The sequence below is a fragment of the Nostoc sp. NMS4 genome (assembly GCF_017115095.1).
Taxonomy (GTDB): domain Bacteria; phylum Cyanobacteriota; class Cyanobacteriia; order Cyanobacteriales; family Nostocaceae; genus Nostoc.
On sequence record NZ_JABXKI010000280.1, the window covers coordinates 1 to 41,771 of the forward strand.

Annotated in this window: 37 protein-coding genes and 1 pseudogene; 23 read left to right on the top strand and 15 right to left on the bottom strand. The window is 40.5% G+C overall.

What is annotated here, in order from left to right:
- Both HWQ37_RS26185 and ureC read right to left on the bottom strand, forming a co-directional pair.
- Positions 1-439, bottom strand: a pseudogene (locus HWQ37_RS26185) (transposase); the annotation flags it as partial.
- A 290-nt stretch (positions 440-729) separates the two neighbouring features.
- A complete protein-coding gene (gene ureC, locus HWQ37_RS26190; RefSeq protein ID WP_292752945.1) occupies positions 730-2,445 on the bottom strand; it encodes an urease subunit alpha in 1,716 nt (571 codons plus the stop codon).
- Between the two features lie 297 nt (positions 2,446-2,742).
- On the opposite strand from ureC, the gene HWQ37_RS26195 reads away from it, so the two are divergent.
- From HWQ37_RS26195 to HWQ37_RS26205, 3 genes are all read left to right on the top strand, one after another.
- Complete coding sequence (locus tag HWQ37_RS26195; protein ID WP_292752948.1) at positions 2,743-3,669, top strand: hypothetical protein; 927 nt, start codon at positions 2,743-2,745, stop codon at positions 3,667-3,669.
- A 126-nt stretch (positions 3,670-3,795) separates the two neighbouring features.
- The gene (locus HWQ37_RS26200; RefSeq protein WP_292752951.1) at positions 3,796-4,035 is read left to right on the top strand and encodes a hypothetical protein; all 240 of its coding nucleotides are present in this window, start codon (positions 3,796-3,798) and stop codon (positions 4,033-4,035) included.
- A gap of 5 nt (positions 4,036-4,040) precedes the next feature.
- Positions 4,041-4,445: a pepsin/retropepsin-like aspartic protease family protein gene (locus tag HWQ37_RS26205; protein ID WP_292752953.1), complete on the top strand. Its 405-nt coding sequence runs from the start codon at positions 4,041-4,043 to the stop codon at positions 4,443-4,445.
- A gap of 55 nt (positions 4,446-4,500) precedes the next feature.
- Here the strand turns inward: HWQ37_RS26205 and HWQ37_RS26210 are convergent, their stop codons facing one another.
- The 4 genes from HWQ37_RS26210 to HWQ37_RS26225 all read right to left on the bottom strand — a co-directional run bounded on the left by HWQ37_RS26210 (position 4,501) and on the right by HWQ37_RS26225 (position 7,167).
- A complete protein-coding gene (locus tag HWQ37_RS26210) occupies positions 4,501-4,806 on the bottom strand; it encodes an urease subunit beta (RefSeq protein ID WP_292752956.1) in 306 nt (101 codons plus the stop codon).
- Between the two features lie 21 nt (positions 4,807-4,827).
- On the bottom strand, positions 4,828-5,130 hold the full coding sequence (ureA, locus tag HWQ37_RS26215) for an urease subunit gamma (protein ID WP_292752959.1): 303 nt from the start codon (positions 5,128-5,130) through the stop codon (positions 4,828-4,830).
- Positions 5,131-5,169: 39 nt separating this feature from the next.
- Positions 5,170-6,009, bottom strand: coding sequence for an urease accessory protein UreD (locus tag HWQ37_RS26220; RefSeq protein ID WP_292752962.1), 840 nt, complete (start codon positions 6,007-6,009; stop codon positions 5,170-5,172).
- Positions 6,010-6,228: 219 nt separating this feature from the next.
- The gene (locus HWQ37_RS26225) at positions 6,229-7,167 is read right to left on the bottom strand and encodes an NAD-dependent epimerase/dehydratase family protein (protein ID WP_292752964.1); all 939 of its coding nucleotides are present in this window, start codon (positions 7,165-7,167) and stop codon (positions 6,229-6,231) included.
- Between the two features lie 302 nt (positions 7,168-7,469).
- On the opposite strand from HWQ37_RS26225, the gene HWQ37_RS26230 reads away from it, so the two are divergent.
- The 6 genes from HWQ37_RS26230 to HWQ37_RS26255 all read left to right on the top strand — a co-directional run bounded on the left by HWQ37_RS26230 (position 7,470) and on the right by HWQ37_RS26255 (position 13,712).
- Positions 7,470-8,612: a glycosyltransferase gene (locus tag HWQ37_RS26230; protein ID WP_292753037.1), complete on the top strand. Its 1,143-nt coding sequence runs from the start codon at positions 7,470-7,472 to the stop codon at positions 8,610-8,612.
- A 111-nt stretch (positions 8,613-8,723) separates the two neighbouring features.
- Positions 8,724-9,479, top strand: a complete 756-nt coding sequence (locus HWQ37_RS26235; protein ID WP_292753040.1) for an undecaprenyl-phosphate galactose phosphotransferase family protein — start codon at positions 8,724-8,726, stop codon at positions 9,477-9,479.
- 491 nt (positions 9,480-9,970) lie between these two features.
- Complete coding sequence (gmd, locus tag HWQ37_RS26240) at positions 9,971-11,050, top strand: GDP-mannose 4,6-dehydratase (protein ID WP_292752967.1); 1,080 nt, start codon at positions 9,971-9,973, stop codon at positions 11,048-11,050.
- A gap of 24 nt (positions 11,051-11,074) precedes the next feature.
- Complete coding sequence (locus tag HWQ37_RS26245; protein WP_292752970.1) at positions 11,075-12,019, top strand: GDP-L-fucose synthase family protein; 945 nt, start codon at positions 11,075-11,077, stop codon at positions 12,017-12,019.
- Between the two features lie 68 nt (positions 12,020-12,087).
- Entirely contained in the window at positions 12,088-12,663 is a 576-nt protein-coding gene (locus tag HWQ37_RS26250) for a 5-formyltetrahydrofolate cyclo-ligase (RefSeq protein WP_292752973.1), read from the top strand.
- 38 nt (positions 12,664-12,701) lie between these two features.
- The gene (locus HWQ37_RS26255; RefSeq protein ID WP_292752976.1) at positions 12,702-13,712 is read left to right on the top strand and encodes a catalase family protein; all 1,011 of its coding nucleotides are present in this window, start codon (positions 12,702-12,704) and stop codon (positions 13,710-13,712) included.
- A gap of 460 nt (positions 13,713-14,172) precedes the next feature.
- On the opposite strand, the gene HWQ37_RS26260 is transcribed toward HWQ37_RS26255, so the two are convergent.
- Positions 14,173-14,637, bottom strand: coding sequence for a hypothetical protein (locus HWQ37_RS26260; RefSeq protein ID WP_292752979.1), 465 nt, complete (start codon positions 14,635-14,637; stop codon positions 14,173-14,175).
- A gap of 151 nt (positions 14,638-14,788) precedes the next feature.
- On the opposite strand from HWQ37_RS26260, the gene HWQ37_RS26265 reads away from it, so the two are divergent.
- Positions 14,789-15,289, top strand: coding sequence for an acyl-CoA thioesterase (locus HWQ37_RS26265; RefSeq protein WP_292752982.1), 501 nt, complete (start codon positions 14,789-14,791; stop codon positions 15,287-15,289).
- A 66-nt stretch (positions 15,290-15,355) separates the two neighbouring features.
- Here HWQ37_RS26265 and HWQ37_RS26270 read toward each other — a convergent pair whose 3' ends face one another.
- The gene (locus tag HWQ37_RS26270; protein ID WP_251956093.1) at positions 15,356-15,553 is read right to left on the bottom strand and encodes a hypothetical protein; all 198 of its coding nucleotides are present in this window, start codon (positions 15,551-15,553) and stop codon (positions 15,356-15,358) included.
- A gap of 562 nt (positions 15,554-16,115) precedes the next feature.
- Here HWQ37_RS26270 and HWQ37_RS26275 point away from each other — a divergent pair.
- Positions 16,116-16,304 (top strand): type II toxin-antitoxin system HicA family toxin, encoded by a 189-nt coding sequence (locus HWQ37_RS26275; RefSeq protein WP_292752986.1) that lies wholly within the window; start codon positions 16,116-16,118, stop codon positions 16,302-16,304.
- A gap of 319 nt (positions 16,305-16,623) precedes the next feature.
- Here HWQ37_RS26275 and dxr read toward each other — a convergent pair whose 3' ends face one another.
- Positions 16,624-17,820 (bottom strand): 1-deoxy-D-xylulose-5-phosphate reductoisomerase, encoded by a 1,197-nt coding sequence (gene dxr / locus HWQ37_RS26280; RefSeq protein WP_292752989.1) that lies wholly within the window; start codon positions 17,818-17,820, stop codon positions 16,624-16,626.
- A 483-nt stretch (positions 17,821-18,303) separates the two neighbouring features.
- On the opposite strand from dxr, the gene HWQ37_RS26285 reads away from it, so the two are divergent.
- The 3 genes from HWQ37_RS26285 to HWQ37_RS26295 all read left to right on the top strand — a co-directional run bounded on the left by HWQ37_RS26285 (position 18,304) and on the right by HWQ37_RS26295 (position 23,172).
- On the top strand, positions 18,304-19,611 hold the full coding sequence (locus HWQ37_RS26285; protein ID WP_292752992.1) for a mannosyltransferase family protein: 1,308 nt from the start codon (positions 18,304-18,306) through the stop codon (positions 19,609-19,611).
- 45 nt (positions 19,612-19,656) lie between these two features.
- Positions 19,657-21,642, top strand: coding sequence for a DMT family transporter (locus HWQ37_RS26290; protein ID WP_292752995.1), 1,986 nt, complete (start codon positions 19,657-19,659; stop codon positions 21,640-21,642).
- Between the two features lie 348 nt (positions 21,643-21,990).
- The gene (locus HWQ37_RS26295; protein WP_292752998.1) at positions 21,991-23,172 is read left to right on the top strand and encodes a hypothetical protein; all 1,182 of its coding nucleotides are present in this window, start codon (positions 21,991-21,993) and stop codon (positions 23,170-23,172) included.
- Between the two features lie 256 nt (positions 23,173-23,428).
- Here HWQ37_RS26295 and HWQ37_RS26300 read toward each other — a convergent pair whose 3' ends face one another.
- A complete protein-coding gene (locus HWQ37_RS26300; RefSeq protein WP_292753043.1) occupies positions 23,429-24,976 on the bottom strand; it encodes an ArnT family glycosyltransferase in 1,548 nt (515 codons plus the stop codon).
- A 176-nt stretch (positions 24,977-25,152) separates the two neighbouring features.
- On the opposite strand from HWQ37_RS26300, the gene HWQ37_RS26305 reads away from it, so the two are divergent.
- Both HWQ37_RS26305 and HWQ37_RS26310 read left to right on the top strand, forming a co-directional pair.
- Entirely contained in the window at positions 25,153-26,352 is a 1,200-nt protein-coding gene (locus tag HWQ37_RS26305; protein WP_292753000.1) for a hypothetical protein, read from the top strand.
- 48 nt (positions 26,353-26,400) lie between these two features.
- Positions 26,401-27,783: a DUF2079 domain-containing protein gene (locus HWQ37_RS26310; RefSeq protein WP_292753002.1), complete on the top strand. Its 1,383-nt coding sequence runs from the start codon at positions 26,401-26,403 to the stop codon at positions 27,781-27,783.
- Between the two features lie 11 nt (positions 27,784-27,794).
- On the opposite strand, the gene HWQ37_RS26315 is transcribed toward HWQ37_RS26310, so the two are convergent.
- Positions 27,795-28,298: a Uma2 family endonuclease gene (locus tag HWQ37_RS26315; protein ID WP_292753005.1), complete on the bottom strand. Its 504-nt coding sequence runs from the start codon at positions 28,296-28,298 to the stop codon at positions 27,795-27,797.
- A gap of 128 nt (positions 28,299-28,426) precedes the next feature.
- The gene (locus HWQ37_RS26320; RefSeq protein WP_292753008.1) at positions 28,427-29,218 is read right to left on the bottom strand and encodes an SAM hydrolase/SAM-dependent halogenase family protein; all 792 of its coding nucleotides are present in this window, start codon (positions 29,216-29,218) and stop codon (positions 28,427-28,429) included.
- A 155-nt stretch (positions 29,219-29,373) separates the two neighbouring features.
- Here HWQ37_RS26320 and HWQ37_RS26325 point away from each other — a divergent pair, with 155 nt between their 5' ends.
- From HWQ37_RS26325 to HWQ37_RS26335, 3 genes are all read left to right on the top strand, one after another.
- The gene (locus HWQ37_RS26325; protein ID WP_292753046.1) at positions 29,374-30,273 is read left to right on the top strand and encodes a hypothetical protein; all 900 of its coding nucleotides are present in this window, start codon (positions 29,374-29,376) and stop codon (positions 30,271-30,273) included.
- Positions 30,274-30,287: 14 nt separating this feature from the next.
- A complete protein-coding gene (locus HWQ37_RS26330; protein ID WP_292753011.1) occupies positions 30,288-32,210 on the top strand; it encodes an Hsp70 family protein in 1,923 nt (640 codons plus the stop codon).
- A 334-nt stretch (positions 32,211-32,544) separates the two neighbouring features.
- A complete protein-coding gene (locus HWQ37_RS26335) occupies positions 32,545-33,369 on the top strand; it encodes a M90 family metallopeptidase (protein ID WP_292753014.1) in 825 nt (274 codons plus the stop codon).
- A gap of 149 nt (positions 33,370-33,518) precedes the next feature.
- Here the strand turns inward: HWQ37_RS26335 and kdpB are convergent, their stop codons facing one another.
- Together kdpB and kdpA are read right to left on the bottom strand one after the other, a co-directional pair.
- Positions 33,519-35,624, bottom strand: coding sequence for a potassium-transporting ATPase subunit KdpB (gene kdpB, locus HWQ37_RS26340; RefSeq protein ID WP_292753017.1), 2,106 nt, complete (start codon positions 35,622-35,624; stop codon positions 33,519-33,521).
- A 331-nt stretch (positions 35,625-35,955) separates the two neighbouring features.
- Positions 35,956-37,641: a potassium-transporting ATPase subunit KdpA gene (gene kdpA / locus HWQ37_RS26345; protein WP_292753021.1), complete on the bottom strand. Its 1,686-nt coding sequence runs from the start codon at positions 37,639-37,641 to the stop codon at positions 35,956-35,958.
- A gap of 546 nt (positions 37,642-38,187) precedes the next feature.
- On the opposite strand from kdpA, the gene HWQ37_RS26350 reads away from it, so the two are divergent.
- The 4 genes from HWQ37_RS26350 to HWQ37_RS26365 all read left to right on the top strand — a co-directional run bounded on the left by HWQ37_RS26350 (position 38,188) and on the right by HWQ37_RS26365 (position 41,280).
- Entirely contained in the window at positions 38,188-39,285 is a 1,098-nt protein-coding gene (locus tag HWQ37_RS26350; protein ID WP_292753049.1) for a sensor histidine kinase, read from the top strand.
- 96 nt (positions 39,286-39,381) lie between these two features.
- Positions 39,382-40,056 carry a response regulator gene (locus tag HWQ37_RS26355; protein ID WP_292753024.1) on the top strand — a complete coding sequence of 225 codons (675 nt, stop codon included), beginning with the start codon at positions 39,382-39,384 and terminating at the stop codon, positions 40,054-40,056.
- A 256-nt stretch (positions 40,057-40,312) separates the two neighbouring features.
- Positions 40,313-40,756: a DUF6932 family protein gene (locus HWQ37_RS26360; RefSeq protein WP_292753027.1), complete on the top strand. Its 444-nt coding sequence runs from the start codon at positions 40,313-40,315 to the stop codon at positions 40,754-40,756.
- On the top strand, positions 40,753-41,280 hold the full coding sequence (locus HWQ37_RS26365; RefSeq protein ID WP_292753030.1) for a hypothetical protein: 528 nt from the start codon (positions 40,753-40,755) through the stop codon (positions 41,278-41,280). Before HWQ37_RS26360 ends, HWQ37_RS26365 begins: the two co-directional genes overlap by 4 nt.
- Before the next feature lie 103 nt (positions 41,281-41,383).
- Here HWQ37_RS26365 and HWQ37_RS26370 read toward each other — a convergent pair whose 3' ends face one another.
- A complete protein-coding gene (locus HWQ37_RS26370; protein WP_292753033.1) occupies positions 41,384-41,647 on the bottom strand; it encodes a DUF4058 family protein in 264 nt (87 codons plus the stop codon).
- Between the last annotated feature and the right edge of the window lie 124 nt (positions 41,648-41,771).

The following is a 41,771-nucleotide window of genomic DNA, read 5'->3' on the forward strand; positions in this document are numbered from 1 at the left end:
GCTGAAATTCTGTTGTGGAAGGAATTGCGTAGGCGAAGCCCGTCGTAGACATCGCACTTTTATGAAGCATTTTGAGTACAGATGGTTCTTCTATCTTATTGATAACTTCGACAATAGAGTTTGACACTTCTCCAAATCGTGTTTCTAGCACTGTAATGATGTTTTCTCTAGCATTTTCGACAATTCCTTCTTCTTTTGCTAGCCTTTCAATACTAGTTACGTACCGCATTTTATCTGCCTCTTCGTAACTTCTCACTTCTGTTTTAAAACTAAGCGCCAACTCTTTTGGCAAAACCATCACCCAGTCGATAAACCGAAATAGTTCCCGAATATCTTCCCGGCTATATCCCCGTTCATACAGCCATCTGACTAGGCTTAGTTTCCACTGTAGCCGATTTTGTGGGTTTCGTTGCGTTGCCTTGGTCTTGAGATGCGCCATCACAATCTAATTACTAATTCGTAATTCGTAATTCGTAATTCGTAATTCGTAATTGAAGAATAGAGAGTAACTTGATTAATCAATGAACACACAAAAGCGCGTAGCATTATTATTTTGAAGCAAGTGACTTTAGTTGTGGGATAATAATTACGAATTACGTTAGCGTAGCGGTAGCGAGTCCGCGATAGCGGAGCGGTAGCGAGTCTTCGAGCGTCGCGTCATTATCAATTACGAATTATTTTGACTTCTTTCCAAGGACTATCGTAATCAGTAAGTTGCTCGGTCATGAATTAAAACAAAAAGTACCTCTGTGCCATTGGTAAAATTGTCGCAGGTTCACAAATCAGCAACTCTCCATCAGCCCTAACTTGATATGTTTCTGGATCTACTTCAATGTGGGGTAGTGCATCATTCAGCTTCATATCCCGCTTACTCAATTTGCGTGTCCCAGAAACTGCAACTGCTGCCTTTTGTAAACCTAGCTGGCTGGGAATTTCTTTCTCTAAAGCTGCTTGCGAAACAAAAGTTAATGATGTGGCATGACGCGCACCGCCAAAACTACCAAACATCGATCGCATATAAACGGGTTGTGGTGTGGGAATACTGGCGTTAGCATCGCCCATTTGCGCCCATGCAATCATTCCGCCTTTAATAACTATCTCTGGTTTCACGCCAAAAAATGCAGGTCGCCACAAACATAAATCTGCTAATTTTCCCTCTTCCACTGAACCCACATATTGAGCAATTCCGTGAGCGATCGCTGGATTAATCGTATACTTAGCAACATACCTTTTTGCGCGAAAATTGTCTGCTTTTTCCTCAGTTCCTTGTGGGTTAAGAGTTCCTCGTTGTACCTTCATTTTGTGAGATGTCTGCCAGGTGCGAATTATCACTTCGCCTACCCTTCCCATTGCCTGAGAATCAGAAGAAATCATGCTAAATGCGCCTAAGTCGTGCAAAATGTCTTCAGCAGCAATGGTTTCTCGGCGGATGCGAGATTCGGCAAAAGCGACATCTTCAGCGATCGCAGGATCAAGATGATGACATACCATCAACATATCCAGGTGTTCATCTAAAGTGTTGACGGTGTAAGGACGTGTGGGATTGGTGGAAGATGGCAAAACATTGGCTTGGCTGCAAACCTTGATGATATCTGGTGCGTGTCCACCCCCTGCGCCTTCGGTGTGGTAGGTGTGGATGGTACGATTTTTGAAAGCTGCGATCGTATCTTCCACAAATCCGGCTTCATTCAATGTATCAGTATGAATTGCTACTTGTACATCATAAACATCGGCAACACTGAGGCAAGTATCAATTGCTGCGGGTGTAGTTCCCCAATCTTCATGAAGTTTTAACCCCATTGCACCGGCGGCTACTTGTTCTACAAGTCCTTGGGGTTGACTGGCGTTACCTTTTCCTAAAAACCCTAAGTTGACGGGAAAAGCATCAGCAGCTTGCAGCATTCGGTAAATATTCCAAGGGCCAGGGGTGCAGGTAGTGGCATTTGTACCCGTAGCTGGGCCAGTACCACCGCCGATCATGGTGGTTATGCCGGAAGCGATCGCCACTTCAATTTGTTGGGGGCAAATAAAATGAATATGGGCATCAATACCGCCAGCAGTGAGAATCATTCCTTCACCAGCTAAGGCTTCGGTTCCGGGTCCGATAATGATATCTATATTGTCTTGAATATAAGGATTTCCGGCTTTACCAATTTTGAAAATTTTGCCATCTTTAATGCCGATATCCGCTTTAACAATACCCCACCAATCGAGAATTAAGGCATTAGTAATGACTAAATCTACAGCACCATCAGCGTTAGAAATGGGGGATTGTCCCATCCCGTCTCTGATAACTTTACCGCCGCCAAATTTCACTTCATCGCCGTAGTTGGTGAAATCTTGTTCAACTTCAATAAATAATTCTGTATCTGCAAGTCGGATGCGATCGCCTACTGTTGGCCCATAGGTTTCGGCGTAGGCGCGGCGATCCATTCTGTAAGGCATAATGCTACTCCTGACGATGGTGTTGATTTTAATATTTTTCAGCACCGTTATGGGGATAAGGTGATAATTTTTGTCTAACTTGATATTTTTACGATGGCAGTAAATTTAGGGAAATAAATATTAATGAAATAAAACTGAAGTTAACAGTGACGAAGAATATTTGGCACATTTGCTGAAAAATTTCCGTATAAATACAGATTATATCCCAATGTTTACACAGGTAAGCTAAGAAAGCAAATGTACTCTGCATTATCTAGAGTTACATCTAAAATTTAATCAGATTTGGCATTTAATTATATGTTATTTGAAGCACTATTTGCTGCTGGTACAACAGTCCTCAGAGAGTTTGTAAGATGTACTGCTGTAGAGGTTATTCGTCATACAGTAGAAGTCATTCGTCATTGGGCTAAGTCCCGCAGCAATAAAGACTCTTCAAGTCAACAGACAAATAGTTCTTATAGTAACAAGACTGCTAAAAATGTAACTGAGGAACTTGAGATAATTGATGTTGAGGTTGTTGAACTTGAACGCAAAGAACGACGTGACGGCCATATATCCCGGCAAGATCAAGAACACAAGCAAGAACTAGAGCTTTTGCGAACTGATAAATTTAAGGAATATCAAGAACTTAAATCGGAAGAAATTGCGGAAGATCAGTGTGCAAGTCCTGAAGACTACGAAACCTCAACTTTAGACACTGATAAGGTTCATATACTGCAATTTCACATGGGTCAAGTTGTCTTAGAGAAAAAATGCAGTTGCGGAAAAGCGATGATTTTGCAGTCTCAAAAGCGTCTTGATGGCAGTCTTTACCAACTTAGTGACTTTTTCTGGGCTTGTACTGGCTTCTACAATAACCTGCCTCTACAATGCAAAAGAACAAAGAGCTTTACAGCTATGGATGTAGGTTTTCTTCATAAGTCTGATATTTTTGAATTTCAAGTTTCAAACCAACAACTTTCTACAATATTTGATGATACCTCTGTAAAAAAAGCAACAATCTCCCGAATAAAGTCACATCTGAAAGAAAAAGATGATGAAATACTTTGTCCGGTGCATCATTTGCCCATGATATTACGTGAAAAAATTCATCATTCAGGTGTTGCTCTGGATATGTTTTTTCTCGCATGTCCTCACACTGGATGCCAGCAAGTTGTTAAGTTAAAATCACCTGCTCAGTTGGCCGCCTACTTGAAACGGAGAGAGGGGCGTGGAATTCTCTAGAATGTAATTCAGAATGTAATTCAAATAATTAATCAATTAAGCTAAATATTGGGTTTGTGAAATTATGCAATTCTCTACAAGATGGTAAAAACCAAGGGGCTTTCGAGAATTTGGTTTATGCTATAAATGAGCGTTCTTGAAGGCGTAGACAGAATGACCCTAGCAGATATAATTCCTATAGCTCGAAAGCTTTCTCCATCAGAAAAGCTCAAGTTAATTCGCATCCTTGCCGAAGATTTAGATACAGCCGAGGATATTTCTCCATTGGAACCCTTCAAAACTTACGATTTACCTACTCCTTATAATAGCTTTGGGGCTGGTGCAGTCATGATGGAAGCACTCAAATCACAGGATTCGAGTGATTAACCTCTATGCGGTTTAATTATTCAACCACAAGTTCCACTCAAAACGAATTTGATAGCTTACCCAGAATTCCCCTAGTTTTAAGTCGAGAAAATCACAGCATAGAAGTAAGCGGTTTAGTTGATAGCGGTGCTACTGTCAATGTTATGCCCTATGAACTAGGGCTTCAGTTGGGTGGAATTTGGGATGAGCGTAAAGCTATTATTCAATTGGCAGGAAATCTCAGCAATCAAGCTGCTATACCATTTTTCGCAAGGGCTGAAATTAGCAATTTTCCACCTGTGGAGTTAGTATTTGCATGGGTAATCAGTCTTAATGCTCCTTTAATTCTTGGACAAACAAATTTTTTCTTGGAATTCGATGTTTGTTTTTATCGTTCAAAATTAGAGTTTGAAATTAAACCTATTCAATAAGCTTTTTTAAATGCAAAGGGACGCTAAGGAAAGTGCAGAGGTTCGCGGAGGGTTTTTAGAGGTTTCCGTTAATTTTGGCGTTGAAGCCGTAGATTTGGCGAGTACCGACGAGGGGGATTAGTGTGATTTCTTTTTCGTCGCCTGGTTCAAAGCGAACTGCGGTTCCTGCGGGGATATCGAGGCGCATTCCTCTGGCTTGTTCTCTGTCAAAGTTTAAGGCGGTGTTAACTTCATAAAAGTGATAGTGGGAACCAACTTGTATGGGGCGATCGCCTGTATTTGACACTTGTAATTTTATAGTTGGACGACCAACATTTAGTTCAATTTCACCTTCTAGTGTGATAATTTCTCCAGGAATCATAATAAATTCAAAGTTCCAAACTTAACGAATTGGATTATGTACTGTTACTAACTTTGTGCCATCAGGAAAAGTTGCTTCTACCTGTACGTCATGCACCATTTCAGGTATACCTTCCATGACATCATCTTGCGTTAAGAGAGTTGTACCATAACTCATTAATTCAGCTACAGTTTGCCCATCTCTTGCACCTTCTAAAATGGCAGCAGAAATATAAGCGATCGCTTCAGGATAATTCAGTTTTAAACCCCTTCCTTTACGTCGTTCTGCTAATAAAGCAGCAGTAAAAATTAATAGCTTATCTTTTTCCTGCGGCGTAAGTTGCATTCCTATCTCCTCTGTGTTCTCTGCGCCTCTGCGGTTAGTTTAAACCTGCCATACTCTTGGTATACAATTACCACGATTCAAAAAAGAAACTCGCAGCAACTGCCAAACATCAATAAACCAGTTTCTCACCTCAGATGTAGAAGTACCGCGATATCGACACAATAATCCATGTTGTAACCGACTAACACCCGCTTCTCCTTCCCCATGCCATAAATTTCGCGTTTTTTCGATGATTTCTGCGGAAACTGCACCACCAACCCAAACTAGACTACCTACGATTGGTTTTCCAGCCAAGCCATGAGGACTGTGAAAAACATCTTCACTACCCGGTAAGTATTGGCGATCGATCCATAAAGGAATACCTTGTTGCCAAATTTCGGTATGCGATCGCCATTCTCCAAGGTAAAATCTCTCTCCTCTAGCAGTGCGACCAAATCGGGTAATTTCCCAGCCTAACCAACTGCCCCCGGTTGCTAATTCTACCCGTAAATCTTGCCGATAAATCGCCCCGTTAAATAAAATTGTCTCTTGCGGCAACCATTCTAAACAAGCGCCAGCATCAACTTGTATCTGGATGCTTTGTCTAGCTTGCAGTGCATTACTGCGGTATATCTTGCTTGCAGCAGCCGTGGTAATTAAGGTTTGGGCTTGGGGTTGGAGGTGGACATTAGAGGAAAGGCGATCGCCTCCCACAACTCCCCCAGCCGTGTGTAAAATGACGCTATGACAAACTCTTTCGCCCTCTGGGTAAAATGGGCGTTGTACCTTCAGAGGCGCTTGTTGGTGATTGTAAATTAACTGGGTTTTATTTTGGCGATCGGCGTAGACTAAATTAAGTTTTCCATGCCAACCGTCTGCTGTTTGTGAGTTGCAGATCATTTATGAAATAAATATTAAATTTCAGGTGAATTAAATTTCATTAATTCACCCTACCAGTGTTTTACCTGCAATTTATCATTATTTGTTCGATAACTTTAATAACGAATGATAATGTCATCCAAAGAATGCCAGAAAAAATTTTGATGTATGTAAATTCAGCCTTTTCGGTCAGAATTCAGAATTCATTCTGAATTCTGTTTGATAATTACGAATTACGAATTACGAATTATTTAAAATTTCCTCATCGACAGAAAAATCTACTTCAGCTTTGTCTTTTGCATTAGCTAAATAATCATTTTCCAGAGAGTCTTGTAAACCAGAAATCAAATCATATTCAGGATGCCAATTTAATTCTGTTTGCGCTTTATTCACCGAAGCAAAGAAATGCTGCACCCGCATCGGAAAAGCTTTGCGCTTGCCGAAATCAAACTTTTTCGGGTCATAGTGGACGATTTTTACAGCATCAGGTGATTTACCAGCCGCTACAGCACTGGCACGGGCTAAACCATCAAAAGTGACAAAGCGATCGCCAGAGATATTATAAATCTGCCCTATGGCTTGTTTATTGCCTAAAACCTGAGTCATTGCCTGTGCTAAATCTTTGACATGACCTAGCTGAGTAATATGCAACCCATTTCCGGGAATCGGAACGGGGCGATCGCGCACAATTCTGTCAAAAAACCAACCTTCCAACTCATTATAATTACGAGGCCCGTAAATATAAGTAGGACGAATAGAAGTAAAGGGCAATCCTAATTGAGTTAAGTAAGCTTCTGTTTCATGTTTACCCTTATGCCGACTTTTAGGATCTACTAAATCTCCTTCGACATGGGGTAGTTGGTCAGATTTGAGATACACCCCCGCAGAACTCATATACACAAAATGTTGCACTCGGTCTTTAAAAATTTCTGCTAGTGGTTGAGTATCAGTAAGTTCTCGCCCATTATTGTCAAAAATGACATCAAAATTTTCTTGTGATAACTTTGCCTTTAATTGGTTAGCGTCAGTGCGATCGCCTATAATTTGTCCTACTCCCTGTAAAGAAGGTGCTGGGCGATTCCCACGATTGAACAGCACCACCTCATGTCCTTCTTCCACTAATAGTTGAGTCAAATAGACACCAATGAACCGAGTACCACCCATAATCAGAATTCGCATAAATTCACCCTTTCTATATCAGTTTTCATCAAGAGAGTAGAGAGTAGGGGAGACAAGGGAGACAAGGGAGATAAACAAAACTCCTAACTCTTGTACAGACGCGATTCATCGCGTCTCTACTCCTAACGCCCCATACCCATTCTGAGATTATCAGGTTGCCGTATCCATCTGGAACCTCTGAAGGAAAGATTGCGTCTTGTGTGCTAATCTGGGGCGCTTCCCGTTAATTAATCACAAGGGGAAACTTTTCGGTCGGAGTCTAAGAAAACTATCTTCAATTTTGAATTTTGAATTCTTTAGCTGTGCCTTTGAAATATGCTCTAGTTCATGAGTGGCTGACACCCAAAGCCACAGGTGGTTCAGAACTCGTTGTCCGAGAAATTTTGAATCACATTGATGCTGATTTGTATGCTCTCATAGATTTTGAATCCAGTAATAAAGAAAGTTATTTGTACAAGCGTCAGATTGGCAAGACGTTTCTCCAAAACTTTCCTTATGCCCGCAATGGTATACAAAAATACTTACCTTTGTGGCCTTTGGCAATCGAACAACTTGATTTGCGACATTATGATGTAATTCTGTCTTCATCTCACGCTGTTGCCAAAGGAATCCTTACCACTCCCGAACAGATGCATATTTGCTACTGTCACAGCCCAATGCGCTATGCCTGGGACTTAACTTTTGATTATCTACGCCACAGCAAACTGGGTAGTGGTTTACCTGGGTGGGTGACACGATATTTATTACATCGTTTGCGTCAGTGGGATGTATTGAGCGCCAATCGCGTTGATTACTTCATTGCCAACTCGCAGCACACAGCTCGGCGGATTTGGCGTTGCTATCGAAGAGAAGCAACAGTCATTTACCCACCAGTGAATATTGCGGAATTTCCGTTTCTGTCTGAGAAAGACGACTTTTATCTGACAGTTTCCCGATTAGTGAGTTACAAGCAAATATCCTTGATTGTCAATGCTTTTAATCAACTAAAACGACCATTAGTAGTCATTGGTACAGGAGATGAAATGAACAAGATTCGTGAGATGGCAAACTCAAATATCCAAATACTCGGTTGGCAACCCGATAATGTGGTAAAAAAATATATGTCTAGAGCTAAGGCGTTTGTGTATGCAGCTTGTGAAGATTTTGGTATTGCCCTAGTGGAGGCACAGGCCTGCGGCACGCCAGTAATTGCTTATGGTGCAGGGGGAGCTCTAGAAACAGTGCGAGATATCGGCTCTTGTGTAGATACAGGGACAGGTATATTTTTCAGGACGCAAACAGAGGCGGCTTTAGTGGAGGCAGTAGAAAAGTTTGAAATGTATGAAGGTTCCTTTAATTCTGAGTATATGCGATCGCACGCCGCGCAGTTCTCACCGCAAATCTTTGCAGATCGTTATCTAGAGTTTGTAAACAAGTGCAACGAAAAAAGACCATTTTTCCCATAATGGTCTTGGTTAACGTCTTATTTTTTTAGGCTTTTGGCAATTTCCCCCAGAAGCACCTCATTTTGGCTTTAATATTGGGACTATGTGTGGTGTGGATTATTAAGGAGTATGATGACTGCCCAGAGCTCACTCCTCTCCGGCAAGCGAGGCGTAAGGCAAGACACTAGAGCGTCTACGCGTTTCTTAAAACGCGGTCAAAAAACAAAGACGCCAAAAGTTAAGCCCAAAGGTTTATCTTTTCAGGGTTTAAACGGAGAGTTTGCCAAACGACTGTTCGATATAGTGTTTTCGCTGTCGGTATTAATTTTGTTCTTCCCCGTCTACTTAATTTTGACCTTGCTGATTGCCTTTAGCTCAGAAGGCCCAATTTTTTATGTCCAGGAACGGGTAGGGAAAAATTACAAAGCGTTTAATTGTATTAAATTCCGAACAATGGTAAGCAATGCGGACGAAATCCTCATGCAAATGATGGAAACATCGCCCGAATTGCGACAAGAATTTGAGAGCAGTTTTAAGCTGAAACAAGACCCCAGGATTACCAAAATTGGTCGATTTTTGCGAATTACTAGCTTAGACGAATTTCCCCAGTTCTGGAACGTTTTAAAAGGGGACATGAGTGTAGTCGGCCCCCGACCTCTAGTAGCAGAAGAACTGCCAAAATACGGTTATCACATTGATGAGATATTAACAATCCGTCCAGGAATTACTGGTTTATGGCAGGTATCTGGGCGTAATGACATTCCCTACCCTCGAAGAGTCCAAATAGACCTGCATTATGTCAAATTTAGGAATTTCTGGCTTGATTTATGGATCATCTTGAAAACTGTTGATGTGGTAATTCTACCCAAAAATAACGGTGCATACTGAGTAACTACTTAGGGTCGATTCTGTGGGGCATTTAATGCCCCTAATTACCAATTCTTTGCTCAAGACTCAAGGATTGCCGATATTTATTTCTAAAATTTGGGTTTTTCTACTTAACTTAAGACTTCTGTGAGTGTATATTTTGGCCTTTTTGCCTTGATTCGCATTTTTGCCAGAGGTCTAATTTAAAATGCTTATTTTATTAAGTCTTCACAAAACCAGAGATATATGAAGCTTTGACAAAAAACAACATACATAAAAATACTTTCCAGCTATCTGGTAAAAAAGAACATATACATAATTAAACAATCTTTAGCTATCAAAGGTTAGACTTACGTGGTATATTACTTTTCATTAAGTATATTTATTTACGGAAAAAGTCTTATAACAACAATAATTCGTAGGTTTCCCATTAGGCAATTCAGCAATTAGTTGCTAGGTTGTATCAGATCGGGTGTAACTTTTTAATCAAAGACAATAAGGGATAATTGAGCATGACGCAACAGAAGCGAGCGTTGATTACTGGTATTACTGGACAAGATGGTTCATATCTCAGTGAGTTTTTGTTGGAACAAGGTTATGAGGTTCATGGCATCATTCGCCGCACTTCTACCTTCAACACAGACCGCATCGATCACATTTACGAAGATCCCCATAAAGAGGGAGTACGGTTGTTTCTTCACTACGGTGACTTGACAGATGGTACAACGTTGCGGCGAATTTTAGAAGACGTAAAGCCAGTAGAGATTTACAACCTCGGCGCTCAATCCCATGTCAGAGTCAGCTTTGATTCACCAGAATACACAGTAGATGCTGTAGGAATGGGGACATTGCGTTTGTTGGAAGCAATTCGAGACTACCAGCATCGTACCGGAATTCAGGTGCGATTTTACCAGGCGGGTTCTTCAGAAATGTACGGTTTAGTACAAGCAATACCTCAAACTGAGACAACGCCCTTTTATCCCCGCAGTCCCTACGCCTGTGCGAAAGTTTACGCCCACTGGCAAACTATAAATTATCGTGAGTCTTATAATTTGTTTGCTTGTAATGGCATACTTTTTAACCACGAGTCACCACGGCGGGGTGAAACCTTTGTAACCCGTAAAATTACTAGAGCGGTGGCTGGTATTGTTGCTGGTAAGCAGAAAAAGATTTACATGGGTAATCTAGATGCCAAGCGAGATTGGGGCTATGCAAAGGATTACGTCAAAGCAATGTGGTTGATGTTGCAGAAAGACCAGCCAGACGATTACGTAATTGCTACTGGTGAAACCCATTCTGTGCGCGAGTTTTTGGAACTGGCATTTAGTTATGTAAATCTTAATTGGCAAGATTATGTAGAGTTTGATGAGCGCTACCTCCGTCCATCTGAGGTAGAGTTGTTGATTGGCGATTCTACCAAAGCACAGCAGAACTTGGGCTGGGCACCATCAGTAACCTTTGAAGAACTAGTTTCTCTAATGGTAGAAGCAGACTTACAAGCATTGGGTCACACTTCACCCAATGGAAATGGTTCACAATTTCCAGCTGATATTGCGACTATTCGTCAAACACTGGGCGCTTTGCACTTCTGATTCCGCACCACAGAGGATAAAAATATGACTGCCTTAGAATTAAAAAATAAACGCATTCTCGTCACTGGTGGGTCGGGGTTTCTAGGTCGTCAGGTGATAGATCAACTGTGTAAAGCAGGGGCTGATCGTGAGAAGATTACAATACCGCGATCGCACGATTCCGATTTGCGTGTCTGGGAAAATAGCCAGCGTGTAGTTGACCAGCAAGACATTATTATTCACCTAGCAGCTCATGTCGGTGGTATCGGTTTAAACCGCGAAAAACCCGCAGAGTTGTTCTACGATAACTTGATCATGGGAACCCAGCTAATTCATGCTGCCTATCAAGCTGGAGTAGAAAAATTTGTTTGTGTTGGCACAATCTGCGCCTATCCTAAATTCACTCCAGTGCCATTCAAAGAAGACGATCTTTGGAATGGCTACCCAGAGGAAACTAATGCCCCTTACGGAATTGCAAAAAAAGCACTTTTAGTTCAATTGCAATCTTACCGTCAGCAGTACGGTTTTAATGGGATTTACCTACTGCCAGTAAATTTATATGGACCAGAAGATAACTTTGACCCTGGAAGTTCTCACGTTATTCCAGCGTTAGTTCGCAAAGTTCACGAAGCCCAAATTAAAGCCGAAAAGCAACTCCCAGTTTGGGGTGATGGCAGTCCTACCCGTGAGTTTCTGTATTCAGAAGACGCAGCGCGGGGGATTGTTATGGGAACTCAATTCTATAACGAATCGGAACCAGTTAACTTAGGAACTGGTTATGAAATCTCTATCCTTGATTTAGTAACTCTAATCTGCGAATTGATGGAGTTTAAGGGTGAAATTGTCTGGCAAACTGATAAGCCTAATGGTCAACCCCGACGCTGTTTAGATACTGAACGAGCAAAGCAAGCCTTTAATTTCACGGCTCAGGTGAGTTTTGAAGAAGGGCTGAAGAATACCATTGAGTGGTATCGTCAACACGCTACATAACTATGTACTGCTGAATTTAGAGTGATACAAGCTGGGTGATCCCCAGCTTATTTTTTTGACTATTTGTTATGGACAAAGTTAATCATCAACTAAATAAAGCAGAATTGCGCCGCACTCTACTCAAAACACGTAAATCAATGTCCGTTGGAGAATGGAGAGAAAAAAGCGATCGCATTAGCTCTAATTTACAAAACTCTACTTTGTTTACCCAAGCAAAAACAATACTCGCTTATTTCAGCTTTCGTCAAGAACCTGACCTTAGCCCCCTATTTGCCAACACCAAACACCGTTGGGGATTTCCTCGCTGCGTTAATGAATCCATACATTGGCATATTTGGACACCTGAAGATTCTCTCCAAAGTGGCGCTTATGGCATTACTGAACCCCATCCCGACGCGCCAACCTTAGACCCTACCGAAGTAGATTTGATTCTCGTTCCGAGTGTAGCTTGCGATTATCAAGGATATCGCCTCGGTTATGGCGGCGGATATTACGATCGCTTGCTCAGTTTACCGCAGTGGCAGACAAAGCCGACCATCGGAATTGTCTTTGATTTTGCCTATCTGTCCCAAATACCTATAGAACCTTGGGATAAACCACTACAAGCTATTTGTACGGAAACCGGATTGACTCGCAAAGGTTGAAGGATTCAGGATAATGAAGACATCTCATAAAATGTTTTATGACTAATCCAACGTCATCTACCACTGAGCAGGAAGCAATAATCGACGGGATTATCGCAAGTAGTCTCCAAGCTCAACAAAAAACAGGCCCAGACCTCCGCCAAATTCATAGCAAAAGTCATGGACTCCTTTGGGGAGAGTTTATTATTGAACCCAATCTTCCTGAAAACCTGAAAGTAGGTTTATTCAAAACGCCCCAAACCTATCCTGCATGGATTCGTTTCTCTAGTGGTGGTTCGCCTGAAAAACGTGGTAAATTCCACTCCGACAGCCAGCCTGATGTTCGCGGTATCGCCATCAAGGTGATGAATGTGGAGGGGCAAAAAGTCCTGGATGATGAAGAAAAAACTCAAGATTTTATACTCAACAATTATCCTACTTTCTTTACCAAAGACGTTCGTGATTACGCCGATCTTTCCCAAGCAGGTAGTGGACAACTTTCCCCAGAACGGCTGGAAGAACTTGGTTACGCCTTTGCTATCTTGCAAAAAGTTGTCAGCCACAAGGTAGGAAATCCACTTTTAATTCAATATTGGAGCATGGCTCCGTTTAAATTTGGTGAGCGGATTGTAAAATTATCTGTCAAATCTCAACAGCCGGAACAACCACCAGAAACACTTCCAGAATCAGAAAATTACCTCCGAGAAACGCTCGTAAAATATTTGACTGAAGAAGGTCGAGAAGCGTCTTTTGACTTCCTAATTCAGTTTTATGTAGACGATGAAAAAACACCGATTGAAGACCACGTTCAGGAATGGCAAGAAGTAGATTCACCATTTATTAAAGTTGCGACTGTCCGTGTTCCTAGTCAGAAGTTTGACTTTGAAGAACGCAAACGCTTAGATGAGGGTTTGCTGTTTTCCCCTTGGCATACACTGCTAGAGCATGAACCTGTTGGAAGTGTGAATCTCTCTCGCAAGAGGCTTTACAGCGAACTTGCAAAGTATCGACGAGAACAAATTGCCCAACGCTTGCAAGAACCACAACCTTATGTTGCGGTTGAAGATTAACTACTATGACTTGGCTTCAAACTGTAGGATGATAGGCTATAAGCCTACTTGATTAGATCCGATTTCTGGTGTTGCTGATTTGAAGCATAAAAGTTATAAGTTCTGCAACCAAAACTCTTGTAGAGGCGTAAGATTTACGTCTCTACATCTATATGGATTTAGATTCCGACTTATTGAAGAAGTCGGGTATCTTGAATTGCTTTAACCGGATTTTTGATGATAGGTTACGATAAAATTAACCAAATTCTTAAGTAAAGCTATGTCTGACTCAGTTCAATATGTCACTAATGCACAGGGAGAAAAAGTTGGAGTACTATTAGATTTAGAAACTTACCAACAGCTAAACAATTTATCTGTATTGAATTAAAAAAGGAAATTCACAATAATTTTGCTTCTTTTAATTGTCTCTAAGCGCAAGCAATAATTATATATAGCTTTCACTGTATTGAACTATTTCAAATTATCCAAGATTTTCCCATTCACCCCATTCATCCTGACACCAGCCAAGACTACGCCAGTACCCACTATAATTGGATTGTTTTTCAAAAGCAAACGAAAGAAAGCTTTCGCCTGTTTTTAGACGTAACCGATTGTTACCACTAGTATCGAATAAGAATAGTAAAATAGTAACATGAAAAGTATCCCCCGACTCTTCAGTTCCTATGATATCGCCACCAATTAAGGCTGACCAAGTTACAGATAGAGGGAATTCTCCTTTTTCATCAGTCCATATCCAACGACCAAATGATGGACAATTCGGGTTTTCAATATTTAATTGAATTTCAGGATCGCGATGAAAATCCTGCCCAACAAACTGATGAAAATCATCTAACAAAGAATCGATGATTTCATACCATATTTCTTTGCGGTATGCTTGTTCTTGTTTTCCTGCCTCCCAAAGCTTCTTTTCAAGTTCTAAATTCATGTTTTAACACTCACATACCGGAGATTAGGCTGCATAACAAAACACTCCCTGCGATCGGAAGGTAAATATTAAATCAATAAGTCCGGCAACACAATTAATTTTTATGCTATTCAATAATTTAGAAAATTTATAGATACTGAGAAACTTGAAAATGTCAGAAGAAAAATCCAGTCAACCAAAACTACCACCAACCAGCGCCCTTGATAATCCATCCAGTCACGAGTTTGGGAATTGGTTTGAATATCCTGTGAGAGTGCAACCCCACCACACTGATTATGCCGGTCTTGTCTGGCACGGTTCTTATATAGCTTGGATGGAAGAAGCGCGGATTGAGTGCTTGCGATCTATAGGGATTGAATTTGCTGATTTAGTTGCTATAGGCTGCGATTTACCAGTTGTAGAACTGTCGGTGCGCTATCACCGTTCAATTCAATTGGGTATGGCAGTGTTGGTAAAAACCCGCATGGCTGAAGTGACTGGTGTCCGCATCAATTGGGATTATGCCATTGTCTCAACTGATGGACAAGAATTGTATGTCACTGCCAAGGTGACTTTAGTAGCTTTAGATCGTGAAAGAGGGAAGATTATGCGTCAGTTGCCGCCGAGTTTTAAGGATGCCTTAGCGAAAATTTCAGCATTAAATAACAATTGACCAAGAAAAATTGTCATTTCATATTTTATACTTCACCTTTCATTAGCAAAAGTGAAGTATATATTTTTACTTTCCAGTTTGGATCTGCGACAGATTTTGAGCAAACTGCGTTACATAATGCCAAATATCTTGTGGAGTAATGCCAAAACTAATATTTAATAAAACAAGGATTGCCGCAAGAGTTAATGCAGTACTCACGGTTGCTTTCAGCAATTTCCATAATATTATGAAGATTATCCAAGCTATAATCAACGTAATAATCATATATATTAATTCCTTAATAATTGCCCTTGTCTGAGAAGGTCTTTATTTATAAAGGGTAAATTTTTATCTGAAGTAAAAATTACTAGTGCTAAAGCTATTAGACCTAATTTGGAATAGATACTAAAGCTCAGATTTTTGTCTAACTGTGCCAATGCCATATTAGCTGAAAACGATCCAATTATTCGGGTAAAAGGCAACTTATTTGGCAATTTGGCAGAATTACTGGAAAGACTTTTTTAAGTTTTGTGTATCAATAATCACAAGATACAAGAGTTAGATTAGGACTCCGATTTGATTTTTGAAAACATCCTGAGAATGAAAAGGCTGTTGTATCAGGGTTTCATTTGAAATTTTGTTGAAGGATTCGATTTATCAAATGTTGGTGATAGTGTAACTGTTCGTTTATCTAAAGACAACCTATTAAATCGACAGGCGATCGAAATATTTGCTAAATTTAAAAATAATGTTCTCAACCAGTTACAAGGAGTGATTCGTCATCATAGTTAGAGAAATTAAATTCACAGAATTAGAGAAATTGCTCTTAGAGACAGGGTTTGTAACCATGCAGACCTTTGGCTCTCAAAAGATTTACCAGCATCCATCATCTGGTACATTAATAGTTCTGCCTAATTACGAGCAACAAGCGTATGTCAGAACATTGCATTTAGTTGCAGTGCGACGAATACTGTCGGAAAATCGCTTGATGGATAGCGATCGCTTCAACAGTTTTTTGAACAAGGTAGCAAGCTAAATGCTACATGCGATCGCATTTATGATGTTAAGCAAGTGCGATGTCTGACGACAAGCCTTACGGCTACGCATTTTTTGGGTACAGGGAGACTCAGATTGCACTTCCATAAGCCTTATGGCTACGCATTTATTAGGGTTGAAGAGAAAGTGCGATCGCTAAATTTCAGATTTATTTAGGTTTTTAAGATAGCTGAAATCCTACTATCAGCCTATTTTCTCCAATAGTGCTTCATCGTTAGCCTTCAGCATTAGACTGAAGGCTAAACAAGAATTGATCGAGAAGTATAAAATCTGTCTTTTGGGTATCTAAATGAAGGTTTTTATCGCAGAGAAATTATCCGGGAGTGAGTTTCTAAGGTTTCAATTGCTGTTAAAACTTCTTGTCTTGCCCATTTATCTGCTGCCAAAATGTCATCTAAAGACGGATTAGTACGGTGATCATTTTGATGGCGATCGCACACCAATTCGATACACCGGGGAATATCTAAAAACCGAATTTTTTCATCTAAAAATAAAGCCACAGCTTGCTCATTGGCGGCATTTAATACAGCTGGCATGGAACCACCAGCTTTACCCACAGCATAAGCCAACTGCATACAAGGATACTTTTGGTGATCTGGTTCGCGGAAGGTTAAATTTCCAGCTTTGACTAAATCTAGTCGTTCCCAGTTGGTGTAGATGCGATCGGGCCAAGATAGCGCATACAGCAAAGGTAAGCGCATATCTGGCCAACCGAGTTGGGCTAAAACTGAAGTATCTTGCAGTTCAATCAGCGAGTGAATAATGCTCTGGGGATGAATGACAATTTCGATATTGTCATAATCCAACCCAAACAGAAAGTGAGCCTCAATTACTTCCAGCCCTTTATTCATCAAAGTAGCAGAATCTACAGTGATTTTCCGCCCCATCGACCAATTAGGATGCTTAAGAGCGTCAGCAACGGTTACATCTGCTAACTTTTCTACATCCCAGTCGCGGAAAGCCCCACCGGATGCAGTCAGCAAAATTTTCCGCAAGCCGCCCTTTGGCACACCTTGGAGGCATTGAAAAATGGCGGAATGTTCGGAATCGGCTGGGAGTAATTTTACACCATGTTTTTCGACTAGGGGTAGAACCACAGGGGCCCCAGCAATCAGGGTTTCTTTGTTCGCTAAGGCAATATCTTTACCAGCTTCAATCGCTGCGATCGTGGGTAGCAAACCAGCACAACCAACGATCCCAGTCACAACGGTTTGCGAATCGCCATAACGGGCGACTTCTATCACTCCGGCATCACCTGCCAGTAGAATCGGTTGGGGATCGAGGTCAATGATTGCTTCTTTGAGGGCTGGTAATTTATCTTCTGAGCAAATGGCTGCTATTTCTGGTCGAAACTGCCGAATTTGAGCCGCCAACATTTCCACATTGCTACCAGCTGCCAATCCCACAATCCGAAACTGATCTGGGTACTGAGTGACAATATCTAAAGTCTGAGTACCAATAGAACCAGTGGAACCAACAAGAGTAATCGCTTTCACAATTGCTTAAGGATTTACAGACAACTCCCACTATAAATTGCTGAGGACTCTTTAATCACAGCAATCACTATATATCGATACATTACGAAGAGGAGAGACGTGTTGAGGGCAGAAGAAAAATTTTCCGTCTCCTTGCCCTCGTGCTTACGCCAGCTACAATCTGTTAATTTCAAGGTTTGATAACAGATAAATCTCAAAAAGTGGATGAATAATCAATCAACTTTTAAAATACACCCTAAAGCTGCTAAATTTTCATATAACTAGACAAAACCTGTATTTATAAATACTATATTTTTAAAGATAAACTCTTAGAGAATTGGCAAAAGTAACCAAATAGGAAATAATTTCAATTAATTGCTAATTTTTCCAGTTTGTTAATTATGTGGGTGGAGGATTTAATATGCAAAATATTACTCATAAATTGCTGTGTTACAGCCATAGGTAAGAGGATGCACAAAGGAGTTTGTTGAAGCACTCAACCTTATGGTCAAAGTTCAGATAGTTATAAAAAAAGTTTTATGGAAAAATTATTTCCTGTTTCCAGCAGCAATATGGCTTGCCAGTCGAATATTGATTTGGACAGCTATGTTGCTGGTTGCGCCAAAGCTAGCGTTACCAACAGAAGAATTTTTGCCTCGTTTTGGCTGGGGGGTTTTTGATGCCTGGGATAGTATACATTATCGGGCGATCGCAACTTCTGGCTATGAATTTGTGAATGATGGCAAGCAACACAATCTGGCCTTCTTTCCCCTGTTTCCCTTAAGCATCTGGGTTTTGATGAAGTTGGGCTTACCGTTTGAATTGGCAGGGACGTTAATCAACAATTTGGCATTTTTCGCAGCCCTTTACTGTTTGTACTTTTGGATTAAAGAGAATTATGGGATCAATGCAGCGCAGTGGGGAACTGCTGTGCTTTCTTTGTATCCATCTTCCATGTTTACGGGGGTGGTTTACACAGAAGGGCTGTATTTGTTTTTGAGTACAGCGACTTTGCGGGCTTTCGATCAAAAACAATATGGCTGGACTGCCCTTTGGGGCGCGCTGGCCACAGCCACACGTCCTACAGGTATGGCACTAATTCCAGCATTAGCGATCGCAGCTTGGAAAGAACGCCGACCACCCATTGCCTATATAGCTGGTTTTACTACTGCTATTGGCATACTTCTATTCAGTTTGTATTGTGCGATTTATTTTGGCGACCCTTTAGCTTTTATCGAAGCACAGAAAGGATGGCGACCAACTCTGGGGTTTGATTGGCAGGGTTGGTTAAATATGTTCATGCAAATTGTCGTTGGTAGTAAAAATTGGCAATTTGGTTGGGTAAAAAACTCTTCTAGTGCGATTCCAGACCCCTGGTATCTCTTGTTATTTGGTGTGATTGTTGCCAGTGGCTACCTTTTATGGCATTTCCGTCAACGTTTTAGTTCTGTAAAATTATTTTATGGCTTTTATGGTTTAGTCTTATTTTTGTTGATTCTGGCAAGCGAACAGTGGATCAATAACTTACTCAACTTGTTCATGGTCTTGGGTGGTGGCTATGTGTTGTGGCGTTTACATAGGGAACTGACCCCAGTTACAGTTATTTATGGCTTTTGTGGTATTGGTTTACTGTTAGCCTCTGGAGGCACTATTTCCTTAAGTCGTCTCGCCTACGGTATTGTGCCTTTGAACATCGCAATTGGTATGCTGCTATCCCGCCATCCTCGTCAAGGATATTTAATATTGGGCGCTTTTGTGATAATACTAGCCAAAATAGCTGTAGGATTTGCCCAAGAACACTGGGTTGGTTAGAGAGTTCGATCGATTATTGCTAAGAAGTTGAATTTAAATTTCCTAATGAATGTATCCAATCAAACGAAGATAGCGATCGCTTCATTATTTCTAGGTGTAGGTGCCATCTCTTTTGGCTCTATTTTTATGAAATTGAGCGAAATTGAACTCAGCCCCAGTGCCACTGTATTTAATCGTTTTTGGCTAGCTACTGTGGCCTTCTTGCTCTGGCATGGATACAAGGCAATACGGCAGCGATTTTCTGGAGACAAACCTGTAGAACAGCAATCCTACACCAGTCAGGATCTTTTACTATTGTTTGGTGCTGGTATTTTTTGGGCTGCCACTTTAGTATTGTTGGCTTGGTCGCTGACTCAAACTAGCGTGGCGATTTCTAGTGTGTTGCATAATCTCGCCCCCATATTTACTAGCTTAGGCGTGTGGCTGTTATTTCGTCAGGGTTTTGAGAACCAATTCCTGATTGGGATGGTCATCGCCCTTGGGGGAGCGATCGCTATTGAATTTGAGGAGTTGCAAATCGCCACAGATGAGGTTCAAGGAAGCTTGGCTGCGATCGTTTCGGCGGTTTTATTGAGTGCATACCTACTAATCGTAGAAAAATTACGAACCAAATTTTCTCCAGCTACAATTCAGTTGTGGATCTGTGCGATCGCGGCTCTAGCCATCTTCCCCATACTTTTGTTCACCCAAGATCAGCTTTTCCCCTCTACAGTCAGTGGGTGGCTTTGGGTAATTTTATTGGCGCTGATTTGCCAAGTTTTAGGTCATGGGCTTTTGACTTATAGCCTTGCCAAGTTTTCATCTGTGGTTGTCTCCTTGGTGCATCTGTTAGAGCCAGTATTTAGCGGCATTTTCGCTCTGGTAATTTTTTCGGAAACATTAACTTTCTCAAATTGGGTAGGTTTCGCTGTAGTTTTAATGGGTTTATACTTGGCCGTATCTAGCCAAGCTACTGTTAATTATCCGTTCCAGGAATCAGTCAAAAATATAGTTAACACTTTCGTTAAAAGTATGACGAGCAAACTGTCATTACTAAAGCAACAGTTTTCCGAAACACCAGCTTTATTAGGAACTGTCTCATTATTGTTTGCCCTAATTCCCATATCTTTAGCACCATCTCTGACCAAACTCTGCCAACAAGAAATTGGTGCCAATGCTGTAGTATTTCATCGCAGTTGGATTGCAACAGTTGTCTTTGGGCTGTGGAATGGACTTGAGGCTTTCCGCTACCAACAGTCTGTTGAAGGGGGTAGGAGGAAAGGGGCAGGGGGCAGTATTGCTCCTAGCTTGATTGATAACCAATCCATAGAACATAAGCCTTTTACAAGTCAAGAAGTGTGGCTATTGTTGGCAATGGGAACCTCTGCTGGAACCTACCTTCTCTTGTGGGCTTGGGCGCTGAGTCAAACTAGTGTTGCTAACGTGGCTTTACTGTCTAATTTGAACTCCTTATTTGTTGCTTTGGCTGGATATCTGTTATTTGGTAGGCGTTTCGACAACAGATTCGTGATTGGTTTGGTTATCGCTTTGGGAGGAGCGATCGCCTTTGAACTGAATAAGGTGCAGTTTGCAACCGATCAAATATTAGGTGATGCATTAGCATTACTAACTGCGGTTTTCATGGCTACGTGTATGCTGCTAATAGAACGACTCCGAACCCGATTTAGCACTGCAACTATCATGCTGTGGCGCTGTGGAGTGACAACAATGTTTCTACTACCAGTCCTACCATTCCTCGAAGATAGACTATTGCCCTATTCCTGGATGGGTTGGTTTTTCATCATTTTCCAAGCTCTCTTCTGCCAAGTTTTGGGTCAGGGACTTTTAGCTTATAGCCTCAGCAGAATCTCTTCAGGTGTTGTCGCCGTCACGCTTCTTTTAGAACCAGTCCTAGCTTCCATTTTTGCTTGGTTCATTTTTTCAGAACAAGTAGGTTTATTTGACTGGGCAACTTTTGCTGTAGTTTTAATGGGTATCTATCTAGCCCAATCTAGTCAATCCATTGTTCAAGTAACAAACGAAGGCTCGTAGTAGTATGACAGTTAGTAAACAAAGATAAGCTGTTCCATATTTAACTTGTATAAGTAGTTTGGGCATATTTCCCAAACTACAAAACTTTGATGATATTTATATCGGCGAGGGCGGGATAATTTTGTATCTCAGAGTTTGTTTGAAAAGTGGTTAGCTGTAATTTTCAGCACCTCTTGATCCCCCCTAGCCCCCCTTAAAAAGGGGGGAAAACTTCTTAAAGTCCCCCTTTTTAAGGGGGATTTAGGGGGATCTAAAACTTTTTGCTACCACAGGACTTTTCAAACATCCTCTCACCAACTTAAAATCTGCTGTAATATTTTGACACCGCCAACTGGACTGATACAATTTATGACGAAAGCTTCCGAAAAAACATTATTAAAATTAGTGAAATCTCCCTTGAATAGGTTCTTAAAGTTTCTCCCATTCCCGGTTTCTGGATACTTGGCTATTGGTCTTATATTAGCAGTAGTGATTCGATTGCTTTGTGTTCCAAATAAATCGGTAGATTACAAGTTTTTTTTAGCGCGTTGGTATGATTTCATTGCATCTCATGGCGGGTTGAGCGCTCTCAAATATAGTTTTGCTGATTACACACCCTCCTACCTCTACTGGCTTTTAATTGCTGCTACCCTGCTGTCGGGATTGCCGAAAATTTTCGCAATCAAGCTTTTTGCGATGACTGTTGATTTTCTTTGTGGCTTTTTAACTTACAAAATTGTCAAATTAAAATATCCAGAGGGTAATAAACCAATCTTTGCTTTTTTGGCAATTATTTTGAGTCCGACTGTTATATATAATAGTGCCATTTGGGGTCAATGTGACAGCATTTATACAACAGGGATGATTGCCTGTATTTACTTTTTGTGTATTCAAAAAGAAATTCCCGCCTTGCTCAGTTTTGGCGTGGGACTTTCTTTTAAGTTGCAAGCGATGTTTTTAGCACCTTTATTATTAATTTTTTTAGTCAAAAAGAGAATTCATTGGTATTATTTACCATTAATTCCGGCGGTATATATAATTTTAGTTTTGCCATCGTGGTTGATGGGAAGACCGATACAAGAATTGTTGTTAGTATATTTTAACCAAGCTAATAAATATAAGCAATTGGCTAAAGGTGCGCCTAATCTTTATCAATGGATTCCTAACAATTTTTATAATATTGTTGTCCCGATAGGTTTAACGTTAACTGTATCGGCAATATTTTTATTGGCATATATTGTTTATAAAAGTAAGCTAAAAATTACTCAAGACAGACTGATACACTTAGCCACCATTTCAGTTTTGTTTATGCCATATATCCTACCCAAAATGCACGAAAGATATTTTTATCCTGCCGATATTCTTTCGATTATCTTTGCGTTTTACTTTCCTCAATATTTTTGGGTAGCTATAGTTGTGCAAATGGCATCATTTTTTAGCTATTTGGGAACTCCCATATTTATCCAGTTATTTTCAATACCTTTAGGTTTTGCCCTCTGGTTTGTTGTGCGAAAGTGCGATCTGATTTATCCAAAGCTAAATTTTAAATAATACAGCAGAATTCAGAATTCAGAATTCAGGAGTAAAACACGCTTTATACCTGCCTTTGAGACTTAGCTTTTGTACCTCACCAACTTGAAATCTGCTGTATGTACCTAAAAGATAAATTAAATTAACTAAGATAAAAACATTTCTTTCTTTCTTTCTTTCTTTCTTTCTTTGCGTCCTTTGCGTCCTTCTCTGACGAGACGCTGCGCGAACGCGGTTCGTTTTCCTTTCTTATACTTAAATATTGTTTAACGCATCTTTAACTTAATGGTGAAATCAGTATAAATCCTTTAGCCTCTCCAAGAATTTTACTACCACTTAAATTGATTTGCTGTAAAGCCCCATTATCTAACAGCAAATAAGATTTATTAGATAACATTTGTTGTAAAGTTGATACATTTGCAGGAGTTACCTTACAATCGCAGTAAAAGTCTAAACTGGGACGACCATAAGCAAAAGAAGTATAAATTTGTGTTCCTGGTGAAACATTTGCCCGAATTAATTCTGCTACTGGTTTAACTGGAAAAGCTTCCTTTAATTCCCATATCCATGATTGCGAACTCATCAACAGTGCTAAAACTAAATACATCCCAAAAAATAGCACTGGAATAAAGTTGCGATCGCGCTCTTTAATTAGCCATGATACGATGCTCATACTTATTGCCAAAACAATACTCATGACTATTAAAATAGGCTCTTTTTTTGCAATAATAAAGTAGACACAACCTCCGAAACCAGCAATAGCAATAATAGCTATAAATATTGTCCAACTTCGTACCTTAAAATGACCGTACTGCCAAATTTGGCTAAGTTTAGCACCAATTGCCAAAGCTAAAAATGGATATACAGGCATAACATACCACGGGAGTTTAGTTCTCATTAAAGAGATAGTTACTAAGTAAAAAATTGTGCCAATAATAATTAAACTACCCCAAGAAGTCTGGCGTTTTTTCCAAGCTAGATAAAAACCTGCTGGTAAAAATAATAGCCAAGGGAAACTATACTTAATTAACTCAATTAAATAGTACCAAGCAGGCCCAGTATGACCTTCAACAGATTGTGTCAGGCGAGCAAAGGTTTGTGTTTGAAAATTAACTTGTAAGAAAGTTTCGCCATAATGTTGCCATTGAGCAACAAACCAAGCGATCGCAGGTGCATTTCCTAATAATATTCCTACTAATAAATAGGGGCTTGTTAACAAAGCAAACTGCCGATCGGCAATCAGGAATAAACAAGCGATCGCTCCTAGCGGCAAAACTAGCATCCCTTTCGTGAGAGCGATCAAGCCTAGACAGAATCCCACACCGACAGCATAGCGGCGATTCTGGCGTGCTTTGAGCAAACACAACAACAACAGCAAGAAAAAGGTAATAGTTGTACCATCTAGCATTGCTAGCCTTCCGTGACGCACCACAGGCAACATTGTCAGGTAAACTAAAGCGCTAAACAGAGCTGGTAAACTTTGGTTAAAAAGCAAACATCCCACCAAGTAAAGCAAAGGCACTCCCAAAGCAGTTAATATTGCACTCGGTAGACGGGTTGTCCACTCATTCACACCTCCGATCGAGTAAGTCCAAGCAATTAACAAGTGTATCAGGGGTGGCTTATTATAATAAGGTTCTCCTTGCAATGTTGGGTAAAGCCAATGCATTGAACCAAGTGGCGCACGCCAAATTTCACGGGCAACTAGTGCCACAGTACCTTCGTCCCAATCTCGTAAAGCGGAGTTTCCCAAAAATATCAACCATAAAAATAGAGATATTATCAGTAGACTAAATAACCATTCTTTTTCTCGGAATAAACGCATATCTAAAATCGGGATAATCATCTCAAACCTCCAGGATATACCCACGAAAGCTTGCTTTATATGGCATCATAGCAGCTTCTTAAACCAGTCTTCTACAGCAAAGTGTTAAGCCGTCTTTGCTAAAACAATAGATAATTTGACATGATTTCATAATTTCTGAATAACAGATACAATTTATGACGAAAACTTCAGATCAGACATTATTACAATTAATGAAATCTCCATTTAAGAGGTTATTAAACTTTTTCCCATCCCCGGTTTCTGGATACTTAACTATTGGAATTATCTTAGCGGTAATAATCCGATTGGTTTGTGTTCCTAATCAATCGTCTGATTATAAATCTTTCTTAGCGCCTTGGTATGATTTCATCGCATCTCATGGCGGATTTAGCGCTCTTAAATATAGTTTTGCTGATTATACACCGCCCTACCTCTACTGGCTTTTAATTGCTGCTACCCTGCTATCTGGATTACCAAAAATTTTCGCAATCAAGCTTTTTGCGATGGCTGTTGATTTTCTTTGTGGCTTTTTAACTTACAAAATTGTCAGATTAAAATATCCAGAGGGTAATAAACCAATCTTTGCTTTTTTGGCAATTATTTTGAGTCCGACTGTTATATATAATAGTGCCATTTGGGGTCAATGTGACAGCATTTATACAACAGGGATGATTGCCTGTATTTACTTTTTGTGTATTCAAAAAGAAATTCCCGCCTTGCTCAGTTTTGGCGTGGGACTTTCTTTTAAGTTGCAAGCGATGTTTTTAGCACCTTTATTATTAGCTCTTTTGCTCAAAAAAAGGATTCATTGGTATTATTTACCATTAATTGCGGCAGTATATATAATTGCAGTTTTGCCACCTTGGTTGATGGGAAGACCGATACAGGAATTGCTATTAATCTACTTTAGCCAAGCTAATAAATACAAAGAATTGGCGAAAGGTGCGCCTAATATTTATCAATGGATTCCTAACAATTTTTATAATATTGTTGTTCCTATAGGTTTAACGTTAACTGTATCGGCAATAATTTTATTAGCATACATTGTTTATAAAAGTAGATTAGAAATTACTCGAGACAGACTGATACACTTAGCTACTATCTCAGTTTTGTTTATGCCGTATATCTTGCCCAAAATGCACCAAAGATATTTTTATCCTGCCGATATTCTTTCGATTATCTTTGCTTTTTACTTTCCTCGATATTTTTGGGTAGCTATAGTTGTGCAAATGGCATCATTATTTAGTTACTTGGGAACTCCCATATTTATCCAGTTATTTTCAATACCTTTAGGTTTTGCTCTCTGGTTTGTTGTGCGAAAGTGCGATCTGATTTACCCGAAATTAAAAACTGGATTTTCTTCTAATATTAAATAAAAAATAGTCAGGATAAGTAGAATTTGAATAACAGAAAAACTACCAAAAATGAATAATATCAAAGTAATTATCGGCATTAGTAGCTTAATTTTATTTATCTCTAGCAGCTTGCGACACGAGTTATTTAATTCCTCTGGAGATTTAGCATTTTTTGACCAATGTATTTACTTAATTAGTCAAGGAAAACCGCCCGTTTCTTCTGTACTTGGGTTTCATATTTTAGCCGATCATGCTGCTTGGATTTTATATCCTTTGGCTTTATTGTACAAAATTTATCCTAGTGTTTATTGGCTGTTTGCAGTCCAGTCTATTGCTTTAGCATTAGGTGCTTTACCTACATATTATCTGGCGCTGCAAGCTGGTTTAAAAGAAAATTTAGCAGTCGCAATAGTAGCTGTATATCTAATGTATCCGGTGGTATATAACAGCAATCTCTGTGATTTTCACCCCGATACGATCGCAGTCCCGGCACTTTTGACAGCAGTATTGGCTGCAAGATCGAGAAAAATAGCTTTGTTTTGCGTCAGTATTCTTGTGGTATTAGGTTGTAAGGCTGTATTGTCACTGACTGTAGTGGCGATGGGGATTTGGTTACTCTTGTTTGAAAAGCGACGTTTATATGGTGCGATCGCAATTATTAGTGGGATAATATGGTTTTTAATTGCTAACTGGATTATCATTCCTTATTTTGGTACTGAAGCCGCCTTACTTAACCGTCATCTTTATCGCTATAGCTATTTAGGAAATTCATTTTCCGAAATGGTACAAATATTAATTTTTCAACCAAAAATCATTTTTAATAACCTTTTTTCAATTATCAATTTAGAATATTTATCTTTTTTATTATTACCTGTTGTTTGGGGTTTCAGACCACAATATCTCATGCCGTTGATAAGTATAATTCCTTGTGTAGCCCTAAATTTACTTGCCGATCATCCTTCACAAAAAAATCTAGTTTTACATTACTCTCTACCAGCAATTCCATTTCTGATTTTAGTTTTAATTGCCAGTCTAGCAGCAGGTAAAGCATGGCTAAAACAAAGACAAGCAATTATTTTGTGGTCTTTAGTTTGGTTTGTAGTTTTCGGTAAATTTGGTTTCTTTAGCTCGAAATATCTCCATAATATAGACAATTTGGCAGCCACAAAAGAAGCGATCGCTTTAGTTAACCCTAAAGATAGTGTTCTGACTACAGATATAATTACTCCGCATTTAACCCACAGAGAGTTAATTAGTTTTAAATATAATCCATCTGAAGATATTGCTGAATTAAATAAATTTCATTATGTCTTGCTAAATGTTCGCCATCCAGGTTGGGCTGCAACTTCAGAATCTCTTTCTAACTTGGTAAATATTTTGAGAAATCAGTCAAAATTTAATTTGAAATATCAACGAGATGATGTATATCTTTTTGAAAAACCTATTAGTTAACAATACTCCTTTTACTGAAACTGGCTTAGTAACCAAGTTCCAACTTCAGATTGACTTATTTCACGACTTCGGCGTAAGGCTTCTTCTAAAATTGCAATTACCAATCCAGGCAGTACCTGTGATTCTTGAATACGTTTACTGCCTTGATCTGCGATCGCATAAGCTATAATTTCGGCATTTTGAACATCCACTACCCAGTATTCAGCAATACCCAATTCTTCATGGAGCGATCGCTTTGTACCTAAATCATCTAATAGAGATGTTTTTGCAATTTCAATCACTAAATCTAGTGCAGGATAGCGATCGAGGTTGACAATTCCTCTACCTGCTGGGATAATTTGGGCGCGTTCTCTCAAGTAATAGGCAACATGGGGCTGACAATCCTGAACACCAGTTTTACGAAAGGTAGTGGTATCTAAACCTGTGGCTGGAATGCCTTTAAGTGCTGCAAATAAACTCACTGCAAAAATAATTACAACATGGTCTTTACCATGATCAAAACTAACTGGTGGCATCTCCAGCCTCATGTGTCCTTTGCGCCTTTGCGGTTCGTTCCTCCGATCAGTTTCAGTCGGGGTTTAAATCCCCGTCTGAAATGTCTAAAATGTTTGAATTTTGAATTGTTAATCTGCCTTAAGCGATTTTAGGCAACTTGAGTTACTTGCTGATTCACACGGGGACGGCCAAAGCGTTCCCAAGCACTCCCTCCTCGCAAAAATAGCTCTAAAAAGCGCAATGGTTCTCCCGAATTGCCTCTTGACCAACCGGAACTACCAGGAGCAAAGGCTAAAGTCCCTTCAGATACCTTGAAGCTGCCATCAGAATACACAGCATCGCTGACCACATCTCCAATTCGGATCGCAATCTTACTTTCAGGCTCCAAGTTAACTGTATGCGCCCCAATAGTTGTTTTGATATTACCGTAACCATCAATCCAGGCAATGCGATCTGGTGGAACATCTGGGATTTGCTCACTCTTGAGGCTATCTCCCAGAATGCTAAAATCTTCATTCATAATGGCAGCCGCCGCCGGAGGAAATACATCCCGTGAGCGAAACTGCGAACCCCCACGAGAAACGTTGACTACTCGCAACTCCTTTGTATAATCTTTGATAAAGGAGAGGGTATAGCCCGCATTTACACCCACTACTTTTACACCATTAGATAAAAGGGCATAAGTTAATCCTTCACCTTCATTGTCTCGACGGGCTTCAGGATCATCCTGACGAGGCGCGCAGTTGTGATAAATTAAGCGATCGCTAGGGCCTGGGTTAAGTCCTAGTTGGGCAATCCAGAATCCCGTTGCTAAGGTACTGAATGCTGGAACCGAAAGCAAATGAATTTGGGCATCGGCAAAAGTCATCAGCAGACGTTGTGTGACTTCAGTAAATGCCGGATCTCCTGTACCGTAGTCTGCAATGACGCAGATAAACATTCTGCTCCTCCTTTGGATGGGTAGTAATTTGCAATCAACCTAATTCATAATTAGTAATTATGAATTATTCCGTCATTATGTGATTACAGGCTGAAATGAAAAAACAAGTGTTCATTTCACTCCTAATTAATAACGTTAAAGTCTTAGTCAATGCAATGAAAACAATTACTTCACTTTTTAGCGAAGAACGCAACCAACTCCAGACAGATATTGATAATACAATCGGCATTGAGCAAATAGTTAAACTGGTTCAAAACCGACTCGATCATCTCGAAAGAATTTATATTGAAAAGCTTAATTTGGCTCAAGTTCGTCTGGCTTCATTTTTTCTGGATACGCTGCGGCAGTCTATTGCAACTCTGGCGGCGGCTAACTATCTTCAAGTTGCCCCAACAGAGCAAAAGCAAATTACTAACCCTGGGACAAAGTTTTTTTCGAGCAGATTAATCCTAAAGCTACTACAGGGATTAGTTTATATAGGCATACTAGGCTCGTTGTTTTCCTTAACTAAAACCACTCCAGGGGCGTGGATGGCTATCTTATTAACTTCGCTACTTATCGGACTAGAAATTGTACTTCAACTTGAATTAAACAATCAGCAAAATAATTCTATATCTGATGGGCTATTAGAATTACCTCAACAGATTCTTCGGGTTGATAGCAAAGTATTTCTAGATTGCCTTAGCGATGCTCTCAACACTATCGACTTAGCAGTGGCTAGAGTAGAAGAATCAAATAGATATGAAGGCGACATAGCAATAGAAGAACTGCCAGAGTTATTGAATTTTCTGCAAAGGCTAATGGGCGCATCCAAACTTGATAAACCCCAAATGGCTTATGAATTGGCGAAACTTCTGCCGCAGATTTTAATGTCTCAGGGAATTAACGCTCAAATTTACCGATCGAATAGCGATCGCAAATATTTTGACTTTGAGCCAAGTATCGACCCTGATACCAAAGAACACGTGACTCTCACACCGGCTTTGTTAAAAGGCGATCGCTTAATTCGGCGCGGTCGGGTAATTGAGCCAGCTTATTCTTCTTCTAGAGAATAATAGACAATAAGGGTATGGAAATTTTAGAAACAATCGGTTTTGATTTGGGACACGGTGAAACGGCTGTAGCTAAAGCGATCGTGGAAAGCATCGAGCCTCCCCAGATGTTGGAGATTAATAACAAGAAGAACCAAATTACAGCCCTTGGTTGGCATCCCAAACTCGGTTATCTTGTCGGCGAACAAGCGTTAATTCAAGCTGGCGTTACCCAACTGACAATTTCTTTCAAACAAAAACCCAACAACGATCCCAAATATCGGGAAACAATTAGCACTTTTGTGGCAACTTACTACCGCCTTTTGCAAGAAAGTAAACAACTTGCAGGTGGGGAAGGTAGCTATTTTTACATTGGTTGCCCTTCAGGATGGACAGTTAGCGATCGCTTAGAATACCAAAAGCTACTTCAAGAAGCTGGTATTCCCCAACTCAATGTTGTACCCGAATCGCGGGCTGCTTTCATGCAAGCCAAAGAAGCCGGCAAGTTGGAGTATGACAAACTCCTTGCATCAGTGCTAATTGTCGATATTGGTTCTTCAACCACAGATTTTACTCTAGTTAAAAGTTTAGAAGAAATCCCGATAGATTTTGGGAGTAATACTTTAGGTGCATCTATAATTGACAAAGCTATTTTTGCTCGGACTCTCGCCAACCACGAACAAAAAACATTACTTGAAAAAGTATTTAAAGAATATCCCCATCACCAAGCTCGTTGTGAACTTGCTTGTCGCAAAGCTAAAGAAGATTACTTTTCTAATGAACAACTATACAGCGATTCTGAATCCTTTGCGCGTGGCTTTGAGTCGATTAACGAACAGATTTATTTTATTCCCCAAGTCAATAAATTGATGATGGAGGAAATTTTAAATCAACCTTTCCCAGAACTGGAGCATTATAGTTGGATTCAATCATTTCGCAACTCTTTAAAGGAAGCGAAAGAAAAGCTAGAAAAACTTGAAATTGTGCCGAAACTTGTGCTAATGACCGGCGGTGCATCTCGCATGAAATTCACACACGTTCTTTGTCAAGAAATGTTTCCCGAACCAGAAACGCTGCTTCGCCCCGATCCAGAACCGGAACGTTGCATTGCAATGGGTTTAGCACGAGTAGGAAGATGGGATCTGCGTGCTGCTGCTTTTAAACAAGAAGTGAACAAACTATTTACCTCGAACAAACTTAAAGGTTTGATTGAAAGGCATATTCCAGAGTTAATCGAATCACTAACTAAGCCTTTAGCGGATGGCTTGATTGTCAACGCAGTTAAACCAGGTTTAAAAGATTGGCAAAAAAACAAAATACGGACTTTAGCAGATTTAGAAACAGCTTTGATCGGTCGGGCAGAACAGTGGCTCAAAAGCGAACGCGCTGTGCAGATAATTAATCATCAATGCGCTTCTTGGTTTAACAATAAAATACAACCTGATTTAGCTGCACAAACCGATCCAATTTGTCGAAAGTTTCAGATACCTAGAAGTAGTTTAAGGTTTGAGGATAGCATTGACCCAAATTTTGTTAACCCAGAATTACAAATTGGAGATGCTATTTTGGCTGAGACAGTAGCGTTTATCGTTAATGTAGTAATTGGTGGAGGCGCTGTGGCTAGCATCATCACTCTAATATTAACGGGACATTTAACCTGGCCTATTGCCCTAGTATATGGGGCTTCACTTATGGCGGCAGGAATGGAACTAAATCGTAAGAGTGTTCAAGAAGTAATTAAGACAAATGTAAATGTGCCTAGTTGGATGCGTTCTAATTTTTTGAGCGATAAAAAAATCGAGGATATGTGTGAGCAAATAAAGCCTGAGTTAGAGAAAGTTCTTCAAGAACAACTGACTGCAAATCAAGAGGCTTTTGACAAATTGATTGTCAAAGTTGAGCAAGGACTTCAAAAAAGCCTTTCTACCAAGGTTCAATCTTGCATAATTTTGATCCAATAGCGTTAGTACATACAATTTCTAAGTTAATTTTGAAGGTTTGTAGTAAGCACTTTAGTGCTTAGGGAACTCCAAATAAAAAAATACTCAACTACTTTTTGTGGGGTGGACATCTTGTCCGCCCTTGGCTACGGGCGGACAAGATGTCCACCCCACAAGATTGGATAATTTCTTTGTTGGAAGTCCCTTAAAAAATAAGGACTAAAGTCCTTACTACGAACTGATTCACCACTCGTAACTAATGGGACAAAGCAGTAGTTAGTGAGCCACAACAATAACAATTATTCTAAATTTTCTCCTTACCAATGAATTAAATATGTAAACTGCTCAAAAGCCAATGATTAAAATAATAGTTTTCTTCCTGCTAATTGGGCTGATTATTGCTGGGATTTTACTCAATCCGATTTTAGTCAAAAAGCGAAGAAATCGGCTTAAACATCGTCCTTTCCCCTCACTTTGGAATGCCATTATTGAGAATAATCTTCCCATTTATCTCTGTCTTTCTCCCGATGAAATCAGACGACTCCAGGGACATATTCAAGTGTTCTTAGCAGAAAAGCAATTTATTGGCTGTAGAGGATTACAGGTGACAGAGGAAATGAAACTAACCCTTGCATCCGTCGCCTGTTTACTCCTACTCAATGAACGTGGACAATACTTCCCCAGACTTCGTTCAATTCTGGTATATCCCAACGCTTATTTTGTTCAGGAAACAACTTCCGTCGGGAAATATGTTGTTGAAGAAAGGCGTACAGCAAGACTGGGGGAATCGTGGACAAATGACCAATTAGTAGTATCTTGGGAACAAGTGAAACAAGACACTAATAACTGGAGAGATGGACGTAACGTTGTGCTTCATGAATTTGCCCATCAGTTAGATCAAGAAGATGGTAAAGCTCAAGGAGTTCCAATACTGCAACACAACTCAGACTATGCTATTTGGGCGAAGGTGATGACAGAAGAATATCAGCAACTTTGTAATGATGTTCTACAAGGCGCAAAGACAGTAATGAATAGCTATGGCGCAACGAATCCCGCAGAATTTTTTGCCGTAGCGACTGAGACATTCTTTGAGAAACCACACCAATTGCTGTCCAAGCATCCGGCACTTTATGAGCAATTGCAACGTTACTATCAATTAAATCCTGTGCAATGGGTATAGTAAAAATCTTTATTACAGCAGATTTCAAGTTGGCGAGGTACACAAGGTAAGGGACGAATGAATGGCACTAAGATAAGCCCAAAGTCTTGTGTTGCCTCGTTCCCAGCCTCCAGGCTGGGAATGTATTACGAGAGGGCTGCTGCCTCTCATTAAGCCAAGCCCACAAATGTAATCAGTACATCGATTAACTTAATGGCAATAAACGGCGCAATCACCCCACCTAAACCGTAAATTAAGATATTGCGTTGGAGTAACTGATTAGCTGTCAGTGGTCTAAACCGCACACCCTTTAATGCCAAGGGAATCAAAGCGGGAATAATTAAAGCATTATAAATCAGTGCTGAGAGTACAGCCGATTTAGGGCTAGTTAAATTCATAATATTAAGGCTTTGCAGGTTAGCAGCAACAAATATCACTGGGATAATTGCAAAGTATTTAGCAATATCATTGGCGATGGAAAATGTTGTCAATGCCCCGCGAGTAATCAACAATTGTTTACCAATACTAATGATATCGAGCAGCTTTGTAGGATCGGAGTCCAAATCGACCATGTTGGCGGCTTCTTTGGCAGCTTGCGTTCCTGTATTCATTGCCACGCCGACATTAGCTTGGGCTAATGCTGGAGCATCATTAGTTCCATCTCCCGTCATGGCGACCAGTTTACCTGCGGCTTGTTGCTGTTCAATGATACTGATTTTGTCTTCTGGTGTGGCTTCGGCGATGAAGTCATCAACCCCAGCTTCTTTGGCAATCACAGAGGTAGTTATTCGGTTGTCTCCAGTTAGCATGATGGTACGCACTCCTATCCGTCGCAGTTGCTCAAAGCGATCGCGGATACCAGGTTTAACTATATCTTTGAGATAAATAATCCCATAGATTTCGTTATCTAGGCTGACTGCTAAAGGTGTACCACCCAGGCGAGAAACTCGTTCGTAGGCAGCATCCAATTCTGGTGTATCACCTCCGTTGCGGAAACGGACAAATTCTTTAATGGCTTCTACTGCTCCCTTTCTGGCTTCATACCCACCGGGTAAGTTCGTGCCACTCATCCGGGTTTTGGCGGAAAAACTCACTCCTTCTGCTTGGCTGGAGTCAAAATCAAACCGCGCACCCAACTTTTCTGCCAGTCGAACAATAGATTTACCTTCTGGTGTATTGTCAAAAACACTAGCAGCCCAGGCAACATTAGCAATTTCTGACATTGAATGACCGTTGAGGGGAATAAACTCTTCCGCCAGACGGTTGCCGAGGGTGATTGTACCTGTCTTATCAAGAAGTAAAGTGTTGACATCACCACAGGCTTCGATTGCTCGTCCTGATGTGGCAATAACATTAAATTGGGCAACTCGATCCATACCAGCAATACCGATAGTACTTAGTAAGCCGCCAATGGTGGTAGGAATTAACGCTACTAATAGAGCAATTAAAATTGGGACGCTGACTGGACTGTTGACATAGTAAGCAAGTGCAGGTAAGGTTACTACGACTAACAAAAACACTAAGCTGAGAACTGCCAACAATACCGTGAGGGCAATTTCATTGGGTGTTTTGCTACGTTCTGCCCCTTCTACCAAGGCAATCATTCGGTCAATAAAGCCTTTGCCTGGGTCAGTAGTGATGCGGATAATTAGTTCATCTGAGATAATCCGCGTTCCACCAGTAACAGAACTGGAAATATCAGAGCCTGATTCTTTTAATACTGGTGCGGATTCCCCAGTAATTGCCGATTCATCCACTGAGGCAACACCCATGATTACTTCACCATCGGCGGGGATGATATCGCCAGCAACGACGTAGATGGTATCGCCCTGTTTAAGGCTGGTGGATGAAACCTCACTAATTGTGCCATCGGCAGCAAGTTTTTTAGCGATCGCCTCTAACTTTGTTAACCGCAAGGCATCGGCTTGGGCTTTACCCCGTCCTTCTGCCACTGCTTCGGCAAAATTGGCAAACCAAACTGTAAAGAATAAAATCCCCGATAATAAGGCGTTGAAAACTTGCGGGTTCTTTTGCAGGGCTGGGCCAAATAGGTTGGGATCGATCGTTAGCAATAGGATGATGATTGTCCCTACCCAAACCACAAATATTACTGGATTTTTGATTGCATACTTAGGGTTGAGCTTGACAAAAGCATCTCTAATTGCTCTTAAATACAGCAACTTGTTATTTGCCCTGGTCTTTTTACTTCTTTGGCGGCGATCGCCAGAACGAGAACTTGGCCGTCTAGCTTTGAAGTTAGTTGCCACTTGATTCATAAATAAAGTTAGCAGTGATAAGTTAGGAGTTATAGGAACTTCTAATAAAAAAATATCCAACCTGTAGGATGCGTTAGTAACGCATCCTACGAAACCAGATAATTTATAAGATAAGGCAGGAGCCAGGAGGAAAAAAGTATGAATGAAAACTTTAGTTCTGGGTAATTACCCAGTTCAAAAATTAAAATAAGTACGAGACACGTAGTACAAGATATAAATAAACCTTTCTTGCTTCAATCTCACACTTTTAAGTCTGGGTTACTCCTCCCTGTTGCCTCCTGAATTATTTTTTGATATTTTCTTAATTTCAAACTTATAACTCATAACTTTTCTAACTGCCAGATGCTAGTTTCAAACCCTCAGCTATGGGGCCTAAAGCCAGAACGGGAAAGAAAGTCAATACTCCCAAAACCAGCGTCACTCCAGCCGTGATACTAGTAAATACTAGAGAATCAGTTCTTAAAGTAGCAGGGGTTTCTTCTACTTGTTGTTTGCGAGACATCCCGTCGGCTAGCAGTAAGATGGCAATCATCGGAATGTAGCGTCCTCCGATTAAGCTAACTAAAGTACTCAAGTTCCACCACAGGGTATTATCCCCCAACCCCTCTAAGCCCGAACCATTATTTGCTGCTGCTGAGGCATATTCATAAACTACTTGAGAAATACCGTGATAGCCAGGGTTGCTAATTCCAGATAGGGAGATGGGATAAGCTAAAGCGATCGCACTGGGAATCAAAACTAGAATTGGGTGAATCAACAGCACGACGCTAGCGAGGACGATTTCTCGTTTTTCAATTTTGCGTCCTAAAAACTCTGGGGTACGTCCTGCCATTAGTCCAGTTAGGAAGACTGTGAGAATTAAGTAAAGAAATAAGTAAGCTGTTCCAATTCCCTGACCACCCCAGATAACCTTGATAAATAAATTAAAGAGAGTCGAAAATATTCCTTGTGGCATTAAAGAATCATGCATCCCATTCACAGCACCAGACATAGTAGCGGTAGTCATCACTGCCCAAAATGCCGTTTGTGACCAACCAAATCGAACTTCTTTGCCCTCTAAATTGGGCTGTTCTAATCCAAAGGCGGTATTCACCAGAGGATTACCTTGCAGTTCTCCCACGGCTGTAATTCCCACTAGAATCACAAAAATCACAAACACCATCCAAAAAAGTAGCCAAGCTTGTTTGATGTTGTTGGCAAATATCCCGTAGGTGTAAATCAAGGCGGCTGGGATAGAAATCATGGCGAGCATTTCTATCAAGTTAGAAGCGCCATTGGGATTTTCAAAGGGGTGAGCTGAGTTGACGTTAAAAAAGCCGCCGCCGTTCTCGCCCAAAAGTTTGATTGCTTCAAAGGATGCCACCGGGCCTCTGGCCAGATATTGCGTCCCGCCTTCTAAGGTTGTCACATCCATAGTCCCAGCTAAGGTTTGTGGTACACCTGCTATCAGCAAGGCGATCGCACCAATAATCGAAATCGGCAGCAATATTCGCGTAATTCCACGGACGAGATCGACGTAAAAGTTTCCCAGTCTTCTACCCGTCAATCCACGAATAAAGGCAATTCCCACGGCTAACCCGGTGGCTGCGGAGGTGAACATCAAAAAGCCTAAAGCCGCTACCTGGCTAAAATAGCTTAAGGTTGTCTCACCTGCATAGTGCTGCTGGTCGGTATTTGTTACAAATGAAATCGTTGTATGCAGCAATACATCCCATTTGGTAGCACCAAATCCGTTGGGATTCCAGGGTAAAAGTCTCTGAAAATATATCAGAAAATATACTGAAATAGCCATAATCGTGTTGCAACACAGTATAGCCTGGATATACTGCCAACCCGTCATGTCATCTTTTCTCCGAACACCCGCAAGTACGAACATACTTCGCTCTATGGGGTTCATTAAAAAATCAAGCAGTGTTCTTTCTCCCAAAAAGACAGACGCTATATATTTTCCGAATAATGGAGTGATTGCTATGACAATACACAGCGTTAAGCCAATTTGCAAAAAACCTTGTCCCATAATATTTTGCGCTAAATTAAATTTAAGTGGTGGCAAGCCAATTCCAAGAAATATACTAATTCTTACTCATAACTTTTTACTCAGTACTGGCTCAAGTCCCGCTACGGCTAAGATAACTCCTGAATATTTTTCAGTTCTGACTATTTTCCAGATACTTATTAAAATTTTCCTTAAGAATATTTAATTTTAACTTTTAATTCATCTGTATCACTACTTAGGATTATTTGTTTATACAATACATTTTCCCAGTTTGCTACTTTTAAAGAAATCTTGAAGAAGAATTCAGAAGTCAGAATCAAGACGCTCGTGACGCTCTCTACGAACGCGAACAGCGTGTCGAAGACAGACGCTAAATGCTCCCGCTTGCTTCCCCGGAGGGGTACGCGGACTCCCTTGCCGCCGGCGCTATCGGCTTTTTCGCTCAGAATTCATGCTGAATTCTGACTCCTGAATTCTGTTCGATAAATTGCAGATAGCTCATAATTGGTGAATTAAATAGTTATACAGATTGAATAATCACGATTTTTTAGGAAATCATAAATGACGATGTTAAGTCGATTATTGACTATGAAAGAAGCTATAAATGAGCGGGGAAAGACTTATGGTCTAATAGCGATCGCCTTTGCGATCGTGATCGTACTGGAATATTTGACACCCCCTGAGTACGTATTTGGCTATCTCTACACAGGGACGATTTTATTAGCAGATTCTCGATTGAATCGGGGAGCAGTTTTGGGGATCACTCTTGCAGCTATCGGATTAACATTGTTGAATTTGTTTGTTCCTGGGGGAGAAATGATTAATTCGCCAACCTTGGCAAATAGATTGATTGCAGTATTGGCTTTGTTGGTAACAGGTTGGTTAAGCGATCGCAACCACCGCAATGAAGAAGCGATCGCTTATACTCAAGCACAATTACGCTCTCAAGAACAACTAGCGATTATGCGTGAAGATTTTGTTTCTACCCTAACGCATGATTTGAAAACACCCCTATTAGGAGCAATTGAAACGCTGAAATATTTTCAAAATGAGCAATTTGGTGAAATCACGCCAATGCAAGCAAAAGTCTTGCAAACAATGGCTCGTAGTCATCAGAGTACACTGCAATTAGTGCAAACACTTTTAGATGTATACCGCAATGATGCCGAAGGGCTGAAACTACAGAAATCGCCAGTTGACTTGGTGACAATAGCAGAGGAGATCGTCGCTACCCTGACTGAACTAGCGAAAACCCGCCAGGTTTATATTTCTCTGCACTATGGCGAATCAGATTTTCGCAGCTTTCTCTGGGTAAACGGCGATTCTTTGCAACTTGGGCGAGTCTTCAGCAATCTCCTGAGTAATGGCATAAACCATACCCCTCGTGGCGGTAAAGTGGAAGTAGTATTTGAAGGTTATTCTAGCGATCAAGTGGTAAAAATACTCGATACAGGTTCCGGCATTACCGAAAAAGAGTTACCTCACTTATTTGAGAGATTTTATCAAGGAAATAGCGATCGCCACGTCTCCGGCTCTGGACTAGGGCTTTATTTGACCAGGCAAATTATTACTGCTCATGGGGGTACAATTTGGGCAGAGAATCGCTCACCACGCGGCGCACTGTTTGGTTTCCGACTCCCTGCTTGTCCACCACCGGGGAGTTGAGAAATCAATTAAAAATTAAAAATTAAAAATTAAAAATTAAATAACTTTTGCCTCCTGCCCCCTGCTTCCTAACCAATGACAAATGACAAATAACAAATGACAAAAATCTTACTAGTTGAAGATGATGAATTATTTCGGCTTGGTTTACGGATGCGGTTGCAACAAGAAAGCAGTTTGGAGATTGTCGCAGAAGCAGAAGATGGGGAGCAAGCTGTAGAATTAGCAAATCGCTATCCCTTGGATTTGGTCTTGCTGGATGTAGGTTTACCGGGAATTGGCGGGATTGAGGCTTGTCGCCAAATCAAGGAGAAGCACCCAAATTTACCAATTCTAGTTTTAACGTCTCGTTCTGAAAAACCCCTGATTTCGCGGTTAATTGCTGCCGGGGCGCAAGGTTACTGCCTTAAGGGTATTCCGGCTGAGTCTTTGATATTAGCAGTGCGATCGGTTGCTGCGGGCGCTTCTTGGTGGGATCAAACGGCAACAACTGAAATTAGAGCCGCTTTTGAGGGCAATTCGATGGCGGTGGAGTCTACAAAAACTGAAGAATTTTTAGAAAATCCTTTAACGAAGCGGGAGCAAGAAATTTTAGCACTGGTAGCAGCTGGCAAAAGCAATCAAGAAATTGCTGAAATTCTCTACATTGCCCCTGGTACAGTGCGGGTTCATGTTCATGCTATTTTACAAAAACTAGAAGTACGCGATCGCACTCAAGCCGCAGTCTTAGCGATCCAAAAAGGATTGGTAGCACCAGAATTGTTAATTAATTAGATTTATTGGGGAATGAGGCAGTTAACAGTTAACAGTTAACGGGACTTAGACAAAAATTAAGCCCAAATGTAGCCCAAACTAGCTTTATAATCAGCAAATACGTCACGATTAAGAGTCATAATTTTAATGTAAAACAGGCTTGATACCATGCTTTGACACGATTTTTTTGGACTTCAGTTTATTTAAAATACGCTGTATCTATTTGCTTAAGTGATATGATTTTAAAATCAGTAAAATTGGTGCTATTTATTAAATAATGATTCCTGAGTTTGATGAAAACGGTAATCTACCACCAGGGATACATTTTGGCGGTTGGAAAGAGTTTAAAGAGAGGTTTGGATATACAGATAAACGAATGCAAATGATTCAAGGGATAGAAGCGGTAATGGCAGAATTAAAAACTGCTGGATGCAGAACTTTTTATATTAATGGCTCATTCGTAACAAACGAACCGAAGCCGCGAGATTTTGATTGTTGCTGGGATAGGGATGATGTTGATATAGACTACCTCAGACAAAATGCACCGCTAATATTAAAGTTTTATGACAGTACAGCACAGAAAGCCAGGTATCGAGGGGAAATTTATCCATCCGACCAACCCGTGGATGAGTCTACAATATCAATAGAGTTTTTTCAGCGCGATAGAAAACAAAATCGTAAGGGTATTGTAGCTATTAACTTATTGGAGTGGGAGCCATGATTAAAAATGATAAACAACTGGCATATTCCAAAGAATGGGCAGAAAAATTTGCTGAAGCTAACCTGACTTTAAGGGCGAATGAAGAAAAGCGATTAAAAGACCCGGATGGCTGGCAGTTAATTCAAGATTCTAACGATGCGTTGCGGCAGAAATTATTGGATGAAATAACGGAATATGAAGCATTAATTGCTCATGACCCTGAGCAACCAATTGTGCTATCAATAGAAAATCTTGATTATTTACCCGACTTATTAATTAAAGCCAGGATAGCAATGAAGCTGACTCAGAAAGAATTAGCAGCATTTTGTCAGCGGACTGAAGAAGAAATTAAATCTTTTGAAGATAAGAATTATCACAATGCTAGCTTCCTAGATTTTGCCAACGGACTTGATGTATTAGGGATTAAGCTTGTAAATGGCAAGTTTGTTGCCAAAATGGATGATTTTTACAAGCAAAGATTAATGAATATACGTCGAGAATCACATTTAGATAGCGATTTGAGTGGTATGAAAGCTGTTTCTTAATGATTCAATGAGCAACTATATATTGTTGGTCAGATTTATCAATCTTGGCAGGAAGACCCCATACGAAACGAAGTGAAGCGTAGCGGAATGAGTGGGTACTTCACTAGCCTATAGAAGATTTTCCCAACCGTTTGTACATCCACTCTGTATCCGTATCACTCAATACTGGTGGAGGTGGAAGTTGGGTGTAGTCTATCGATAAATCATACCCAGCTTCGTCATAGATATCATTCAGCACGGCTTGCAACTCCAGTACAGCATCGGGGTCGCCTTCGCGGAGGGGAACGGGTATCGTTGGGAGAGTATCTTGTAACTTCACAGGCCACACGTCGATTACTCCAGACCCAGCCCGCGTTAAGCTGATCAAGTAGGGAACATCTGGAAGACGGGGGTGGGTGAACTACTCCGCCGTAAGACGGACGGAGCTTCCCAATTCATCGGGAATAGCCTCCAGGACTTCGTAGTACTTAGAAAGTCTGACATTCCCTCCA

Bases quoted from the DNA above. Each gene is read 5' to 3' on its own strand.
- HWQ37_RS26265 (WP_292752982.1), top strand. From the start codon at position 14,789: ATGTCAGAAGAAAAATCCAGTCAACCAAAACTACCACCAACCAGCGCC.
- HWQ37_RS26290 (WP_292752995.1), top strand. From the start codon at position 19,657: ATGAATGTATCCAATCAAACGAAGATAGCGATCGCTTCATTATTTCTA.
- HWQ37_RS26315 (WP_292753005.1), bottom strand. From the start codon at position 28,298: ATGCCACCAGTTAGTTTTGATCATGGTAAAGACCATGTTGTAATTATT.
- HWQ37_RS26205 (WP_292752953.1), top strand. From the start codon at position 4,041: ATGCGGTTTAATTATTCAACCACAAGTTCCACTCAAAACGAATTTGAT.
- HWQ37_RS26200 (WP_292752951.1), top strand. From the start codon at position 3,796: ATGAGCGTTCTTGAAGGCGTAGACAGAATGACCCTAGCAGATATAATT.
- HWQ37_RS26360 (WP_292753027.1), top strand. From the start codon at position 40,313: ATGATTCCTGAGTTTGATGAAAACGGTAATCTACCACCAGGGATACAT.
- kdpA (WP_292753021.1), bottom strand. From the start codon at position 37,641: ATGGGACAAGGTTTTTTGCAAATTGGCTTAACGCTGTGTATTGTCATA.
- kdpB (WP_292753017.1), bottom strand. From the start codon at position 35,624: ATGAATCAAGTGGCAACTAACTTCAAAGCTAGACGGCCAAGTTCTCGT.
- HWQ37_RS26255 (WP_292752976.1), top strand. From the start codon at position 12,702: ATGACTAATCCAACGTCATCTACCACTGAGCAGGAAGCAATAATCGAC.
- HWQ37_RS26295 (WP_292752998.1), top strand. From the start codon at position 21,991: ATGACGAAAGCTTCCGAAAAAACATTATTAAAATTAGTGAAATCTCCC.
- HWQ37_RS26355 (WP_292753024.1), top strand. From the start codon at position 39,382: ATGACAAAAATCTTACTAGTTGAAGATGATGAATTATTTCGGCTTGGT.
- HWQ37_RS26235 (WP_292753040.1), top strand. From the start codon at position 8,724: ATGACTGCCCAGAGCTCACTCCTCTCCGGCAAGCGAGGCGTAAGGCAA.
- HWQ37_RS26285 (WP_292752992.1), top strand. From the start codon at position 18,304: ATGGTCAAAGTTCAGATAGTTATAAAAAAAGTTTTATGGAAAAATTAT.
- HWQ37_RS26210 (WP_292752956.1), bottom strand. From the start codon at position 4,806: ATGATTCCTGGAGAAATTATCACACTAGAAGGTGAAATTGAACTAAAT.
- HWQ37_RS26275 (WP_292752986.1), top strand. From the start codon at position 16,116: ATGCAGACCTTTGGCTCTCAAAAGATTTACCAGCATCCATCATCTGGT.
- HWQ37_RS26250 (WP_292752973.1), top strand. From the start codon at position 12,088: ATGGACAAAGTTAATCATCAACTAAATAAAGCAGAATTGCGCCGCACT.
- HWQ37_RS26350 (WP_292753049.1), top strand. From the start codon at position 38,188: ATGTTAAGTCGATTATTGACTATGAAAGAAGCTATAAATGAGCGGGGA.
- gmd (WP_292752967.1), top strand. From the start codon at position 9,971: ATGACGCAACAGAAGCGAGCGTTGATTACTGGTATTACTGGACAAGAT.
- HWQ37_RS26310 (WP_292753002.1), top strand. From the start codon at position 26,401: ATGAATAATATCAAAGTAATTATCGGCATTAGTAGCTTAATTTTATTT.
- HWQ37_RS26330 (WP_292753011.1), top strand. From the start codon at position 30,288: ATGGAAATTTTAGAAACAATCGGTTTTGATTTGGGACACGGTGAAACG.
- HWQ37_RS26300 (WP_292753043.1), bottom strand. From the start codon at position 24,976: ATGCGTTTATTCCGAGAAAAAGAATGGTTATTTAGTCTACTGATAATA.
- HWQ37_RS26365 (WP_292753030.1), top strand. From the start codon at position 40,753: ATGATTAAAAATGATAAACAACTGGCATATTCCAAAGAATGGGCAGAA.
- HWQ37_RS26245 (WP_292752970.1), top strand. From the start codon at position 11,075: ATGACTGCCTTAGAATTAAAAAATAAACGCATTCTCGTCACTGGTGGG.
- HWQ37_RS26305 (WP_292753000.1), top strand. From the start codon at position 25,153: ATGACGAAAACTTCAGATCAGACATTATTACAATTAATGAAATCTCCA.
- HWQ37_RS26220 (WP_292752962.1), bottom strand. From the start codon at position 6,009: ATGATCTGCAACTCACAAACAGCAGACGGTTGGCATGGAAAACTTAAT.
- HWQ37_RS26195 (WP_292752948.1), top strand. From the start codon at position 2,743: ATGTTATTTGAAGCACTATTTGCTGCTGGTACAACAGTCCTCAGAGAG.
- HWQ37_RS26260 (WP_292752979.1), bottom strand. From the start codon at position 14,637: ATGAATTTAGAACTTGAAAAGAAGCTTTGGGAGGCAGGAAAACAAGAA.
- ureA (WP_292752959.1), bottom strand. From the start codon at position 5,130: ATGCAACTTACGCCGCAGGAAAAAGATAAGCTATTAATTTTTACTGCT.
- HWQ37_RS26335 (WP_292753014.1), top strand. From the start codon at position 32,545: ATGATTAAAATAATAGTTTTCTTCCTGCTAATTGGGCTGATTATTGCT.
- HWQ37_RS26225 (WP_292752964.1), bottom strand. From the start codon at position 7,167: ATGCGAATTCTGATTATGGGTGGTACTCGGTTCATTGGTGTCTATTTG.
- HWQ37_RS26320 (WP_292753008.1), bottom strand. From the start codon at position 29,218: ATGTTTATCTGCGTCATTGCAGACTACGGTACAGGAGATCCGGCATTT.
- HWQ37_RS26270 (WP_251956093.1), bottom strand. From the start codon at position 15,553: ATGATTATTACGTTGATTATAGCTTGGATAATCTTCATAATATTATGG.
- ureC (WP_292752945.1), bottom strand. From the start codon at position 2,445: ATGCCTTACAGAATGGATCGCCGCGCCTACGCCGAAACCTATGGGCCA.
- HWQ37_RS26325 (WP_292753046.1), top strand. From the start codon at position 29,374: ATGAAAACAATTACTTCACTTTTTAGCGAAGAACGCAACCAACTCCAG.